Source organism: Nocardioides currus (assembly GCF_003057875.1).
In the GTDB taxonomy this organism is placed as follows: Bacteria; Actinomycetota; Actinomycetes; order Propionibacteriales; family Nocardioidaceae; genus Nocardioides; species Nocardioides currus.
Genome location: NZ_PYXZ01000003.1, coordinates 280,608 through 337,624 on the forward strand (window position 1 = coordinate 280,608; position 57,017 = coordinate 337,624).

Here is a 57,017-nt window from a genome sequence, read left to right on the forward strand (position 1 = left end):
GTCGCTGGACGCTCGGCACCGGCGGCGGCATCACGGTCCGGTCCGACCTCGACGACGAGTGGGCGGAGTCGCGCTGGAAGGCCGCCCGGCTGCTGTCGGTCTTCGATCCGGCAACGGGTTAGCGCCGACTCGGCGGGTGGTTGGCGCCGACTCGGCGGGTGGTTGGCGCCGACTCGGCGGGTGGTTGGCGCCGACTCGGCGGGTGGTTGGCGCCGACTCGGCGGGTGGTTGGCGCCGACTCGCGGTCAGGCGGGGGCGTGCAGCCCGGGGATGGACAGCGACATCCGGGTGCCGCCGCCGGGCGCGGCGCTGACGACCACGCGGCCACCGTGCAGGTCGACGACCTGCTTCACGATCGCGAGCCCCAGGCCCGAGCCGGGCATCGAGCGCGACTCGTCGGAGCGCCAGAAACGCTCGAAGACGTGCGGTTGGTCGGCCTCGCTGATGCCGGGCCCCTGGTCGTCGACGGTGAGGACGCCCGACGCGAGCCGGACCGTGATCGTGCCGCCGGTCGGGCTCCACTTCGCCGCGTTGTCGAGCAGGTTGGTGATCGCCCGCTCGAGACCGGTGGCGTCGCCCTGGGCGGGCCACGGCTCGAGGCGTACGTCGAGGTCGACCCCCGCAGCGCGGCGGCGCACCCGCGTCACGGCGCGCTCGGTGACCTCGGCGAGGTCGAGGGTAGAGATCGAGGCCTCGGGCTGCTCCTCGCGCGCCAGCATCACCAGGTCGCCGACCAGGGTCGTGAGCTCCTCGATCTGGCCGCGGACGTCGTCGAGCAGCTCGGTGCGGGCCTCGGCCGGCAGGCCGTCACCCGCGTCGGCCTGGGCGAGCAGGTCGAGGTTGGTGCGCAGCGACGTCAGCGGCGTGCGCAGCTCGTGGCTGGCGTCGGCCACCAGCCGGCGCTGCCGGTCGCGGGAGGCGGCGAGGGCGCCGAGCATGTCGTTGAACGCGGTCGCCAGGCGGGCGATCTCGTCGTCGCCGCCCACCGGCAGCGGGCGGAGGTCCTCGGTGCGGGCGTTCTGCTCGACGGACCTCGTCAGGCGGCGTACGGGCCGCAGGCCGTTGGTCGCGACCGCCCAGCCGGACAGGGCGGCGGCCAGGATGCCGAGGCCGCCGGAGACGAGCATGACGGTGCCGAGCTTGCGCAGCGTGCGCTCCTGCGACTCGAGCGGCTGGGCAAGCACCAGCGCGCGGCCGCTGCCGGCCGGGACCGTGGCCACGCGGTAGCGCGCGCCGTCCGCGTCGGCGAGGGTGCGGATCGAGGACGCGGACTCGCCGGTGACCACGGCCAGCTCGGGCTTGCCGAGCTGGAAGCTGGGGACGTTGTCGGCGGACACCCCGCCCTCGGCGGTGATGAAGATGACGCGCACGTCGGCGGCGCCCAGCATCCACGACGGCGCGCCCCGCACCGTGACCTCGGACAGGGTCGTCGACTCGACGGCCTTGGTGGCCCGGTTGAGCAGCGACTCGTCGAGCGACGACTGCAGCTGCATCCGCATCACCATGAAGGCACCGAGCGCCATCAGCGCGATCGAGGCGCCGACCGCCATCGTGGTCAGCAGCGCGACCCGGGAGGCGAGCGACCGCCGGTAGTGCCAGCGGCCCTCCGGGAAGCTCACGTCTCCTTCAGCACGTAGCCCACGCCGCGCACCGTGTGGATCAGCCGCGGCTCGCCCTCGGCCTCGGTCTTGCGGCGCAGGTAGCCGACGTAGACCTCGAGCGAGTTGGCGCTGGTCGGGAAGTCGTAGCCCCACACCTCCTCGAGGATGAAGGAGCGCTCGAGCACGCGGCGCGGCCGGCGCAGGAACATCTCGAGCAGCGTGAACTCGGTGCGCGTCAGCTCGATCGCGCGCTCCCCGCGGCGTACGTCGCGCGAGCCGATCTCCATCGTCAGGTCGGCGAACGACAGCGACTCGTCGTCCTCGGTCGGCACGACCCGCCGCAGCAGTGCCCGCAGCCGGGCGAGCAGCTCCTGGAGCGCGAACGGCTTGGTGAGGTAGTCGTCGGCGCCGGCGTCGAGCCCCTCGACGCGATCGCCCACGGCGTCGCGCGCGGTGAGGACGAGGACGGGGACGTCGTTGCCGGTCGCCCGCAGCGCCCGCGTCGTCTCGATGCCGTCGAGGCGGGGCATCATCACGTCCATCACGACCACGTCGGGGTGCGAGGTGCCGAGGGTCGCGAGCGCCTCCGCGCCGTCGGCCGCGAGCGACACGTCGTAGCCGTTGAACTCGAGCGAGCGGCGCAGGGATTCGCGCACGGCCTTGTCGTCGTCGACGACGAGCACGCGGGGACGGGTCGGGGGCACGGCCCAAGGATGCCAGCCGTGTCTGAGCGCCGCCTGAAGACTGCTCGACGCGACCGGACCTGTGTGCGGGGAGCGGCTCGCAGCGGGCTAGGATCTCGACCGGTCGAGCAAGCGGCCGCACGACTGGCTCGGTGACACTCCCCGAGCCTGACCTGATGGGTTTGCCGATGCCTGGTGACTCCCTCGGTGATGCGCTCGCGCACGCCGCCACGCTCCTGCTGGAGGCCTCCTCCGTCGACGACACGCTGGACGCCATCGTGCGCAGCGCCGCGGCGTCGGTCCCCGGCGCCGACCATGTCGGCGTGACCCTGGCCCACGCCGACGGCCGCATGGAGGCGTTGGCCGCGACGAGCGACCTGGCCCGTGAGCTCGCCGCCGTCCAGGAGAGCATCGGCGAGGGGCCGTGCACGTTCGACCCCGACACCGCCGGCATCGTGCACGTCCCCGATCTCTGGCACGACGAGCGCTGGCCGGCGTTCGCGGAGGTGGCGGCTCAGCGCGGCATCCGGTCCAAGATCGGCGTGCGGTTGTACGGCGACAGCGCCAGCCAGGCCGGCCTGTCGATCTACTCCGCGCGACCGAACGGGCTCGACGAGGAGAGCGTGCAGATCGCCGACGTGTTCGCCGCGCAGGCCGCGCTGGCGATGGGCAAGGCCCGGGTGATCGACGAGCTCCACGACGGCCTGCGCACCCGCCAGCGCATCGGGATCGCGCTCGGGATCCTGATGCACCGCTACTCCATGTCGGAGGAGCGGGCCTTCGCGTTCCTGACCCGCGCGTCGTCGCACGGCAACGTCAAGCTGCGCGACGTGGCGGCCGGCGTCGTCGCGGACTTCGTCGCGGGGCTGGAACAGCCCGGCGGGGGCTGACGCCGGCCGCACTAGGCTCTCGCACCATGACTCCCGGGTGGCGCCGCGCCGTGGTGGCGCTCGTGTCCCTCGCCGCGTCGACCGTGACGCTGCCGGACGCGGGCGTGGACTGGGCCTACCAGATCGGCGGCGCGTCGACCCCCGCCGCCAGCGTGGGCACGGTCGTGCGCGATCGCGGCGACGAGCCGGCCGGCGCGTACGACGTCTGCTACGTCAACGCCTTCCAGACCCAGCCCGCCGAGCGACGACTGTGGAGGCGCCACCCGCAGCTGGTGCTGCGTGACGGCGGCCGACCGGTCGTGGACGAGGCGTGGGGCGAGTGGCTGCTCGACACCCGCACCCCGGCCCGCCGCGCGGGCATCGCCGCGATCGTCGGACGCTGGATCGACCGCTGTGCCCGCGACGGCTTCGACGCGGTCGAGGCCGACAACCTCGACTCGTGGACCCGCTCCGAAGGACTGCTGACCCGGTCGGACAACCTCGCGCTGGCCCGGCTGCTCGCCCGTCGTGCTCACGCGGCCGGCCTCGCGCTCGCGCAGAAGAACGCCGCCGAGGTCGCGTCACGCGGCCCGTCGATCGGCTTCGACTTCGCCATCGCCGAGGAGTGCGGCCGCTTCGACGAGTGCGGACGCTACGCAGCGGCGTACGACAACCGGGTGCTCGTCGTGGAGTATCGCCGCGGTGACTTCGAGCGGACGTGCGCCGCGTGGGGCGACCGGCTGCCGGTGGTGCTGCGCGACCGGGCGGTCAGCCCGTCGGGGGTCGACGAGCGCTGCTGAGGGCGGACCTCAGGCGTAGCGGGCCGCGATGGCCGCCGCCCGGGCGGCGTAGCCACCGCCGAACATGCAGGCGTGCACGAGCAGCGGGAAGAGCTGGTGCACCCCGAGCCGCTCCTCCCAGCCGTCGGCGAGCGGCGCGGCCTCGTGGTAGGCCTGCACCACCCGCGGCAGGTGCGGCAGCCCGAAGAGGTGCAGCATCGCGAGGTCGGCCTCGCGATGACCGCCGTACGCCGCGGGGTCGATGACGTGGACGGCACCGTCGACCCCCCACAGGCAGTTGCCGTTCCACAGGTCACCGTGCAGCCGGGACGGCGCCTCGTCCGGGACGAGGTCGGGGAGCCGTCCGATGACGGCCTCGATCGTGGCGGCCTCGCCGTCGGTGACCGCGCCGCGGTCGCGGGCGAGCTTGAGGTAGGGCAGCACGCGGCGTACGGCGTAGAACTCCGGCCAGGTGTCGCACGGCTTGTTGGGCAGGGGGAGGCGGCCGATGAAGCCGTCGCGGGCGGCGCCGTACGTCGCTGCGCCGGCCTGGTGGGTGGTCGCGAGCGCCTGGCCGAAGCCCGCCGCCGCCTCGGGCTGGTGCTTGGCCGTGGGCTCGACCCAGACCAGGATCACGCAGTCGTCGCTGCCCGCGAGGACCTCGGGGATCGGCACGCCGCCGGGGACCTCGGCCAACCAGCGCAGGCCGGCCGCCTCCGCCTCGAAGAACCCGTCGGGTGCGTGGGCCACCGTCTTCATCAGCGCCATCTGGCCGTTGGACAGGCGAAGCCGGGTCGCCGTGGCGATGTCGCCGCCGGCGACGGGGGCCGTGGACACCACGGAGGTGCCGAGGAGCTCCTCGGCACGCCTGGCGACCAGCGGCTGGCGGGTCATGAGGGCGAGAGGGCCCGCTCGATGTGGGGGACCAGCGCGCGACACGTGCGCTCGATCATGTCCAGCACCTCCTCGAAACCGTCCCTGCCACCGTAGTAGGGGTCCGGTACTTCGACACCAGGATCGTCCGGATCGAACTCCCCGAACAGGCGGACCCGCTCGGGGTCGCCGAGCCGGGACAGGTCGCTGCGATGGCTCTCGTCCATCGCCAGCAGCACGTCGTCGCGCCCGAACCACCCGGCCTGCACCTGCTGGGCCGCGTGCCGGGTCGGGTCGTAGCCCCGCCCGTGCAGGGCCGCCGCGGAGCGGGGGTCCATCGCGTCGCCGACGTGCCAGTCACCGATGCCGCCGGAGACGACCTCGACCCGGTCGGACAGGCCTGCCTCGGCCAGCATCGACTCGAGCACGACGTCGGCGCTGGGCGAGCGGCAGATGTTGCCCGAGCAGATGAAGGCGACGCGGTAGTGCCCGGGTCGGTGGGGTGCGGGCAGCGAGGTCACTCGTCGCCCACGACGGCGTCGACCAGCCAGCCGACGACGGTGATGATGATCGCGCCGAGGAGGGCGGGCCAGAGGCCGACGACCTTGAAGCCGAGGTCGAGGCCCTCGGCGATCCGGTCGGTCAGCAGCAGCATCGCGGCGTTGATCACCAGCTGGAACAGACCCAGCGTGATCAGGGTGATCGGGAACGAGATGGCGCTGAGGATCGGCCGGATGAAGGTGTTGACCAAGGTCAGGATCAGCGCCACGCCGAGGAGCGGCAGCAGCTTCTCCTGGACCTCGACGGAACCGCTGTCCGGGCCGTTGAACCGAACGCCCTCGAGCAGCCAGGCGGCTGCGGCCAGCCCGGCAGCGTACGCCAGGAGCTTGTAGAGGAAACCCATGGGCGTCACCCTAGGCGGCGCCCGCCCGTTCATCCGTCGATCGGCGCCCAGTTGCCGTGGAATCCTGCCGGCACACGGCCCGGGAGGTGGACGGCGGCGACGTCCTCGAGGGAGGCGGCGTCGAGGACGCGGAGGTGGCTGAGCCCCGACTCGCGGTCGAACACGTAGCCCATCAGCACCCCGTCGTCCTCGGCCGTCGCGTCGGGGTGCGGGACGAAGCAGAACTCGCTCGCCTCCGTCCCGGGCCCGAGCCGGCGTGCCTCGGTGCGACCGGTGTCGAGGTCGTGGCGCAGCACGGTGTCGCCCGTGGTGCCGCCCTCGAAGCCGACCGCCCAGCCGTAGCGGTGCCGCCGGCCGGTCAGCCGCTCGTCGTGCCGCGGGAACTCCTGGGAGCGCTGGTCGACACCGGTCTCGCTGGCCCTGCCCGTCGCGAGGTCGAGGGTGTAGCGCGTCAGCACGGCCGGCCCCTCGTCGGGCCCGTCCATCACCGTGTCGAACATCCGCGGGTGCTTCACGACGTCGACCACCACGGTGTCGCCGTCGTCGTAGGCGTTGAGGGTGTGGAAGACGTAGCAGGGGTCGATCTCGAACCAGCGGATGGATCCGGCAGCGGCCTCGCGGCCCAGGACGCCGATGCGCGCGGGGTAGTCACGGTTCCAGCGGTAGGGCAGGACGTAGCCCGGGTCGGCGCTGCCGCGGGCGGCGAAGGCGATCATCGGCTCGGGCACGGGGTTGCGCCCGATGATCCGGTTGAGGAGACCACGCACGAGGGGGCGGGCGGGCCGGGGGACGTCGGCGGTGGCCATCGTGACGTCGAAGGTGACCGGCAGGTCGAGCACCACGGCGTGCTTCTCGCTCAGCGCGAAGTCGTGCATCATCGGGCTGCCGTGCACCTGCACCTGCACGCTGCGGCGGACCCGGCCGGCGGTGTCGATGACGGAGTAGTCCACCCGGTTGCCGCGCAGCCAGCTGTAGGACAGCGCGTGCAGCTCCCCGGTCGCCGGGTCCTCGTGCGGGTGGGCGGTGAAGCCCGCGCGTCCCGGCAGCGGCGAGCGGGTGCCGCAGAAGTCGAAGGGGCCGACGGTCTCGAGGTCGTGCGTCAGCTCGTACGGCGGGGAGCCGGCCTCCACCAGGGCGAGCGTGCGACCGGCGTGCTCGAGCACGTTGGTGTTGGCCGCGAAGTCGGACGCGGCCGGGCGGACCCAGCGGTTGCGGTACCACTCGGCCTTGCCGTCGCGCAGCCGGACGCCGTGCACCATGCCCTCGCCCATGAACCAGTGGTAGCGCTCGCCCGGGTCGTGGGCCGGGTTGGGCCCGATCCGGAGGTAGCGCCCGTCGAGGTGGTCGGGCAGCTGCCCGGTGACCGTGAGGTCGGTGGCGGTGAGCTCCTCGGCGACCGGGGCGAAGTTGTCGCGGAGGTAGCGGCTGGTGGCTCCGGTGGTGCTGCCAGCGGGGTTGCCGGTCGGGTGGCTGGTCAGGGTCATGACGTTCTCCTCGGAGGTGGAACGGCGCTCCATAACGTCGTTATCGCTCGACCATAACGCCGTTATGGCAGCATGTCGAGGGTGAGCTCAGAACTGGAACCGGACCGGTCCGACGTCCGCGGACGGCTGGTCGAGGAGGCGGCGCGGATCCTCGGTGAAGAAGGGCCTTCGGCGCTGTCGGCGCGCCGGATCGCGGCCGGGGCCGGCACTTCGACGATGGCCGTCTACACCCATTTCGGCGCCATGAGCGCGGTCGTGGACGAGGTCGCCACCGAGGGCTTCCGCCGGCTGATCGCGCACGTCGACGCCGTCGGCCGCAGCGACGACACGCTCGCGGACCTGCGCGCCAGCGCAGCGGCGTACCGCGAGAACGCGTTGGAGAACCGGCACCTGTTCGGCGTCATGTTCGGCGCGGTCGGGCGTGGCGACCTGCACGGGAGCGGACCCAACCCGGAGGTCGCGCTCGCGGCCTTCGACCAGATCGCCGGGCTCGTCGAGCGGGCGATGACCGCCGGCACCCTGCTGCCCGACGACCCGCGGCAGGTGGCGGCGCAGTTCTGGAGCGCCCTCCACGGCTACGTCATGCTCGAGCTCTCGGGGGTCGTGCGGATCGTCGACGACCCCGAGCACGCGGTGCTCTGGCCGATGCTCACGCACCTCCTGCGGGGCCTGGCCCCCTCGTCCGACTAGCCTCGGGGCGTGACGATCGGCGGAACAGGGGTGATGCTCCTGGGCTGCCTCGGCGCGCTGGTCGTCTTCGTCGGACTGGCACGCCTCCTGACCCGTCGGCTCGGCGCCGTGACCGCGGTGGCGATCGCCGGCTTCTGCTGGACCGTGGTCTGCATCGGGATCCTCACCCTCATCCCGGCGGAGTGGGGGATCGGGGTGGTGCCGATCGACGAGGCGCAGACCGCGTGCTCGCTGGACTACGGCGGACCGGCCCCCGACGGGTTCTGGATCCTCCCCGGGAGCCAGCGGCTGCTCAACATCGTGGTCTTCGTGCCGGCGGGCGCCCTGTGGGTGCTCGCCGTCGCGCGCTGGCGTGCGGGCTGGGTGCTCGCGCCGCTGGGCATCGCGGCGCTCGGCCTCTACTCCGTCGCCATCGAGACGCTCCAGCTCGCGGCCTCGCGGATCGGGCGGGCCTGCGACGTCACCGACATGGTCGACAACCTCGCCGGCGCGATCATCGGCGGCGTGATCGGGCTGCTGCTCGCGCTCGCCCTGCGGCCTTGGCGGCGACGTACGCTGGTCGCATGATCGGATTCCTCATCCTGCTGGTGCTCGTCGTCGGCGGCGTCGTCGCCTATCGCAACCGCGTGAGCCTGCTGGCCAGGATCCTGGGCCAGCCCGAGGCGCGCATCGAGCGTCGCCTCAACGGCCCCAAGCGCTGAGCCTGGCGTGGAGTTCGCGCAGCTCGCCGCCCACGTCGGCGAGGAGTTCACCTTGGCCGGGGTTCCGGTCACGCTGACGACCGCCACCCCGGCCGGTGCCGGCGGCTCGCTGGTCTTCGAGGGCCCGCTCGACCGGCCACTCGACCAGGCGACCCACGAGATCGCCCACCCCGTGCTCGGCGACGGGCTCCTCTTCGTCGTCCCCGTCGGCGCCGGCGCGAGCGCCCGCACCTACGAGGCGGTCTTCAACTAGGTGCCGAGGAACTCGTTGACGTAGGCCGCGACCTCGGTGGTCCGCAGCGAGGCCAGTGTGAGGGGCACCCCGCCGATGCGGGCCGTGCGGTCGATCTCGAGGTTGCGTCCCTGCCCCACCCGACGGATCGAGATCCGCGAGGTGGCGACGCCGTCGGTGCCGACGAGCAGGGTGCCGCGGGCGCCGTCTACCTTGCGACCGGTCATCGTCGAAGTCCAGGCCGAGCGCTTCGTCGTACGCCGCGAGGCGGCCGCCACGACGCGGGCAGCGTCGTGACCGACGACCGCGAACGCGTCGGGTCGGCGGTTGCCGTGGGCGGCGCGGTAGGCGTGCACGAAGTCCCGGACGGGGGCGGTCGTGGATCGTCCGACCCACGACGAGGCGGAGTAGACCCCGCGGGCCGCGGACCCGACGGAGGGAAGGACGGCGTCGTCGACCGCCAGGCCGTCGGCGACGACCTTGGCGCCCAGGCCACCACGCCGGACGGCGGCCAGGATCTCGGCGGCCCGGCGACCCGAAGCGTGCACGACGACCACGGCCGCACCGGAGGCGCGAGCCGCGGCGACGGCCTCGTCGGCGCCGGTGCCGACCGGGCGGTCGTGGGTGATCGCCCGTCCGACCAAGGCCCCGCCCGAGGACTGGAACGAGCGAGCCGTGGCGTAGACCGCGTCGTAGCCGGCATCGGGCGCGGCGACGATCTCGAACAGCGAGCTGCCCAGGTTCTTGCGCGCCCAGGAGCCCATCGCGTGCGCCGCCTGCCAGTGCTGGAGGCCGACGTGCAGGACGCCCGCCGTCCCCGTCGGCACGACGTGCGCGCCGACGCCTGCGACGACCAGGCTGACCCCGGCCGCGCGGCACAGCGGGGCGATCGACTCGGCGGTCAGCACCGAGACGCCAGCAACCACGACGTCGACCTTCGTCGCCAGCAGCTCGGCGGTGGCGGTGGTCGCACCGGCGTAGCCGCGGGACACGCCGCGCGTGACGAGCGACGTCGCGACCGGGTGCTTCGCGGTCCGGAAGCCGAGCGCGAGCCCGGCGACCAGGCTCGCTCCGGCCGGCGCGTAGCTGAGGTCCTCGGGCACGAGCACGCCGACGCGCAGCGGCCGGGCGGCCGAGGCGGCCGGGGCCGCCAGCACCGGGACCGTCAGGGCGGCCGTGGCTGCACCGGCCGCGCCGACGAAGCCGCGGCGACCCAGTGTCGGGTCGGCCGGCTCGGGGGAGGAGGTCGAGAGGTCGATCATGCGCCGGTTCCTTCGGTGGTGTGGTGCCCGGAGTGGTGGAGTGAGAGGTGGGTGTCGGTCCGGCCGACCACGCAGAACCCGAGGCGCTCGTAGAGCGCGCCGGCGGGGCTGTCCGTCGCGACCGTCAGCGACACCGGGCCGTGGGCCAGCAGTCGCTCGAGCAGGTGTGTCCCCCACCCGCGACCGCGGCGTCCCGGTGCGATCGCGATGTCGACGACGTGGGTCGCGAAGGGGACGTCCGCCGTCAGCAGGCGGCCCACCGGCTCGTCGCCGACGAGCACGATCTCGTCGCGGAGCGAGGCGTACGCCGCGGCGTACGACGCCTCACGCGCAGCGTGCTGCTGCTCCAGCAGCCCGGGCACGGCGCCCAGCGCGGCCGTGGCCGGTGGCAGCGACGAGACGAGGAGGGCGAGCAGGAATCCCACGTCCGCGCCGGTGGCGGGACGGGTGGTGACGGGCTCGACGGTAGTGATCATCCGCGTGGCGGGAACACGCCCTGGAGCGCGATGCAGTAGTTGAGGGTGAGGTAGGGCTGCATGTTGTTGTGCGGCTGCGAGCCGCCGGCGGGGGCCAGCACGGACGGGGACGCTGTTGTCGGGGAGGGGGCCGCGCCGCCGACGGCCGGGACGGCGTAGGCCATCCCGCCGAGCGAGGCGGCGAGCACCCGGCCGTCGGCCGGGCGAGCCTGCGTCGCCTGCTGCTGGTCGGCGCGCAGGGTGTGGCGGTGGTGGGGGATCTCGGACTCGAGCAGCGTCACGGACTCCACGCCTCCGGTCTCGCCGAGCGCTCGCAGCGACAGGCCGGGGCCCTGGCCCGGGTGCACTGCCGCACGGCCCTGGAGGTCGGGCAGCGCGAAGGTGGACGTGCCGTTGCCGCCGTACGTCGTGCCCAGCAGCGAGAAGAGGGCGGTGTTCTGCGAGATCGGCAGCAGCTGGCCGTTGCAGAACGCCCATCCCCGGGGGGCGAAGTTGAACGGGAACGCGCGGATCTCGGCGACGAACGGGTCTGCCATGTCGGTCTCTCGATCAGGTCGGGTTCGGGAAGATGCCGAAGAGGCTGATGATGTGGTGGAGCGCCAGGAAGGGCTGCATGTTCTCGTGCGGCTGGCTCCCGCCGGTCGGGGCGACGGCCTGGGCGGCCATGTCCACGTCGGCCGGACGCGTCGAGTAGAGGTCGACGTTGGGAGAGGACGCGGGCACGCCGTCGGTGGGACGGTTGGCGTGGCCGGGCGCCGACGACGTGACGAGCGTGTGGTTGTGGGCCGGGATCTGGTTGACGGTCAGCGTGACCTGCTCGACGCCACCGCTCTCGGCCAGGGTGTAGCCGTTGCCCTGGTGCACCTGGATCCGGCCACGCATGTCCGGGAGGGCGAAGGTGGACTGGCCGTCACCGCCGTAGGTGGTGCCGATGACCTGGAACAGGGTCTCGTTCTCGCTGATCGGCATCAGCTGGCCCTCGCAGAGCGCCCAGCCGGCCGGGGCGAAGTTGCCCGCGAAGACGCGGATCTCACCCACATAGGGTTGTGCCATCTCGGGTGCCTCTCAGGTCTGGCTCGGGAAGATGCCCTGCAAGGCGATGCAGAAGCTCATGGTCAGGAAGGGCTGCAGGTTGAGGTGGGCCTGCGAGCCGCCGGTGTTCGTGGCACCGCCGGCCAGGCCGACGAGGCTGCTCGTCGGCGCGGCGTAGGCGTTGGCGGCCGCCGCGAGGTAGTTGCCCGTCGGGTCGACCGTCGTGCCGGCCGAGCCGCTGACGCCCACCTGGTGGGTGTGCGTCGGGAGCTCGGCCAGGCTGACCGTGTGGGCGGCCTCGCCGGCGCGCTCGCCGAGCGTGTGGCCGCTGCCGACGTGGATCGGGACGCGTCCACGCAGGTCGGGCAGGGCGAAGTTCGTCCGCCCGTCGCCGCCGTAGGTCGTGCCGAGCAGCGAGAAGAGTCCCTGGTTCTGGTTGATCGGCAGGAGCTGACCGTTGCACAGCGCCCAGCCCCGGGGCGGGAACACGAACGAGAACTGGCGGATCTCGCTGAGGAAGGGTTCGGCCATCAGGTGTCTCCTGTCGGTGGGAGGAAGGCGGTCATGGAGCCACGCACGTGCTCGGGCCGGTTGCGTAGGCGCCCGTCGTCGTCGCCACGGCGCCGTTGTTGGCGTTGGTGAACCACGTGTTGGCGGCGCCTCCGAAGCTCGGCACCCGGGTGGGAATGGTCGGGTGGCCCTGGATCACGATGCTGGGCTGGCCGGTCGCCGCCTGGGTCGTGCCAGTCACGCTCAGGCAGGTGTTGTTGGCCGTGTCCTCGGGCGCGTTGTTGAAGCGCCCCACGAACGCCTGCTGTGCCGTGGCCCCGTTGGTCGACCCGACCACGTTGTTCTGGACCGTGACGTCGGACGCCATGGTGCCGCCGGTGGATCGTGCCGACACGGCCGGTCCCGCGCACTCGCGGACGTCGTTGAGCGCGACGTAGGCGCGCAGGGCGCCGCTGCCGTCCCGGTTGCGGAGGTCGAACCCGGAGGCGCTCGCGCTGCACGAGTCCGTGCCCGAGCCGCCGATCCGGTTGCGCAGGAGGGAGCCACGCACGACCCCAGCGGCAGCCGTGCCGTTGGCGGAGACCGTCACGGCCGAGGTGCGGGCGCCACGGATCGTGTTGCTGTCGGCCGAGAGGTAGGCGTTGCCGCCCCAGCCCGTGCCGGACCCGGCCACCACGATGCCGCCGCCCAGGGCGCCGGCTGCGACCGCGGTCGCGGACGTGGTGAACGAGCTGCGCGCGACGCTGGTGGTCAGCGTGCTGGTCGTGCCGGTCGCACTGCCCTGCACGTGGTCGCCGAGGTTGTCGCGGAACACCGAGTCGGACACGTTGAGGGTCGCCGCGTCCGCGCCGGCGACGTCCGTGCGCGCTCCGTCGCCGGAGGCGCCACCGCGCCGGCCGGCGTCGGAGACCAGCGACGTGAGGACGGTCAGCGAGCCTCGGCCCGACGCCACCAGGTTGGAGTCGTAGGAGTCGCCCACGAACGAGCCGGTGAGGCGGACCCCGGCGCCGGTGAGAGCGGCGTTGCCGGTGAAGTCGACACCGTTCTCGCCGACCGCGTCGCCGCTGCCCGTGACCTGGCTGTCGGTCAGGTTCACGATGCCGGCCGTGCCGACGGCCTCGACGCCGTGGCCGCGGCTGCCGTCGATCGACATGGACGTCAGGGTCGTGGCCCGCGTGTTGACCAGGCGGACGCCGGAGGCGCTCGAGTTGCGGATCACGCCTCCGGAGCAGGCGGCGAGGACCGGGGTGGCGGTGAGGGTGGCCGGGGTGCCCGGGCCGGTCGTGCCGGTGGTGCCGGCGGTCACGTCGCCACCGCAGGTCGTGCCGCCGCCGACGACGGTGAAGATGCCGTTGCTGACGCCGGTGTCCTGGAGGTTGATGCCGTTGACGGCGCCGTCGGAGGACACCGATGCGAAGGTGACGCCGCTCGCCCCGGTGCTCGTGCCGATGGCGGTGCCGACGATGCCGACGGCGGTCCCGGTCGTGGTCGACACGGTGCTGCCCGTGCCGGTGGCCGAGATCGTGCCGCCGCCCGAGGCTGAGAACCCGGCCTGTCCGGGGTTCGCGGTGCGCAGGGTGAGGCGTCCGGACAGGTTGAGGGTCGTGCCGCTCGTGCCCATCGTGATCCCGGCGCCGGCGAGGGTGGCGGGCACCGCCAGCACGCCCCCGGTGTGGCCGGTGACGCGGAGGGGCTGGCCGCCCGCGCTGCCGGCCGTGCCGTCGGCCGCGACGACCGACCCGGCGATGGTGGCGCTGCCGGTCCCGGTGCCGACGGCGATGCCGGTGCCGGTGGTGGTGGTGACGGCGTTGGCGGCGTTGCTGAGGATCAGGTTGCCGAACCCGGAGTAGGTGACGGCGTTCGCCGTACCCGTCGAGAGCGACAGCGGACCGCTGAACGTGACCGTGGCCCCGTTGGTGCCGACCTCGATGCCGCCCGAGTTGGCGTTCGCCGACGAGCTGACCGGGCCGCTGAACGTGATCGAACCGGAGTTGAAGGTCGTCACGCGTACGGCGCCGAGCGTGCCGCCGACGATCGTGGCCGCGTTCTGGTGGTCGACCAGGTTGCCGGCCGAGTAGTCGACCGCCCAGCGCGTGCCGCCCCGCAGGGTGACGTCGGAGGTCACCGTCGAGCTGGTCGTGCCGCTGGTGGCCAGGGCGGCACCGTTGCCGGTCGAGGTGATGTCGAGGCCGCTGATCGTGCTGCCGGTGGAGGCCTGCACCGCCGTCGACACACCGGTCGCGGTGAGGGTCGGTGCCGCACCCGCCGGGACCAGCCCGGGTAGTCCCGCCCGCTCGCCGATGAGCTTCTGCCCGGCCTCGAGCACCAGGACCGACGTGGCCGAGGAATAGGAGCCCGCGTGCACGAAGATCTCGTCGTCGGGGCCGTCCGGGTCGGTGTTGATCAGGTTGAGCGTCGAGAGCGAGGTGAACGGCGCGGTGGAGCGGCCGGTCCCGGGGGCCGTGCCCGAGTCGTCGACCCACCAGATGCGGCGGGTGCCGACGAGCATGGCGAGCGTGCCGGTCGAGATGGCCTCGCCGTCGGTGACGGAGTAGGTGAACGTGTCGGTCACGTCCTTGTCGCCGGCCTCGGGGAGGTAGCTGAACGATCCGGTCGCGGTGATCGTGAGCGACCCGCCCTGGCTGCCGGTGAGGGTGCCCGGGACGACGGAGAGCGCGTCGCCGTCCTGGTCGGTGTCGTTGGCCAGCGGCAGTGAGCCGGTGAGGGTGACGACCGGTCCGGTGGTCGTGACGGGACCGAGCTTGGCGAGCGTGTTGCCGATCGTGCCGTCGTAGCTGTCGGCGCCGACGGCCGGGGCGTCGTTGACGTCGTTGACCGTGATGGTGAAGGACGTCGCGTAGGACAGCCCCCCGTTGTCGGTGACGCGCACACGGACCGTGTAGCTCGACCTCGTCTCGACGTCGAAGGCACTGGCCGTCGTCAGCTGGCCGCCGACGATCGCGAACGACGCGTTGTCGGTGTCGCCGGCGCCGGCCGCGAGGGAGTAGGTGAACGTGGAGCCGGCATCGGGGTCCGAGGCGCTGAGGGTGCCGACGACCGTGCCGGCGGGCTTGTTCTCGTCGACGTCGGAGCGGCTCAGGGCCAAGGCCGTGGGTGCCTCGTTGACGTCGGTGACGGTGATGGTGAAGGCGCGGTCGAACGACAACCCGCCGGCGTCGGCGGTGCGGACCCGCACGGTGTAGGTCGTGCGCTGCTCGAAGTCGAGGTCGGCGACGGCCCGTAGCGAGCCACCGGTGATCGAGAACGCTGCGTTGTCCGCGCTGCCGGCGCCGCCCACGAGGGCGTAGGAGAAGGGCAGGGGGCCGTCGGGGTCGGTCGTCGTGAAGGTCCCGACGACCGCGTCGGGACCCGAGCTCTCCGGGATCGAGGAGCTGTCCAGGGTGAGGGCTGTCGGCGCCTCGTTGACGTTGGTGACGGTGATGGTGACGTCGCGCACGAACGACAGGCCGCCACCGTCGGTGACCCGCACCCGCACGGCGTACGACGCCTTCGTCTCGCGGTCGAAGACCGCAGCGGTGACGAGGTCGCCGCCGGCGATCGCGAACTGCGCGTTGTCGAGGGCGCCGGTGACGAGGGCGTACGTCGCGGTGTCGCCCGCGTCCGGGTCGGTGCTGCCGAGGATGCCGACAGAGGTGCCGGCGTCGGCGTTCTCGAGGACCGACTGGTTGCTGAGGGTCAGGGCGGTGGGCGCCTCGTTGACGTCGGTCACCGCAACGGTGAAGTCGCGGACGAACGTCAGGCCGCCCGCGTCGGTGACGCGGACCCGTGCGGTGAGGGAGGGGGTCGCCTCGAAGTCGATGCCCGCGGCCACGACGAGCCTGCCGCTGCTGATCGAGAACGTCGCGTTGTCGGCGGCGCCGGCCACGAGGGCGTACGCCGCGGTGTCGCCGGCGTCGGGATCGGTGCTCGCGAGGGTGCCGACCACGGTGCCGACCGACGAGTTCTCGGCAACGGACTGGTTGCTCAGCGTCAGGGCCGTGGGGGCCTCGTTGACGTCGGTGACGGTGATGACCAGGACCTTCTCGAACGCCTGGGCCGGGGTGCCGGCGTCGGTGACGCGGACGCGGACCGAGTGGCTCGACCGTGCCTCGAAGTCGAACGAGCGACCGGCGCGCAGGGTGTTGCCGGTGATCGTGAACTCGTCGTTGTCGCCGTCGCCGGTGCCCGCGACGAGCTCGTAGGTGTAGGGCGCGAGCCCGTCGGGGTCGGTGGCCGCGAGGGTGCCGACGGTCGCGTCGGTGCCGGCGTTCTCCGCGATCGTGCTGCTCGAGAGGGTGATGTCGCTCGGGGCGTCGTTGATCGCGTCGACGGTGATCGTGAAGCTCGCCTCGCGGGTCAGGCCGCCGGCGTCGGTCACGCGGACGCGGACGGCGTAGGAGCTCTTCGTCGCCTCGTCGAGGACCTCGGCGGTCTCGATCGTCGCGCCGTCGATGGCGAAGGCGTCGTTGTCGTCGGACCCCGGCCCGCCGACCAGGGTGTAGGTCGCGGTGTCGCCGGCGTCGGGGTCGGTGCTGTCGAGGTCGCCGACGGGGGTGCCGACCGGCTGGTGCTCGGGCACGACGGTGTCGTCGAGGGTGAGCGAGGTGGGAGCCTCGTTGACGTCCACGACCTCGATGGCGAAGGTCTCGACCAGCGACTCGGCCGGGGTCGCGCCGTCGCTGACGCGGACCCGGATCGCGTAGCTGTCCTGGTCCTCGAAGTCGAAGGCGTCGTCGGCCGTGAGGGTGTCGCCGGTGATCGCGAACGCGTCGTTGTCGCCCGAGCCCGGGCCGCCCACGAGGTCGTAGGTGAAGGGCGCCGGTCCGTCGCTGTCGACGGCGGCGAAGGTGCCGACGACGAGGGCGGTCGCGTTCTCCTCGATCGAGGTGCTCGACAGGCTGAGCGCGGTCGGGGCGTCGTTGATCGGGTCGACGGCGATCGTGAACGCCGCCTCGCGGGTCAGGCCGCCGTCGTCGGTGACGCGCACGCGGATGTCGTACTCGTTCTTCGTCGCCTCGTCGAGGACCTCCGCCGTCGCGACGGTGGTGCCGTCGATGGTGAAGGCGTCGTTGTCGTCGGATCCCGGGCCGCTGACGAGGGTGTACGTCGCGGTGTCGCCGGCGTCGGGGTCGGCGCTGTCGAGCTCGCCCACCGCCGTACCCACCGGCTGGTGCTCGTCGACGGCGTCGTCGGAGAGGGTCAGCGAGGTCGGGGCCTCGTTGACGTCGAGGACGTCGATGGTGAACGTGCGGGCGAAGGTCTCGCCGCCGGCGTCGGTGACGACGACCCGGGCGGTGGCGGAGGGAGTGGACTCGACGTCGAAGGAGTCGGCCGCGACCAGCTCGTCGCCGTCGACGGCGAAGCGGTCGTTGTCGGCGGCAGCAGGCACGAGGGCGTACGTCGCCGTGTCCCCCGCGTCCGGGTCCGTGCTCGACAGCGTGCCGACGGTGGTGCCGACGGGGCTGTTCTCGACGATGGTGTCGCCGTCGAGGGCGAGGCTGGTGGGCGCCTCGTTGACGTCGGTGACGGTCACCTGGACGTCGGCGTCGAGGTCCGCCGTACCCCCGGCGTGGATGCCGACCGTGCGGGTCGGGTCGGTCTCGAAGTCGAGACCGGTCGACCACAGCTCGTCGCCGTCGCGGATCTCGAGGTCGGTGCCACCGGAGGTGATGGTGAAGACGGGTGCGCTGTCGGCGTCGGGGTCGTCGACGGACAGGGTGCCGATGAGTGCCTCGGCGTTCTCCGTGACCGTGTCGCCGGACAGGTCGATGGTGGTCGGGTCCTCGTCGACGTCGGTGACGTCGATGGTGAAGGAGCGCGTCAGGTCGACGACGCCGTTGTCCTGCACGCGGATCGTCAGCTGACGGGTGGCGGCGGCCTCGTGGTCGAGGGCCCGCGTGGTCCACACCTGGTCGCCGGCGCGGATCTCGAAGTCGGCGCCGCCCGCGGTGATCGCGAACGCGGGCGCGGTCGAGGGGTCGGGGTCGGTGATCGACAGCGTGCCGACCTTGGCGACGGCGTTCTCCTCGACCGTCGTGGGAGCGAGGTCGAAGGTCGTGGGCTGGACGGTCGGGGTGACGGTGGGCGTCGCCGTGGGGGTGGGGGTCGGGGTCGGCGTGGGGGTGGGGGTGGCTGTCGGGGGGGCCGTGGGCGTCGCGGTGGGCGTGGGGACGGGCGCGGACGGCGTGACCTTGATCGACAGCGCGCGACCTCGGCGCTTGCCCAGGAGGTCGATGGCCTGGACCCGCACGGCGAGGCTCGGGTGGTCGGCGGCGGTGACGGAGGAGGTCACGAAGAGCTGGTCGCCGCGCAGCTGGACGAGGTCGTTGTCGTCGTCACCGGTGCCCTTCTGCAGGCGGAACCGGATCCGGTCGCCGGGGTCGGTGTCGCGAGCGGTCAGCAGGCCGGCGCTGACGCGCCCGGCGTTCTCGGGGATCGCACCGCCCGTGCGGCGCGGCTTGCCGGGGATGTGGTTGATCGCGCGGAAGAACGTGCCGTCGCAGTCCGCGCGCCGCTCGACGTGCACGAGGCGACCGGCCCGGCCGGTGGCGCAGAGCAGCCCGTCCTTGTTGCGGGGGAGGGTGAGCTCGCGCTCGCCGTCCTCGCAGCGTCCACCCGTCAGGGCGCCGTCGTGGTCACGGCACAGCGTGAGCGGCCGGTCGACGCGCAGCGCCGCCCGGCGCTCGTCGTCGCGGCACGACTCGGCGGCGCGCGCCGAGTCGCGCGAGACGCAGACCGACGTGAGGTCGGTCGGCCTCGACGCGGCATTTGCCGACGGGCTGTTCTTGACGACCTGGACGGTCGCGACGGGTGCAGCCGAAGCAGGCACGACGGCAAGAGCTGCCCCGACGGTCGTCAGGATCGCAGTGGCCGCCAGGGTGCGCACACAAGACATTCGTGGTCCTCCCCACAGGTGGGCACGAACCTACGAAGGATCCGGCGTCCTGTCCGGGGAATGGCGAACATCGCCGGGGCCGTCCCGTCGCCCGACGAGTGGGGTGTGACGGTGCCCACGTCCTAGGGTGTCGGCCATGGCTCAGACACCGCAGGCGCGCGCCAACGTGGCGGCGATCCCGACCTACGTCCCCGGCAAGCCGCCGACGCCGCGACCCGGCCTCACGACCTTCAAGCTCTCCTCCAACGAGAACCCCTACCCGCCGCTGCCCGGCGTGGTCGAGGCAGCGCTGGGGGCGGCCGAGGCGATGAACCGATATCCCGACATGGGCAACTCCGCGTTGTACGCCGCTCTGTCGGACTACCTCGACGTGCCGGTCTCCGACCTCGCCGCCGCGACCGGGTCGGTAGCGCTGATCTACCAGCTCTTCAACGCCTTCTGCGAGCCCGGCGACGAGGTCGTCTACGCGTGGCGCTCCTTCGAGGCCTACCCGATCGCCGCGACCGCCGCCGCCGCGGTGTCGGTGCAGGTCCCGGTGCGGCCCGACGGCCGTCACGACCTCGACGCGATGGCGGCCGCGATCACCGACCGCACCAGGGTCGTGATCGTGTGCACGCCCAACAACCCGACGGGGCCGGGCGTCACCCAGTCGGAGCTGGACGCCTTCCTGGCCCGCGTGCCGTCGCACGTGCTGGTGGTGGTGGACGAGGCCTACCTCGAGTTCGTCCGGATGGACGAAGCGATCGACGGGCTCGCGACCTACCGGGCGCACCCGAACGTCGTGCTCACCCGGACCTTCTCCAAGGCCTACGGGCTGGCCGGCTTCCGGGTCGGCTACGCCGTCGGATCGCCGGCGATCGCCGGCGCCCTCCGCGCCGTGTCGCTGCCCTTCGGCGTCTCGAGCGTCGCCCAGGCCGCAGCGATCGCCTCGCTCGCCTCCGCCGACGCGCTGTTCGAGCGGGTCGGGGCACTGGTGGACGAGCGCTCCCGGGTGGTCGAGGGCGTCCGCGCCGCCGGCTGGGACATCCCCGACGCCCAGGGCAACTTCGTGTGGTTCGCGCTCGGTGAGCGCACCGACGAGTTCGCCGCCGCGGCCGACGAGCTCGGCATCGTCGTACGCCCCTTCGCCGGCGAGGGGGCCCGCGTGTCCATCGGTGAGGACGAGGCGAACGACCGGCTGATCGAGCTCGCGCGCACCTTCCCGCGCTGAACTTCTCGAGGGAATTGCGAACTTCTGGGGGTTTGCATGCCCCGGGATGTCTCGGTTTCCCCGGCTAGCCGGGGAAACCGAGACAGGAACCTGATCAGCCCCGGTCGGTCACGACCGCGACGCCCTCGATCTTCACCGGCTTGTTCTTCGCGACGACGATCCGCAGCTTGCCGCTGGTGGGCTTGGCGAGCTTCACCGTCCGGAGCCGGTTGACCTTGTTCTTGCCCTTGAGGCTGAAGGTCTTGACCCGCTTCTTTCCGATGAACACCTTGACGCTGCCGGCCTTGCGGGCGGTGCTGACCACCAGTGTGACCTGCGTGGCCTTCTTGATCCGCTTGGTGAGCTGGTCGCCCCGGTCGCGCGAGGTGACGTAGTCACCGCCGAACGCCGCCGCCCTCGTGACCCGCTTCCAGTCGCCCTTCCGCTTCAGCACGTTGTCGTCGTACGGCACGGTGAAGGTTCGCGTCGCCGGGGTGGCGTCGGCGACGCCGGCCTGGTCGACCGCCGCGACGGCGAAGACGTGGGTGCCCGCGCCGTACGACTTCGTCAGGCCGCCCGCCGCGCACGGCACGGTCTTGCCGTCGACCGTGCAGACGAAGGTCGACCCGGGCGCCGTCGAGGAGTAGGCGAAGGCCTGCTCGGTCTTCAGCACGACCGAGTCCTCGGCCGGGCCGGCGGTGATCTTCGTGTCCGGCGCCGGGCTGGCCTGCAGCTTGAACGAGGCGTCGTTGACGTCGAAGAAGTAGTTGCCGACGGCCTCGATCTTGATCCGCACGTCGGCGGCGGTGACGTTGGGCATCAGCAGCGTCTCGGAGCCGTCGTTGGGCGTCGCGGCCGCGAGCACGGTGCCAAAGGTGGCACCGCCGTCCGTCGAGGCCGAGATCTTCACCGTCGGCGCGAGGGCCTGGGTGTTGTTGACCGCCCACGTGACCGGGACGGCGGTGCCGCCGGCCACGGTCGCGCCGGGCGTCGCCTGCGAGGTGACCAGGAACGGACCCGCGGTCGGGTCGAGGTTGAGGGTCACGTCGTCGTACGACAGCCCGCCACCCGTCGGGTAGAGGTCACGCGCGGTGAGCCGGAAGTGCATGGCCGGCGTCGTGCTGCCGGCCGTGCCGACGTAGCCCGCCCTGGGGAGGTACTCCGAGTAGCACTCCGTCAGCTTCGGGTCGAGCCGCACGAACGGCACCGGCACCGGCGGCGCCGTCGGGCAGACGCCGGTCGCCGCGTTGGTGTTGCCGCTCAGGATCTGCGCCATGTCGGGGAAGACCCGCGTCGGGCTGCCGTCGGCGATGTTCTGGTTGGGCGACGGGGTCAGCAGCGAGTCGGCGTCGGAGACCATCGCCTCCTTGCCGAACACCCGGAACAGCGGGCCGTTGACCTTGGTGTTGCTCACCAGCGCGGTGCCGCCGGTGCGCTCGGGACCACCGGTGTCGTTCTGCTCCCAGAGGAAGAGCAGCGGGTTGCCGTCGGCGTCGGTGCCCGACCCGGTGAGGGCGAACGGCGTCTGCATCGGCAGCGTCTTGTCGGCCGGTGCGGCCACCGTCGGGTTGTGGTTGGTGGTGGCCTCGGCAGCGATGCCGCCGTTGTCGGCCGGCCCGCCCTTGGCGGTCTCGCCGACGAGCGTGGTGACGTCGCCGTTGCCGGTGACGGTCAGGGCGTCGAAGTCGACGTCGCCGGCGTCGGCGCCGAACACGGTGGGCTCCTCGTTGAAGATCACCTGGAAACCGCGGCTGTCGATCTCGGTCGGGTCGGGGCGGTAGCCCGTCTCGTCGAAGTCCCACTGAACGACCGACACGTCGGCGCCGGTGGCGGTCTCGATCGCGGCCTCGACACCAGCAGCGGTGTAGTCGGTGCCGTTGGTCACCGTGACCGGGGTCGAGCCGTCGTAGCTGATGTTGATCGAGTCGGTGCCGTCGAAGTCACGCAGGGAGACCGTCTGCACCTCGATGTTGGCGTAGTTGGCGCCCTCCGTGTAGGTCGTCACCTCGTCGACCGTCCGCTGCGAGAAGTAGGGGTCGGAGTGCTCCTGCAGGTTGTCCTGGCGGCAGATCCCGGCGTAGGCCATCACCGACGACCCCGAGCCGGGCTCGACCGACGTGGTGCCCTCACGGTTGCCGAGCGAGCAGTTGAGCTGGGTGCCGTTGAAGGTGTGGTTGCCGGCGAACTGGTGGCCCATCTCGTGGGCGACGTAGTCGATGGCGAAGAAGTCGCCCTTCGGCTCGGGGAGACCGGTGCAGCCCGAGGCCTTGTAGTCGCCGCCGACGACGCCGAGGAACGCGACGCCGCCGCCGTTGACGCCGAGCGCGATGTGGCCGATGTCGTAGTTGGAGGCACCGACGAGCAGGCCGAGCACGTTGCGGTTCTCACCGAGCGCGGGGGAGTCGCAGAAGTCGAGCCCACCGGGGACGTCGTCGCTGTCGTCGTCGGGCGTGCCGCCGTCGTCGTACAGGCTGAAGCAGGGGGCGGAGCCGCACGGACCGTCGGGCCCGGTGGCCTCCTCGTCGGTGTCGAAGTTGAGGTCGTCGGTCGCGTTGACGAGGCGCATCGTGATCGCCAGGTCGTCGTTGTAGACCTGGTTGACGCGGTTCATCAACGTCACCTTCTCGGCCAGCACGTTGGCGGCGCCGAAGTAGGCGGCGTAGGTCGGGTCGGAGGTCAGTGCGAGGCGGTAGACCTTGCGGGAGACCGACGCGCCCGCGGTGGTGCGCTCGGCTGCGCGCGCCTCGGCGAGCTTGTCGCCGACGCCCGCGATCTCTCCCTCGCGGCGGCGCTGCTCGCTGGCGGGGAGGTCGGCGCCGTAGTAGCTCAGGTGCTGCGTGGTGCCGCGGGTGTTGTAGGCCGGGTCGACGTACCAGTCGCGCTGGGCGCCCGCGGTCCGCACCGACGCGTGGAAGCCCATCGGGGTGAGGTCGAGCGCGATCGAGGCGAGCGGGTCGTCGACGCCGCGCCCCGACCAGGTGCCGATCTCCGGGTGCGCGGCGGCGAGCTTGGACTCCATCGTCCGGGTGGGGGTGACGCGGAAGGTCTGGAGGGCGCCCGACGGGTCGGGCACCTCGATCTCCGCGGTGCCGGTGCCGGTGGGCAGGTCGGCGCGCAGCGACGCGAGGTCGACCCGCGTGGCGGCGTACTCCTTCGGCTCGACGCGGACCTTGCCCCCGGTGGGCGTGAAGCCCTTGAGGGAGGTGAAGGACCCGTCGTCGGGAGCGGCCGACGCGAGGCTGGTCATCGTCGCCGGCAGCACCCCCGCTCCCAGGACCAGCGTGACCGTGACAGCAAGACGACGAACACCGGCAGTGCGCAAGGCAGATTCCCCTCGAGTGGCGTGGAGATTGCACTCAAGCACCGTTTTCACCCCAGCGCCAGAGTCGGGATCCGAAGGGGTGGGACCCGGACAGCGGGCACGTGCGTGCGCCGAGCGGACGTCAGTGGTCGACGGGGACCGGGGCGGCCTGGGCCCGGTCCATCGACCGGAAGGACGGCACCCGGGTCGGGGCCATCGTCGTCGCGGCGTAGGCGATTCCGGCGACGAGCAGCGCGGGCGCCAGGCCGATCCCGGCGACGGCGAGGCCGCCGAGGATCCCGCCGAGCGGCATCAGCGACCAGCAGATCGCGGTGTTGAGCGACGAGACCCGGCCCAGCAGCGGCTCGGGGATCCGCTCGAGGATGACGGCGCCGAGGATCGGGTTGAGGAACCCGGACGCCAGCCCGGCAAGGGCCATCACGGCGAACACCGCCCAGAGCGGGGAGTCGAACGCCATCACCAGGAACCGGGGTGCGCCGGCGACCAGGAAGGCGAGGACGTAGGTGCGGTAGCGCGGCAGCGTCTCGCCCCACTTCGCGGCGATCAGCGCGCCGACCACCGAGGCGCCGCTCATGACGGCGAAGAGCGTCCCGAGCACGGCCACCCCCGCGCCGGAGTCCTTGGCCCACACCGGTGCGAGCACGGCCGACCACGCCTGGTCGATCAGGTTGGTGACGGCGACCATCGCGCAGATCGCGACCAGCACGGGCTCGGTCCGCAGGAACCGCCAGCCCTCCACCAGCTCCTGGGCGTACGTCGATGCGTCGGCCGCCTCCGCCCGCGGGACGGGCTTGCCCAGCCCGGTCGTGGCCAGCCCGAAGACGACGAACGAGACGAGGAAGGAGAACGCGTCGACGTACAACGCGTTGGCGGCGCCGATCCCCGCCACCAGCAGCCCGGCGAGGGCAGCACCGAGCATGGTGGACGTGCGCTCGATCGCGCCGGACAGTCCGGTGACCCGCTCGAGGGAGACGCCGGCGACGCGGGCGATCTCCGGCGTCATCGCGGCCTTGCCGGCGTCGCCCGGCCCGCGCAGGGCGCCGGCGAGCGCGACCAGGCCCAGCAGCAGCGGGAAGCCGAGGTGGCCGAGGTGGTGCAGCAGCGGGATGGCGCCGACCACGAACGCCGACGCGAGGTCGCAGGCCAGGGTGACGCGGCGGGGGCCGACGCGGTCGAGGAGCGGTCCGCCGAGCGCCTTGAAGACCACCAGCGGCGTGATCTCGAACGCCGCGACGAGGCCGGTCTGGGTCGCCGAGCCGGTGGTCGAGAGGACGAACCACGGCACCGCGATCATCGAGATGCGGGTGCCGACGAACGACACGCCTTCGGCGGTCAGGCCGCCGACCAGGGGGGCCCGTCGGGTCAGCGTGGTCGTGGGCGTGCTCATGTGTGGGCCCCCGGTCGCGGGAAGGCGTTGAGGTTGACCGCGAAGGGGGCCGCGGTCTCGTCGTCGCTGTGGGGCGTCTCCTCGATGATCGCCGTCAGCCGCTCCACGAGCGCCTGGGCGCCGGGCGGGGTCAACGAGCGCTCCCAGTCGCTGAGCGTGCCGACCTTCCTCCACGGCTCGGGCAGCGAGTGCATCTCGGCCACCGCGGCACGCAACCGGTCGCCGTACGCGAGGGCCACGGTCAGGAGGTAGGCCTCGATGTCCTCCTCGGACTCGCCCTGGCCCTCGAAGTCGGTGCGGGTGCTGTCGTGCGCCGCGCGCCACCAGCGGTCGCGTGCGTTGCCGCGCTCGGTGTCCTCGAGGATGAAGCCGTGCTGCGCGAGCTGGCGCAGGTGGTAGGACGTCGCGCCGGTGTTGAGGTCGAGCCGCTGCGCGAGCGTGGTCGCGGTCGCGGGCCCCTCGGTGCGGAGCAGGCCGAGCATCTTCAGCCGGACGGGGTGGCTCAGGGCGCGGAGACCGGCGATGTCGGGGGTGACGGAGGAGGCCATGGTCTGAGCGTAGAACTGCAAAGAGTCATTTGCAAACACTTCTTTGCGGTACGGCGATCTACCCGATCATGGGCGTGACCGGCCCCGGCGTCATGGCTAGCGTCGAGCCGTGGGCCAGCGTGCGGGCACGACCAGGGGCAGGGGCAGACGGGCGGCACTCGTCACCGCCACCGTCGGCGCGCTCGTCACGGCCCTGCTGCTCGTGCCCGGCGCGGCGCAGGCCGCGCCCCCGGCCAACGACGCCTTCGCCGCCGCGGCCGACCTCGGCTCGGCGGTCCCGGCGGTCGCCGTCGGGTCCAACGTCGAGGCCACGACCGAGGCCGGCGAACCGCTGGTGCGAGGAGCGAGCGAGGCGACGGGGACGATCTGGTGGAGGTGGACCGCACCCGCGACGGCCCGCTACCGCGTCGACCTGTGCGCCACCACGCCGGTCTTCACCGCGACCCTGGCCGTGTTCAGCGGCGCGAGCGTGTCCGGGCTGACCAACGTCACGGCGGTCGGGGACGGGCTCACCGGCGCGGCGCCGAACTCCTACCTCGGGGGCAAGTGCGCCGACCTCGACCTGCCGGCCGCGGCGTTCGACGCGGTCGCCGGCACGACGTACAGCATCGCCGTCGGCGGGGTGGGCGGCTCGACGAGCTCGAGCATCGCGCTGGCCCTGAGCCGTCCGGCGCCCAACGACGACCACGCCAACGCCGTCGACCTGGGCTCGGCCGTCCCGGCGACCGGCAGCGGCAGCAACGTCGGCGCCTCGGTCGAGGCCGGCGAGCCGCTCACCCGCAACATCTTCCAGGCCTCCGGCACGATCTGGTGGACCTGGACGCCACCGGTCACCGCCCGCTACCGCGTCGACATCTGCTCCTCGTCGCCGGTGCTCGTCGGGACGCTCGGGGTCTTCACCGGACCGAACGTCGCCGCGCTGGCCAATGCGTCGTCGGTCGGCACGGGTCGTACGGCGGCGACGCCCGACTATCCCGGCGGCCAGTGCCCGGACACCCGGGTGGTGGCGGTCGCGTTCGACGCGGTGGTCGGCACGACCTACGCCATCGCCGCCGGGGGTGCCGGGGGCACGACCAGCAGCAACATCGTGCTGCACCTGAGCCGGCCCGCGGTCAACGACAACTTCGCCAACGCCCTCGACCTGGGGTCTGCCGTCCCGGCCTCGGCGACCGGCAGCAACGTCGGCGCCTCCGACGAGGTCGGGGAGCCCCTCGCCCGTGGTGGCGTGACCGGCACCGGCACCGTGTGGTGGAGCTGGACGGCGCCGGCTGCCGGCCGCTACCGCGTGGACCTCTGCTCCACCCAGCCCGCGTTCAACGGCACCCTCGCGGTCTATACGGGTACGGCGGTGATCGCCCTGACCAACCGGACCACCCTCGGCACCGGGCGGACGCCGGCCGCCAAGCCCTACCCCGGTGGCCAGTGCGCCACCTCGAGCCTGCCGGCGGCCGCCTTCGACGCCACGGCCGGCACGACCTACCGCTTCGCCGCCGGCGGCTCGGCGGGCGCGAGCAGCCCGAAGCTCGTCCTGCGCGTCTCGCGGGCCGTCCAGTCCTGCGCCGACGCGTCCAGGGCGCTGCGCTCCGCCCGGTCGACGCTGGCCCGGGCGGTGAGGAAGACCGCCGTGGCCACCCGGCGCGCGCGGGCCGCGACCAGGCTGGCGAAGGCGCAGCCGAGCGCCAAGCACGCCGCCGCGGCGAAGAAGGCGAAGGCCCGGGCCACGAAGGCGAGGGCGAAGCAGCGCGCGGCCGCTCGGGACCTCAGGCAGGCGAAGGCCGCCCGGGCGAAGGCCTGCTGAGGCCCCGCGCCAGGGCCGGGACGACCACGGCTGCGGCCGCGAGGTGCAGCACGACCAGCGCGAGGGACGTCGCCGCGCTCGCGCCGACCAGGAAGGGCGGCACCAGCGAGACGAGCGTCAGCGCGAGCGCCGTACGCACGAAGACGTGGGCAGGTCGGGAGGCCCAGCGGAGCAGGGCCGCGGCGATCAGCACCCCGATCACCGAGAAGAAGCCGGTCACCACCGCGACGCCGGACACCGGGATCGTCTCCCCGCCCTCGGGGACCTCGAGCGTGACACCCACCGCTCGCGCCAGGGCGGCGAGCAGCGCGGTCACCACCATCGCGGCCCCGGTCGCGAGCAGGCCGAGGACGGCCAGGCGCCCGAGGCGGTGTCCCGCCCCGGGCACGGTCACGGCAGTCATCGCGACACCTCGTCGGTCGCCGCCGGCAGGCTCGCCGGGAGTCCCAGGTGGACGAACTGCTCGGGGCCGAAGATGGTGACCTCGGTGATCGACCCGCCGCTGACGCGCAACACGTCGATGGCCAGCGGGAGGTGGGCCGACGCCTCCTCGTGCCAGGTGTAGTAGCCGATCGCCGGCTGCCGGTTCACCGCGGTCGGGACGCCGCGGAGACCGGTCATCTCGGGGTAGCCGCCCTCGATCCAGTCGGCCAGGACGGCGTCACGGCCGACGATCAGGCCCGGCGTCGGCGGCATCGCGAACCGGACGTCGTCGCGCAGCATGGTGGCGATCGCGTCGATGTCGGTCGCCATGCTGGCCTCGGTGAAGCGACGCACCAGGTCGCGGTTGTCGGTGTCGTCCTCACCGCCCGTCCACTCGTGCCGTTCGGGCGGCAGGTGCTCCCGCATCCCCGCCCGGGCCCGCTGCAGCGCGCTGTTGACGGAGTTGACCGAGTCGCCGAGCAGGTCGGCGACGTCCTTCGCCGGCCAGCCGACGACGTCGCGCAGGATCAGCGCCGCCCGCGGCCTAGGCGCGAGGTGCTGCACCGCGACGACGTAGGCCAGCTCGACCGTCTCCCGCGCGAGTGCCGCGGTCTCGGGCTCGTCGGCCTCGTCCGCGGTCAGCTCGTCGAGCAGGCGGTCGGGATAGGGCTGGAGCCACAGCACCTCGCCGCCGGTGGCCGGCTCCGGTCGCCGCTTGGCGAGCAGGTCGAGGCAGGCGTTGGTGGCGATGCGGTAGAGCCACGCGCGGAAGCTCGCGCGCCCCTCGAACGTCTCGCGCCGTCGCCAGGCGCGCAGGAACGTCTCCTGCACGGCGTCCTCGGCGTCCTGGAACGACCCGAGCATCCGGTAGCAGTGCACGTGCAGCTCGCGCCGGTGCCGCTCGGCGTGCCCCGTGAAGGCCGCCTCGTCCGTCCCGTCCAGCTCCTGCACGTCGATCTCCTTCGGCTGCGTGCTCACGCTCATCCTCATCCTCACCTCTCGTGTCCGGTCGTGGATATGACGCCGGCGGCGGCGAGAACTCATCACCCCGTTCGCTTCGAAGGTTGAAAGTGCGATGATCGAGGCATGGCCGACGCTGCGACGTACACCGACAAGGGCAAGCCCTTCGAGCGCGACATGACCTACATCCCGGACCGGTTGCGCGCCGGCGACGAGCCGGCCGACCCGCTCGAGGGGGCGTACGGCGCCGACCCGGACGCGCCGTCGTGGCCGGTCGAGCCCGGCCGCTACCGGCTGGTGGCGGCCAAGGCCTGCCCGTGGGCCAACCGCGCGATCATCGTGCGCAACCTGCTCGGGCTCGAGGACGTGATCTCGCTCGGCATGCCCGGTCCGACGCACGACGCCCGCAGCTGGACCTTCGACCTCGACCCCGGTGGCGTCGACCCCGTGCTGGGGATCGAGCGGCTGCAGGAGGCCTACTTCAACCGCGTGCCCGACTACCCGCGCGGCATCACGGTGCCGGCCATCGTCGAGGTCGAGACGGTCAAGGTCGTGACCAACGACTTCCCCTGGATCACCCACGACTTCTTCTTCGAGTGGCGCGAGCACCACCGCGCCGACGCGCCCGACCTGTGGCCCGCGGACTCGCGCGAGGAGATGGAGGCCGTGATGAAGCGGGTCTTCACCGAGGTCAACAACGGCGTCTACCGCTGCGGCTTCGCCGGTTCGCAGGAGGCGTACGACGCGGCGTACGAGCGCCTCTTCGCCGCCCTCGACTGGCTCGAGAAGCGCCTCACCGACCGCCGCTACCTGATGGGCGAGGCGATCACCGAGGCCGACGTGCGACTGTTCACGACGCTCGCGCGCTTCGACGCCGTCTACCACGGCCACTTCAAGTGCAACCGCAACAAGCTGATCGAGATGCCGGCGCTGTGGGGCTATGCCCGCGACCTGTTCCAGACGCCCGGCTTCGGCGAGACCATCGACTTCGAGCAGATCAAGGCGCACTACTACCGCGTGCACACCGACGTGAACCCGACCGGGATCGTGCCGCAGGGGCCCGACGAGTCCGGCTGGACGACCCCGCACGGTCGGGGCTGAGCGCCCGGATCAGGGGGTCGGCGGGCTCGTCGTCGGCGTGCCCGTCGGCGTGCCGGTCGTCGTCGGGCTCGTCGTGGGTGTCGTCGGGGTCCCGGTCGGTGTCGTGGTGGGCGTGCCCGTCGGGGTCACGGTCGGTGACGTCGTCGGTGACGTCGTCGGTGAGGTCGTCGGTGTGACCGTGGGCGTCGGGGTGGGTGTCGGCGTCTCGGTCGGCGTCGGGGGTGGCGCGGGCGCCGGCTCGGGACCCTGCACGAACGCCGAGAGCACGGGGCCGTCCTTGGTCCACAGCAGGCGGGCGGCGTACAGCGCGCGCTTGCCGACGTCCTCGTAGTCCGAGGGCCCGTGGTAGCTCTGGTAGCACGGCAGGTTGGTGCCCTTGCAGACCCAGCCGTGGAAGAACAGCCGGTTGGCGTGGGTGTCGGTGGCCTCGACGTAGTCGGCGCCGCCGGGCCCGCACACACCGGAGTTCTGGCGGTTGACCAGCGCGTGGCCGCGGGTGCCCTGCCAGCCCTGGTGGCGGAACTTCGAGCGGCGCCAGATGGTGCGGTAGCGGCAGTCGCCGTAGTCGCCGCGCGAGGTGATCAGGTAGTACCACTGGCCGTGCTTGACCATCACCGGGTTCTCGAGCACGCCGACGTCGCGGATCAGCTCGCGGCTGCGCCCGAACGTGCCGGTGCCGGCCGCGTTGAGGCGGATCATCCGGATCGTCGAGGGCGTGCCCTGGGTGCGATACATCAGGAAGCGGCGGCCGTCGGGGGCGACGAACGACGAGGGGTCGATGACGCCCCGGTTGGGCAGTCCGGTGCGGCCGGCGACCGGGTCGAAGGCCGGCTGCGTCGTGGAGTAGTCGGGACACACCAGCGGGCGGTTGCTGACGGGGGTGAACTTGTCCGCCAGGGTCGGGGCGGTCGCGACGCCGATGCAGCGGTCCTGCTCGTGGGGCAGGCCGCGCGAGGGCATCGTGTAGTAGGCCAGCCAGCCGTTGGGGCCCTGCTCGATCTCCGGGCCCCAGACGCCGGCGAACTTCGCCCATGCCGGTCGCCCGTTGAGCAGGTCGCCGGTGGGGTCCCAGTTGCCCCAGTCGTAGTCGGAGACCGCGCCGCGGGCGCGGAACCCGGTCGCCGCGCCGAACCAGCGCGTGCCGTCGAAGACCACGGTCGGGTCGCCGAAGTCGCGGGTCCAGATCAGCGGACGCGGCGCCTGCGCGGCCTTGCGTGCGTCGCTCGCGCCGTCGTCGGCGCCGCTGGCCGGTGACGAGACCGGGGACAGGACGAGCAGGGCGGGCAGCGCCGCCAGCGCGACGAGCGCGCCGAGCCAGCGGGACGGGTGTCGTGGTGCACGCATGTGGCAGGTACCCCCTTCAAGGCACTCCTTTGATACCGCGAGGCCGGGAAATTGTTGCAACTCGGCCTGCCCCGGCGTCGGGATATCCATGGGAGGAACGGGGGGTGGATCGGCCCGGCACCCCCCGAGATCGCCCATGGATATCCCCGCGGGAGGGTCAGAGGAAGCCGCGGACCACCGGGACGCCGTCGACCCAGTCGAGGTCGGCGGCGTACATCGGCCGGATCGCCCGGGAGCGGTGACGCACCGTGTCCTTCCGGATCCCCGGGCCGCACGGCGTGGTCGAGCCGCGGCAGGTCCAGGCGTGGAAGTAGACCCGCAGCCGCTTGGAGTGCGGCATCGGGGTCACGTCGGCGCCGCCCGGACCGCACAGGCCCGACGACTGGTCGAGCAGCACCCCCGTCGTCGCCTCGGCCCAGCTCAGGATCGAGGTCGAGCGGCGCCAGACCGTCCGGTAGGAGCAGTGGGTGAAGTCGCCCTGCGACAGCAGCATCACCCAGCCGGTGGGGCGCTCGATGAGCACCGGGTTCTCCAGCACGCCGTCGTGCCGGAACAGCTCGACGCTCTGACCGGCGGCGTGCAGGCCGCTCCTCGACAGGGGCAGCAGCCGGATCGACGACGGGATCCGGTCGGTCTTGTAGAGCAGGTGTGGCCGGCCCCCGGCGACGACGAGCGACGGGTCGATCACGCCCGCCCGGGGCAGGCCGGGGAGGACCACCGGCACCGTGTCCTCGGCGGCCGGCGCAGCGACGTACGACGGACAGACCAGCGGCCTGCCGCCGATCGCCGTGAACCCCCCGGTCGCGGAGCGGGAGCGGGCGACGCCGATGCAGCGGCCGTACTCACCGATGCCGCGCACGGGCGCTGCGAAGTAGAGCACCCACCAGCGACCGACGCGGGCGATGTCGGAGGCCCAGATGTCGCCGTCGGCGTGCGACCACGAGGGCAGCCGGACGAGCGACGAGCCGGCCGGTCGCCAGGCTCCGCTCGGGCGCTCGGAGAACGATCGCGGCACCAGGCTGCCGGTGGAGAAGCCGACGAAGCCGTTGCCGCTCACGGTCACCGCCGGGTCGGCGAAGTCGCCGCTGAGGACGGGTCGCGGGACGCGCTCGGCCAGCGCTGGTACGGCGACGAGCGCGAGCGCCGCCGAGAGGGCGGTGACGAGGAGGCCGGTGAGGGCGGGACGCAGACGCACGGCGCACAACCTAGACGCACCTCGATTCGCCCCCGGGGTGCTGCGCCCGATAACTTTGACGACACCATGTGGTCGGGGTCACACACGCCTGCGGCAGCATGGAATCACACAGCCCTCGGTGCGCCCGGTGACCCCGCGCAGCCGCCGGCATGAACGAATGGAGTGCCATGAGCGACACCGCAGCAGCCAGCCCCGGACACTTCGGGCCCGATCTCGCGGAGGTCTTCGGGCCCTCGCAGCAGGACGGCGGCCCCGAGCTCGTCCAGCTCCTGACGCCCGAGGGTGAGCGCGTCCACCACGCCGAGTTCGACCACGACTTCTCCGCCGAGGAGCTGCGCGGCTTCTACCGCGACATGGTGCTCACCCGGCGCATCGACACCGAGGCGACCGCGCTCCAGCGCCACGGCGAGCTCGGCATCTGGGCCCAGCTGCTCGGCCAGGAGGCCGCGCAGATCGGCGCCGGCCGCGCGCTCCGCCCGCAGGACTACGTCTTCCCGACCTACCGCGAGCACGGCGTCGCCTACACCCGTGGCATCGACCCGCTCGACCTGCTCGGACTCTTCCGCGGCGTCGACCAGGGTGCCTGGGACCCCGCCGAGAAGAACTTCGGCCTCTACACGATCGTCATCGGCGCGCAGGTGCTGCACGGCGTCGGCTACGCCATGGGCATCCAGCGCGACGGAGCCGTCGGCACCGGCGACCCCGACCGCGACGCCGCCGTCATCGCCCACTTCGGCGACGGCGCGTCCTCGCAGGGCGACGTCAACGAGGGCTTCATCTTCGCCGCGTCCTACAACGCGCCGGTGGTCTTCTTCTGCCAGAACAACCAGTGGGCCATCTCGGAGCCGATCGAGCGCCAGACCCGCATCCCGCTCTACCAGCGCGCCCTCGGCTTCGGCTTCCCGGGCGTGCGCGTGGACGGCAACGACGTGCTGGCGACGTACGCCGTCACGAAGGCCGCGCTGCAGCGTGCGCGCGACGGCCAGGGCCCGACCTTCATCGAGGCCTACACCTACCGCATGGGTGCGCACACGACCACCGACGACCCGACGCGCTACCGCCTCTCCGACGACGTCGAGAGCTGGAAGCTCAAGGACCCGATCGAGCGGCTCAAGGTCTACCTGCGCCGCAACGGCCTCGTCGACCAGCAGTTCTTCGACGACCTCGACGACGAGGCGAAGGAGCTCGGCCACCACCTCCGCGAGGGCTGCAAGGCGCTGCCCGACCCGCAGCCGATGAGCGTCTTCGACCACGTCTACACCGAGATGACCGACGAGCTCGCCGCCCAGCGCGACGGCTACGAGGCCTACCTCGCCTCGTTCGAGGGGAGCGACCACTGATGAGCACCGCACAGAAGATCACGCTGGCCAAGGGCCTCAACATGGGCCTGCGCAAGGCCATGGAGGACGACCCGAAGGTCCTCATCATGGGTGAGGACGTCGGCAAGCTCGGCGGCGTCTTCCGCATCACCGACGGCCTGCAGAAGGACTTCGGCGAGGACCGCGTCATCGACTCGCCGCTCGCGGAGTCCGGCATCGTCGGCACCGCGGTCGGCATGGCCCTGCGTGGCTACCGCCCTGTCGTGGAGATCCAGTTCGACGGCTTCGTCTACCCCGCGTACGACCAGATCGTGTGCCAGGTCGCGAAGATGACCTTCCGCTCGCAGGGCAGGTCGAAGATGCCGATGGTCATCCGCATCCCGTTCGGCGGCGGCATCGGCGCGGTCGAGCACCACAGCGAGTCGCCGGAGGCGCAGTTCGCGCACACGCCGGGCCTCAAGGTCGTCGCGTGCTCCAACCCGGTCGACGGCTACTGGATGATCCAGCAGGCCATCGCCTGCGACGACCCGGTGATCTTCCTGGAGCCGAAGCGGCAGTACCACGCCGACAAGCTCGAGCTCGACGAGTCGGCCACTCCCGACCCGCTCTTCACCTCCCGCACCGTGCGCGCCGGCTCCGACGTCACCGTGCTGGCCTACGGCCCGACGGTGAAGACCGCGCTCAAGGCCGCCGAGGCCGCCGCAGGAGAGGGCAAGTCGCTCGAGGTCATCGACCTGCGCACGCTGTCTCCGCTGGACATGAAGCCGGTCTTCGAGTCGGTCCGCCGCACCGGCCGCGTCGTCGTCACCCACGAGGCGCACGTCAACCTCGGCATGGGCGCCGAGCTGTCGGCCCGGATCACCGAGGAGTGCTTCTACTCCCTCGAGGCCCCGGTCCTGCGCGTCGGCGGCTTCGACACCCCGTACCCGCCGTCGCGGATCGAGGAGGAGTGGTTGCCCGACCTCGACCGCGTCCTGGATGCCGTCGACCGTTCGCTGGAGTTCTGAGATGGCCGAGTTCAAGCTGCCCGACGTGGGCGAGGGCCTGACCGAGGCCGAGATCGTCTCGTGGAAGGTCAAGGTCGGCGACGTCGTCGAGATCAACGACATCATCGTCGAGATCGAGACCGCCAAGTCGATCGTCGAGCTGCCCTCGCCGTACGCCGGCACGATCAACGCACTGCTGGTCGCCGAGGGCGAGATGGTGCAGGTCGGTACGCCGATCATCTCGGTCGGCGCCGAGGGCGAGGCCGCCCCCGCGGCGGCCGCGCCAGCGGCTGCTGCCCCCGAGGTCGACCTGTCCGACATGGACCTGTCCAACCCCGCCGCCTCGGGCGGCGGCGAGGGGGAGTCGCTGGTCGGTCGCAACAAGGCCGAGCGCGGTCCGCAGCGCCGGGCCCGTCGCGGCTCCGCGTCGCCGGCCACCCAGGCCGGGGCGCAGGCGCAGATGCAGCTGCAGGGTGCGTTCGCGCCGGGCGGCGCCCAGACCGACGAGGTCGCGGCCGTCGACGAGCCCGCCGTGCCGGCCACCTCGGCCGCCCCGGCCCCGACCCCCGCGCCCGCCGAGGCGCTCGTCCCGGCCGCCGCGCAGTCGCCCAGCGCCGTACGCGCCCTGGCGAAGCCGCCGGTGCGCAAGCTGGCCAAGGACCTCGGGGTGGACCTGTCCACGCTGATCGGGTCCGGTGCGGGCGGTGTGATCACCCGTGCCGACGTCGAGGGCGCCGGCTCCGGCGCTGCGACGGCAGCCGCTGGTGGTGTCGAGGCACGCTCCGCTCGCACCCCCACCACCGGGGGCGCGGAGCGCGAGACCCGCGAGCCGGTCAAGGGCGTGCGCAAGATGATGGCCCAGGCCATGGTCGGCAGCGCGTTCACGGCCCCGCACGTCACGGAGTGGATCACCGTCGACGTCACGGCCACGATGGAGCTCGTCGCGCGGCTGAAGAAGCGGCGCGAGCTCAAGGACGCCAAGGTCAGCCCGCTGCTGGTGCTGAGCCGTGCGGTGATGCTGGCGATGAAGCGGACCCCCGAGATCAACTCGTTCTGGGACGACGCCGCGCAGGAGGTCGTCTACAAGAACTACGTCAACCTCGGCATCGCCGCCGCCACCCCGCGTGGCCTGGTCGTGCCCAACATCAAGGACGCCGACCGGCTCTCGATGGTCGAGCTCGCGGGCGCGCTCGGTGAGCTGACCGCCACCGCGCGCGACGGCAAGACGCAGCCGGCCGAGATGGCGGGCGGCACGTTCACGATCACCAACGTGGGCGTCTTCGGCGTCGACGCCGGCACCCCGATCATCAACCCGGGCGAGGCCGCGATCCTGTGCTTCGGCGCGATCCGCAAGCAGCCGTGGGTCGTGGGCGACGAGATCGTCGCGCGCGACATCACCACGCTGGCGCTGTCGTTCGACCACCGGCACATCGACGGCGAGAAGGGCTCGCGCTTCCTCGCCGACGTCGCCGGCATGCTCGAGGACCCGGGCACCGCCCTGCTGTTCTGAGTGTGAGGGACCACTCGAGGGGGTAGGGCCCGTTCGTGACCGAACGGATCGGGCCCTACCTCGTCGACCGGCGCCTCGGCGTCGGGGGCATGGGCGTGGTGTACGCCGCCCACGACGAGGCCCTCCAGCGGCCGGTCGCCCTCAAGGTGATCTCGCCGCAGCTCGCCGACGACGAGGAGTTCCGCACCCGGTTCGTCCGCGAGGCCCGCGCCATGGCCTCGCTCGACTCGCCCCACGTCGTGCGGGTCTACGCCCACGGCGAGACCGACGGCCAGCTGTGGATCGCGACGCAGCTCGTCCCCGACGGCGACCTCGGGACCATGCTCCGCCGCTCGGGCGCCCCGGCCCCCTCGCAGGCGGTGGACCTGATCGCGCAGGTCGCGAGCGGCCTCGCCGACGCCCACGCGGCCGGCCTCGTGCACCGCGACATCAAGCCGGCCAACGTCCTCCTGAAGCGCACGGCGTCGACCGCGTCCGGCTTCACCGCCTACCTCGCCGACTTCGGCATCGCCCGTCGCGCCGGCGGCGACCACACCGGCCTCACGCAGGGTGTCGTCGGCACCCCGTCCTACATGGCCCCCGAGCTCCACACCGGCGGCGAGGCGGGCATCGCGAGCGACATCTACTCCCTGGGCTGCCTGCTGTGGTCGACGCTCGTCGGGCACGCCCCGTTCTCGGGCACCTCCGACTACCAGGTCGTCAGCGCCCACCTCGAGCAGCCGGTGCCGCAGCTCGACGGGGACTCGCTCGAGGTCCGCGAGATCAACCGGGTCCTGCGCACCGCGATGGCCAAGGACCCGGGCGCCCGCCACCGCGACGCCGCGGCCCTGCGCGACGACCTGCGCACGGTGCAGCGGATGGTGGACGAGGCGCCGACCGCGGTGCGCGCGGCAGCCGCCCCGGCGCCCGCGCGGCGCTCCCGGCTCCCGATCCTCGCCGCCGCCGGGGTCGTCGTGCTGGCGCTGCTCGGGTGGGTGGTGTGGAGGGTCCTGTCGCCGGGGCCCGAGGCCGAGCGCGTCACCAGCCCGCCAGAGGTGTCGGAGAGCACGAGCACCTCGGAGCCGACCACCGACCCGACGTCCGACCCCACCTCGGACCCACCGTCGACGCCGCCGTCGACGCCCTCGTCGACGCCGTCGGGGGACGTCACGAAGGAGCAGCGCGCGACCGCGCTCGCCAGCTTCGAGGAGGCGCTGCTCACCCAGCCGGCGGTCACGCCGGAGTCGGCGGCGTGCGTCGCACGGTCCGTCGTCGACGAGGTCGGACTGCCCGCGATGATCGAGCAGGGCTTCTTCGACGCCGACTTCGCGTACGTCGACCAGGACCTCGCCGACAAGCCGGAGATGAAGGCTGCGCTGACGACGGCCGCGCTGTCCTGCGTCATCCCCTGAGGCGGACCGGGCGGGCGGTCACCCGCGGTAGCGTCCCGGCATGGACACACCGATCGCCGTACGGCGGGCGACGCCGGCCCATGCGCCGGTGCTCGCCGAGCTGGCGGTCGCCGCCTACTCGCCGTACCTCGACCGCCTGCCGCCGGGCGTGCGACCCGCTCCGCTGGACGCGGACTACGCCGCCGCGGTCGACCACGACGAGGTGTGGGTCGCCGAGTCCGACGACGCGGTGGTCGGGCTGCTGGTGCTGGTGGCGCACCCCGACCACCTGCTGCTCGAGAACGTCGCGGTGCGTCCCGACCGCCACGGGCAGGGCATCGGCGCCCGCCTGCTGGTCATCGCCGAGGAGCGGGCGGGCGAGCTGGGGCTGCCCTCGGTGCGGCTCTACACCCACGCGCTGATGGTCGAGAACCAGCGGATGTACGAGCGGCGCGGCTACGCCGTGACCGGCCGGCACGAGGAGGACGAGCTCGATCGGGTCTTCTACGAGAAGCGGCTCGGCTGAGGGGCCTCAGCGCGACGCGTGCCAGGCGGCGAGCAGCTCGGCCTCGCGCCCGGCGCTGATCCCGACGGCGGTCCCGCCGAGACTGTCGCGCGCGGTGTCGGCGACCGGTCGCAGCCGCAGCCCGGCGTCGATCGCGGGCTGGGGCGAGTGCGACATCATCCCGTCGTAGTCGGGCCGCGGCAGCCACAGCGGGATCGCGTCGGGGCCCGCCCACGGCTCCACGCCGCGCTCGGTGAGGAAGTCGGTGTCGACCCAGGTCCAGGTCGGCTCGGCGCCGACGCCGCCGGCCACCTCGCCCAGGAGGTCGGCGATCGGCATCGCGAGGCCGACCGCGTCGAAGACCCCGGTGGTGCCGGGCTCGCACGCGTCGACGATCCAGCCCGCCAGGTCGCGGACGTCGATCACCTGCACGACGTCGTCGGGCGAGCCGGGCGCCAGCACCTCCTCGCCGGTGCTCGCGCGCGCCAGCCGCTCGGGCCAGTAGCCGAAGCGACCCGACCCGTCGTCGGGTCCCACGATCAGGCCCGGCCGCACCACCATCGACGAGGCCGCGCCCTGCATCACGAGCGACTCGCAGGTGACCTTCATCGGACCGTAGGCGTCGGGCTCCTCGGCGAGGTCGACGTCGTCGACGATCGCCTCGACGAGGGGCTCCATCGCGGGCGAGGTGTTGTCGGCGTACACGTTGATCGTGGACACGAAGACCCAGTGCGCGTCGGGGACGGCGGCGACCGCGCGACCGACGTGGGAGGGGGTGCGCGAGACGTCGACGACCGCGTCCCACCGACCGGCCAGCAGCTCGGCCGGCGCGTCGAGCGCGCGGTCCCACACGAGGTGGGTGGCACCGGGCGGCACCGCCCCGGACTCCCCGCGGCAGGCGCAGGTGACGTCCCACCCGCGTGCCACCGCCTGCTCCGTCACCGAGCGCGAGAGGAACCGGGTGCCGCCGAGGACGAGGAGTCGCATGGCGACACTCCACCCGTGCGCGCGCCGCACGGCAAGGCCTGTCCGCCGAGGGCAGAACGGGCGGCGCCTACAGCAGCTCGGCGAGCAGGTCGGCGGCGCGCTCCGCCCCTCCGGTCTCGACGGGTCGGTAGCGCACCTCCTGACGCACGGTCGAGGCGATCAGCCCCGCCAGCAGGTCCGGGTCGCAGGCCTCCGGATAGGTGACGCAGCGGCCGGCGGCGTACCTCTCGAGGCGGTGGCGGACGTGGAAGTTCTGCTCGAAGTGGTCCTGGAGCGGCACGTAGAGAAACGGTCGCCGGCTCGCGGTCAGCTCCATGCAGGTCGTCAGCCCGCCCTGCACGACCGCCAGGTCGCACGCCGCGAGGGTGCGGTGCAGGTCGGGCACGAAGCCGCGCACGCGCACGCCGTCGGGTCGAGGCAGGGAGGCGGGGTCGATCCGGGGCCCGCACACGACCAGGAACTCGAGCCCGGGCACCAGCCGACGGGCCGGGGGTACGGCGTCGAGCACCCGCCGCAGGAGGGAGGAGCCCACCCCGGAGCCGCCGACGGTGACGACGCAGACGAGGTCGTCGGGCCGGTAGCCCAGGGAGGCCCGCAGTCGGGCGCGCTCCTCCTCGTCGGGCGGAACGAACCCCGACACGTAGCCCGCGAAGTCGAAGTTGTCGGCCGTCCACTCGCGGATGCCGGGCAGGTCGGGGCCGAAGGACTCGTCGATCACGTCGTCGGGGTCGCCGACGAAGATCGACCGGTCCCGCAACCGGCGGTGACGGGCGCGCTGCTCGATCATCTCGGCGTTGTAGTCGGCGGTCAGCGCCGCCTCCGCGGGCCCGCCCGACGGCATCGGCAGCCAGCCCACGAAGTCGGTCATCCAGGCGAAGGCGGACCGCTTCAGCTCGGGGTTCTCGTGCAGGAAGAAGTCGACGTCCCACGCCTCGTCGCCGATCACCAGGTCGTAGGGGGTCTCGGTGACCACCTCGTCGAAGACCATGAAGTTGTGGACGAGGATCTCGTCCATGCGCCGGATGGCCTGGAAGGCGTGGAGGTCGTGGTCGGCGCACTCGTCCTCGATGTGGGCCGACTCTCCTGCCAGCCAGCGCGACGCGGGGTGCACGGTCTCGCCGGCCGTCTCGAGCACCCGGGTGACCGGGTCCTGGGCGAGCCAGTCGACCTCGAGGTCGGGGTGGCGCTCGCGCAGGGCCCGGGCGATCGCCAGGTCGCGGCGGGCGTGTCCGAGCCCGATCGGTGAGGAGAGGTAGAGCGCGCGCTTCGGGCGGCGCCGCGCACGCACCCACGTCGACCCGCTCGCCGACCTGCCCGGCGTCGGGTGCAGCCGGTCGGCGAAGTCCTTGATCAGGTGGTTGGTGCGGACGGGCTCGCGCACCCCCGGCGCGTGGCCGACCCCGTCGAGCAGCACCAGCTCGCCCTGCGTGAGCTCGGCCAGCCGGTGCCCGATCCGGGCCGGCCGGACCCGGTCCTCGGTGCCGTGGATGACCACGACCGGGCAGGTGACCTGCCGGCACAGCGGCTCGAGGTCGGTCGCCTCGGCGCCGGACAGACCGAGCCGGCCGGCCACGGTGTCGACCAGCGTCTGCGGGGCGATGTCGGAGGCCCAGAGCGTGACGTCCTCGATCTGCTTGGTCGAGTGCGGCTCGTGGAACATCTGCGCGAAGAAGAAGCCGACGAAGTCGTCGAAGCCGCCCTCGAGCCAGTGGTGCTGGTTGTACTTCGCCCAGCCCCGCGTGGTGTCGAGGCGCGCGTCGAAGGCGTACTTCTCCCGCGCCGGGTCGGGCACCGAGAGCCCGCAGGAGGCGGCGATCGCGACGATGCCGGTGACGCGCTCGGGGTGCAGCGCCGCGACGTGCACCGACCACGCCACCCCGCACGAGAACCCCACGAGCAGGGCCCGCGGGGTCTCGGTGGCGTCGAGGACGGCGAGCGTGTCGGCGGCGTACTCCCGATCGGTGTACGCCGCCGCGCCGGCCGGGCGCCCGGAGTGACCGCACCCCCGGCCGTCGAAGGTGACGACGCGGTAGTGCCGGGCGAGGTAGGGCAGCTGGAGCTTCCAGACCCGCGAGTCGACCAGCGACCAGGTCGGCATCAGCACGATGGTGGGGCGATCCGGCTGCCCTGCCTCGTGGACGGCGTACGCGATCTCCACCCCGTCGCGCACGACCACGCCGGAGCGGTCGGGAGGGCACGGGCGGTGCCCGGAGACCCCCTGCGACTCCTTCATGCCGCTCTCCCTCCTGCTCCGGCCCGATCAGTCTCCATCCGTCGCGGGTCCCGCGACAGGCCTACGTCACGGCCTGACCTCGAAGACCTGGTTGAACGGCGTCTCCGCGACCCGGTCGAACCGGGTGAAGCCGCCGGCGGTCGTGACGTCGCGGATCCTCGCCGGGCCGGCCTGGGTGCCGAGGGCGAGACCGACGTCCTGCGACAGCGACGACGGGGTGCACAGCAGCGTCGAGAAGCCGTAGTAGGCGCGGCCCACCGGGTTGAGGTTGTCCTCGACGCGGTCGCCCGCCATCGGTTCGACGACCATCCAGGTGCCGTCGTCGGCCAACGCGCTGCGGACGTGGCGGGCCGCCCCGACGGGGTCGCCCATGTCGTGCAGGCAGTCGAACATCGTGACCAGCCCGAAGCCGGTCCCGCCGAACCCGGAGGCGGGTGCGACCTCGAAGCTCACCCGGTCCATCACGCCGGCGTCGAGGGCGCGCTTGCGGGCGATCGCGATCGACTCGGGGTGGTAGTCGGAGCCGACGAACGTCGAGTTCGGGAAGGCCTGCGCCATCAGGATCGTGGAGGCGCCGTGCCCGCAGCCGACGTCGGCCACGGTCGTGCCGACGGTGAGCTTGTCGACCATGCCGTCGAGGGCCGGCAGCCACTCGGCGACGAGGTGCGCGTGATAGCTCGGCCGGAAGAACCGCTCGCAGCCGACGTGGACGTCGGTGTCGTGCTCGTGCCAGCCGTAGCCGGCTCCGCTCCTCGCGGCGGCGAGGATCTTGGAGGTGTCGTGCACGGTGCCGAGGGCGATCTGGAAGAAGCCGGGCAGGAACGCCGGGCTGTCCTCGACGGTGAGTGCGACGACCTGCTCCGGGGGCAGCGTGTAGGTGCCGGTCGCGGGGTCGTAGGCGACGTACGCCCCGGCGGCCTGCGCGTTGAGCCACTCGCGGGCGTAGGGCTCGCTGGTGCCGGTGCGCTCGGCGAGCGCGCTGGGCGTGCTGGGTCCGTGGGCGGCGAGGTCGCGGTAGTAGCCGAGCTTGTCGCCCATCACCACCAGTGCGGCGTTGAGCGTCGCGCCCACCTCGTCGACGGCCCGGAACACGAAGGCCATCAGCTTGTCCGTATCCACCGGTGCTTCTGTGGTTGTCATCGGTTTCCTCCCTGGGTCTGGTCCGGCCCCGAACGTACGAACGCGCGGCCCGCCACCGCGTCCGGTGACCCCCCTGGTCGTGGCCGACCGGCCCGCCTCCGGGCCGCCCTAGACTTCGAGGGTGCTGATCGGACGGGAGCACGAGCAGCAGGTGATCGATCGGCTCGTCTCCGGGGCGAGGATCGGTGCCAGTGGCGCGCTCGCGATCACCGGGGAGCCGGGCGTCGGCAAGACCTCGCTGCTCCGCTGGGCCGAGGGACGCCTCGACGGCTTCCGCGTGGTGCGGGCGACCGGGACCGAGCCCGAGCGCGAGATCCCCTTCGCCGGCCTGCTCACCGTGCTCCGTCCCGCGCTGGGGCTGCTCGACACGATCGCGCCCCCGCAGGCGCGGGCGCTCGCGACGGCGCTGGCGATGGAGGAGGGCCCGGCCGCCGACCGGTTCGCCATCGGCGCGGCCACGCTGAGCCTGCTGTGCCGCCTCGCCGAGGAGGCTCCGGTCGCGGTGCTCTTCGACGACCTCCACCTCCTCGACCGCTCCTCGGCGGGCGCGCTCGTCTTCGCCGCCCGTCGGCTCAGCGCCGACCCGGTGGCGGTGCTGGCCACCGCCCGCACCGGCGAGGCCGACGACCTGGTGGACGGTCTCGGCGGACTGGTCCTCACCGGGCTCGACCGGACCTCCGCGCGCGCCCTCGTCGACCGTCTCGGCGCACCGGTCAGCGACGAGCAGCTGACCCACGTGCACGCGCTGACCGGCGGCAACCCGCTGGCACTGGCCGAGCTGGCCGAGCACCCGGCGACCCTGGTGCCGACGGGCGCCGACCTGCCGCCGCCGCTCTCCTCCGCGCTCGCGACGTCCTTCACCCGGCGTGTGCGCCGGCTCGAGCCGAGGGCCCGGTCGGCGCTGCTGGTCGCGGCGGTCTGCAACGGCGACCTGCGCCTGACCGCCGAGGTGTGTACGGCGCTGGGCCTGGACGCCGCCGACCTGGGAGCCGCGCAGGAGGCCGGCCTGGCGGACGTGGTCGCCGGTTCGGGCGAGCTGACCTTCCGGCACCCGCTCCTGCGCGCCGCCCTCCACCGCGACAGCCCGCCGGAGGAGCGGCGCGCCGCCCACGCCGCGGTCGCCCGGGCCCTGCCGGAGTCCGACACCGACCGCCGGGCGTGGCACCTCTCGGAGTCGCTGTGGGCGCCCGACGAGGCCGTGGCCTCGATGCTGCTCGGCGCCGCGTCCCGGGCCGCCGCGCGCTCGGCCCACGCCGTGGCGTCGAGCGCCGCCGAGCGGGCCGCCCGGTTGAGCCCCGACCGTGACGACCTGGCCCGCCGGCTGGTCGACGCGGCTGAGCACTCCTGGGCGGCGGGACTGGGCGCTCGCGCGCTCGCGCTGCTCGACGAGGTGCCGCCACTGTCGGCGGAGCTGGCCGCCGAGCTCGCGACGCGCACCCTCGAGCTCCGCGCCGCCATCGCCGTGCGCACCGGCTCGGTGCGAGAGGCCGCCGCCATGCTGGAGCGGGCCGCCGCCGCGGCCGGGTCGGCGGACGCCCGGGCCGTCCTGCTGGCGCAGGCGCTGCACGCCACGCTGTTCCTCGCCGACGGAGCCGCGGCCGGACGGCTGGCCGACGACCTGGCGCTCGCTGCCGGAGCCGCCACGTCGGACCGGGCGCGGGCGATGGCGACGGTGGCCGCCGGGATGGGCAAGGTGATGTCCGGTCGCGGCGGGATCCCCGAGCTGCGCGCCGCCGTACCCCTCCTCGCGGCGAGCGCCGAGCTCCGGTCGGACGCGACCGGCGTCGCATGGCTGCTGTTCGCGCCGCTCTTCCTCCGCGACGCGGAGACGGGCCGCGAGCTCCGGGCCCGGGTCGAGGAGGCGCGGGCGCGGGCCGGCATCGGGGCCCTGCCCGGACTGCTCTTCCTGGTAGCTCGCGACGGCGCGACGTCCGACGGGTGGGTGCGTGCTGCCGCCGACTACACCGAGGCGATCCGGCTGGCGCGCGACACCGGCCAGGCCACCGAGCTGGCGATGTCGCTGTCGGGCCTGGCCTGGCTGGAGTCGCGTCGCGGCGGGGAGGAGGAGTGCCGGGCCCTCGCCGCCGAGTGCCTCGCGCTGTGCGCCGACCGGGAGCTGCACTGGGGCCAGACGTGGGCGCTCTTCTCGCTCGGCGACCTCGAGCTGTCGCTGGGCCACGCGGCCGCCGCGCTGGAGCACCTGCGCGCCCTCGACCGGCTGCTGACGTCGCTGTCGGTCGCCGACGCCGACCTCGCTCCGCACGCCGAGCTCGTCGACGTGCTGCTGAGGCTCGGCGAGGTGGACGAGGCCACGCGCACCGCCGCGGCGTACGCCGAGGCCGCCGACGCCAAGGGCCAGCCCTGGGCGCGGGCACGGGCCCAGCGCTGCCTGGGCCTGGTCGCGCCCGACGACTTCGACGGCCCGTTCGCGGCGGCGCTGTCGCTGCACGCGCAGACCGTCGATCGGTTCGAGACCGCCCGCACGTCGTTGGCGTACGGCGAGCGCCTGCGCCGCGCCGGACGGCGGGTCGACGCCCGGGTGCACCTGCGGCGGGCGCTCGAGGACTTCACCCTGCTCGGCGCCCGGGTGTGGACCGAGCGGGCCGCGAGCGAGCTCGACCTGACCGGCGAGCGGGTGCCGCGCCGCGCCGTCGACGGCGTCGAGTCGCTGACGCCGCAGGAGCTCCAGGTGGCGCTGCTGCTCGCCGACGGCCGGACCACCCGGGAGGCGGCCGCGGCGCTCTTCGTGTCGCCGAAGACGGTGGAGTACCACCTCCGCAAGGTCTACACGAAGCTCGGGATCCGCTCGCGCGAGGAGCTGGCCGTCGCGGTCACGACCGGCTAGGCCGCGGGGACGCCGGGCGCGGGGGTGGTCTCGCCGGTGATCCAGGCGTCGAAGAACGCCGACAGCTCGCGGCCGGTCTCCTTCTCCCAGTGGGCGTAGATGTCCTCGCGGGTGGCGGAGGTGTTGTCGCGGGAGGCCAGCCACGAGCGGGCGATCCGGAAGAACTCGTCGTCGCCGAGCTCGAGGCGCAGCTCGTTCCACATCAGCCCGGGCGAGTAGTAGATGTTGGAGCCGCCGAACTGCGCCTTGTCGTAGGCGCCGGGAGGTCCGTACTGGTCGCGCAGGTCCTGGTCGATCGCGCGCCACTCCCTGATCGTCCGGGTGATCGGACCTTCGTCGTGGTCGTCCTCCCACAGGGCCTGCATCAGCATCGTCATGCCCTCGTTGAGCCAGACGTCGCGCCAGTCGGCGGGCGAGACCTGGTCGCCGTACCACTGGTGGACGAGCTCGTGGGCGATGACCGCGGGCGAGCGCACGTAGTCGTTGTTGCCGATCGTGACCATCGTCTGGGTCTCCATCGCCGACATCGAGTCGGTCGCGAGGATGCCCGCGGAGCTGAACGGGTAGGGCCCGAGCCGCGCCTCGATCCAGTCGATCGCGTCGTTGCCGACGGCCATGTCGCTCAGCACCATCGGCTGGCCGCGGGGATACCAGTAGTCGAGCACCACCCCGCTCTTCGAGGTGTTGGACGCGTGCTCGTAGTCGCCGATCGCCAGCGTCACGAGGTAGGACGACGCGGGCTCGTCGAGCTGGAACTCGGTCGTGCGCTGTCCGTCCTCGGAGGCGTCGGCGACGAGACGCCCGTTGGCGATGCCGGTCCACGGGTCCGGGGCGGTGACCGAGATGTCGTAGAGCGCCTTGTCGGCCGGCTGGTCGTTGACGGGATACCAGCTGTAGGCGCCGTACGGCTCCTGCATCGTCCACACCTCGCCGCGGTCGGTGACGGTGAAGCCGAGGGTCGAGAAGTCGCCGCGCGTCGTCGGCGCCGGGACGGGCCGGGGCTTGCCGGAGTAGGTGACGACGAGCTCGTGTCGGTCGTCGGTGACGATCGGCTCGCGGACCACGAGGTCCTTGCCGCGATGGGCGTACGCCGCCGCCGTGCCGTCGAGGGTCAGGTCGGAGACCTTCAGCGGACCCGCGAGGTCGAGCGTGAACGTCGACGCGTCGCGCGCCGCGCGGAACGTGATCGTCGCGGTGGCGGTGAGCCGGCGGGCGCTCGGGTCCCAGGCGAGGTCGAGGTCGTAGAGCAGCGCGTCGACGTCGGGCCCGCCCACGGCGGGATAGACGGAGTCCTCGACGGGCGTGCTCTCGGCCAGCGCGAGGTCGGGGTCGGTGCGGTCGGAGACCGTCGGCTCGCCGGTCCGGGCGGCCGCGGCGGTGGCCCCGGCGTCGACGGGCGCGGCCACGTCGGGGCGCTCCTGCGACTCCTGCGAGCACCCGGCGAGAAGGACCCCCGTGGCGACAAGGGCGCACACCCGCCGGGCGAGCACCATCACTCGCCCCGGAGCAGGGGGCGGGCGAGCTTGCGGCCGTGGTGGATCTGCGCCTTCACGGTGCCGAGCGGCACCCCGATGAGCTGGGCGATGTCCTCGTAGGCCATGCCGTAGACGTCGCGGAGCAGCAACGGCTCGACGTACTGCGGGTGGTCGTGCTCGATGGTCTCCATCGCCTCGAGCAGGTCGAGGCGGGTGCCGGCGATGACCGACGTGGTGCGCGGGTCGGGGCGGTCGTGGTGGCCGCCCTCGAAGTCGGTGGGCACGGCCTGGGTCTTCAGCTTGCGGTAGGTCGTGCGGGCGCTGTTGAGCGCGACGACGTGCATCCACGTGGTGAAGCGGCCCTTGCCGTTCCAGGAACCGATCTTGGTGGCGATGTTGAGCAGCGCGTCCTGGCAGGCGTCCTCGGAGTCGCCGGAGAAGGGCAGCACCCCCCGGCAGACGTTGAGCGCACGCGGCCGGACGGCCGCCAGCAGGTCCTCCAGGGCATCGCGATCGCCATCGCGGGCGCGCCGCGCCAGGTCATCGATGTCATCTGGAGTCACGCCTGCAACATAATGCAGTTGTGTCTGCACCCTCTCGGCTCGGTCGCTACCCTGTGCGCCGCCGCATCGGATCGGGTGCCTTCGCGACCGTCTGGCTCGCCTACGACGAGCAGCTCGACTCGCCCGTCGCGATCAAGGTGCTGGCCGACAACTGGACCGAGGACCTGCACGCGCGGCAGCGCTTCATCGAGGAGGGCCGCTTCCTCCGCAAGGTCGAGTCGCCCCACGTGGTCGCGGTCTGGGACGCCGGCGAGCTGCCCGACTCGCGCCCCTTCCTCGTCATGTCGTACGCCGACCAGGGCACCCTCGCCGACCGGCTCGAGCTCGACGCGCTGAGCGTCTCGCAGGCCCTGCACGTCGTCGGCCAGGTCGGTGCGGGGCTGCACGCCCTCCACCAGCGCGGCGTCCTGCACCGTGACGTGAAGCCCGCCAACGTGCTGTTCCGCACCGTCGAGCTCGACGGGGAGCCGCAGGTCAGCGCGATGCTCGGCGACCTCGGGCTGGGCAAGGCGATGGACATGTCCTCGCGGCTGACGATGATCGGCGGCACGCCGTCGTTCGTCTCGCCCGAGCAGGCGCAGGGCGAGCCGCTGGACGCCCGCGCCGACCAGTTCTCCCTCGCCGCGCTGGCCTACCTGCTGCTGGCCGGGCGGGCGCCGTACAACCACGCCTCGCTGAGGTCCGCCGCCGACCCCGAGCCGCCACCCCCGCTCGGCAACGGCCTGCCGGACGCGACCGAGGCCGTCATCGCGCGCGGGCTGGCGAAGGACCGCGACGAGAGGTACGCCGACGTGCCGGCCTTCGTCGCGGCGCTCACCGAGTCGCTGGCCGGCCGGGCCACCGACGAGCCGCCGACCTGGCTGCCGGTCGATCCCGAGCTGACCCAGCCCGCCCCGCAGGGCGAGTTGTTCACCGAGCTGTCCGACCAGCCGGTCGCGTCGCGGGCGTCGCGTCGGCGCCTGGTCGGCGTGGGGGCCGCCGCGGTGGTGGTCGGCCTGCTGGGCGGCTACGTCGGCCACGAGGTGCTCAACACCGAGCGCACCATCGAGGACACGTCCGGCACCATCTCGGTCACGGTGCCGGAGGGATGGACGCGCGCGGTCGACACCGAGCGGTGGGTGCCGCCCGGCGCCGAGGTCGACCAGGCCTCGCTGTCGGCCGGCAGCGGCGAGGGGTGGAACACCAACGACGACCCGGGCGAGGGTGTCTTCGTCGGGCTGCTGCAGGGCGAGAGCCTGCCCACCACCGTCCCCCAGCACCCCGAGTGCGACCCGCCGCGCCCGGTGGACCGCGACCGCCGCAACGGCGACGCCTACATGACGGTCGAGTTCACCGGCTGCGACGACGACGGGTTCACCTTCGAGCGGGTCGTGCAGGTGACCGCCGACCGCATCCTGTGGGTGCAGGTCCGCGCCCGCGACCGGGGCACCGCACTGCGCGTCCTCGACGAGGTCAAGGTGGCCGGGGTCGGCGCCTCCGCCTGAGCCTCCGCCCTGGGTGCAGCTACATCCAGTTGCCCGCGCCCCGGTTGACCCGCCGCTGGCCGTCGCGCTGCTCGTGCGCGTCCAGGCTGCGCTGCCCGTCGGCGTCCTGCGGATCCCCGCGGGTCCCGCGGACGTCGCTGACCACCAGGAGGAGATAGGCGCCGACGAGGGCGGCCCCGAACAGCACGGCCACGACGGCCCAGAAGATCTGCGGCATGGTGGTTCCCCCTCGATCGTCCGAATCTCCTCCGAGAGTAGTCCGGTCGGCGGGCGAGCACACGTGTCCGGGTTGTGGCCCTCGACAGACCCGTTCCGGGGCCACGACTCCTACACGTGTACGGCGCTGGGCGACCGTCCTCTGCCTAGAGCCGCGCCAGCAGCGCGCGCAGCGCGTCGCCGTGCTGCTCGAGGTCGAAGGTCCACGACGACTGGAACGAGCGGTAGTCGAAGCCGCCCTCCGGCTGGGGGTGGTCGGGCTCGCTCCAGAAGGTGTGCAGGTCGCTCCCGCGCGCGGCGGTGATCAGCTCCTCGTTGCGGGCGTCGTAGCCCGCGTGGTTGAGCACGACGACGGGTGGTGCCTGCGCCGCGAAGACGAGGTTGAAGAGCCCGGTGCCGCCGAACCCGGCCACCGCGGCGGCGTCGCTGAAGAGGCGCGCCTGCTCGGGCAGGGTGTGGCGCGCGGGCTCGGCGACCACGAAGCCGGCGTCGGTGAAGACCCGCTCGACGTCGCGCCAGTTGTGGCACAACCGGTGCCCGGAGCGGCGGGTGACGAACATCCGCTGCCGCTCACCGGCGGCAGGCGCGTCGGCGAGCAGCCCGGCGAGCAGCCGGTCCCAGACCTCGACGATGCGCGGGTCGATCGAGAACGGCTCCTTGTTGTGCAGCTGCGGTGTCGCGGTGACCAGCGTGTCGACCCGCACGGACTCCTCGAGCCAGACGACGTCGTCCGGCCCCACGCCGTACGCCGCGAGGACGGCCACGTCCGGACGGACGATGTCGCGCCCGCGGTCGCGCCGGTGCCGGCGGATCGCGAGGCGGACGCTCGGGTCTGCCTCCTTCGCCCGCTCCCAGCCCCAGAGCTTGGCCACGCCCTCGGTGAGCAGGTGGCCGTAGTGGCCGGAGTTCTTGTACTCGAAGAGGTAGTAGCTGCCCGGCAGCCGCGCGAGGTCCGGCGACGGAGTGTCCTTGAGCCGGGCGAAGCGCGGGGTGATGTCGCGGAGCTTGGAGTTCTCCAGCGGGCGGTGCTCGAACCACTTGAAGCTCTCGGGCAGGACTGTCTCGCCGGCGGTGACCACCATCCCCTCGTGCAGGGTGAGGTCACCGGTGTAGCGGCGGACCTCGGTCGCGGGGACGGTCATGCTCGTCAGCGGCGCGGTCGGGTTGGGCCCGTGGTTGGTGACGGAGCGCCCGGGCGTGAAGTCGGCCGCGTCGCGGTGCTCGAGCACCTCGACGCGGGTCCCGGTGCGCAGTGGCAGGAGGCCGGTCTGGTCCTCCTCGAGCTTGAGCAGGCTGGGTCCGGTCTTCTCGACGACGACCAGCGATCCCTCGAGCTCCACGGAGCCGGTCGCGCGCGCGAGCTCACGGCGCAGCCGGCGACGTACGCGCAGCAGGTCGGGCTGCTCGCCCCCGGCCAGCAGCAGGAGTGCTGCGTGCACGGACCTCGCGTCGTCGTCCGAGCCGGCCTGCACGACGTAGCGACCGCCCTCGCGGACGTGCCAGAAGGCGCGGACGAACCGCTTCAGCACAGCCGCCGGTTCCTCGCCCGTCGGGTCGACCACCGTGCCGGGGCCGGGGGCCGCATCGAGGTCGCGCACCGCGCCCGGCCGGTCCAGCAGGACGTACGGCGCGGGGCAGGACGCGAGGACGTCGGTGAGCGCCCGCTCCCGGCGGCGCCGCCGCCACGCCGAGACGAGACCGGTGGCAGCCATCAGGGGGCGTGGATGCCGCGGGCGTCGGCGCGCCCGAAGATCACGTCGTCGATCAGGTCGCGCATGCCGGGGACGTCGACCTCGCGGCCGGTCACCGCGATCTCGGCCTCGGCCTGGCCGGAGCGGGTGACGTCGAGCCAGGTGATGATGCTGAAGCGCCGGTAGCCGTCGTGGACGTAGCTGAACTCGAGCGTGTCGTAGGTGCGGCGGATGACCTTGACCTGCTCCTCGTCGCGGCGGAGGTCGACGATGCGCGAGGCGAGGATGTCGGGGATCTGCTCGTGCTGGCTGACGACCTGCTCGACACGCAGGATGTAGGTGTTGCTGGGGTTCTGCGCCTTCTTGTACTTCACCTCGTTGGACGAGGTCTCCAGCCGGCTCCAGCCGCGCGGGGCGAGGAAGACGAACTTGTAGTTGTCGGTGCCGACCGCGACCTCGCGCAGCGGCAGGTTGCGGCCCAGCGCCGGCTGCGGCGGGTCGTCGCGCAGCTGGGTGGGCGGGTCGACCGGGAACCGGGGGTTGACGGCCACCACGGGCTCGGGCGCTCCGGTGGTGACCGGGGACGACTGCAGGGCGGCCGCGAGCGCGAAGCCGACGACGACGCTCGCCGCCAGCAACGCCGCGACCGCGCCGAGCCCCCGCCAACCCATGGGGTCAATCTATCGGTGCGGGTCGCCGACTACCGTGCACGCATGCGTTCTCGGCTGGCCGTCCTCTCCCTCGCGACCGCACTGATGGGCCTCCCGGCGCTCGCCGGCTGCTCGCTGCTGGACGGCGGGGAGGGCCCGGAGTCGACGCTCGACGACCTGGCCTCGGGCCTCGCCTCGGGCGACCTGGCGGCGGTCGCGTTCGACGCCGATGACGCGTCGGAGCAGTACGCCGCCGTGGTCGAGGGCCTCGGCGAGACCAGCCCGACGGTGTCGGCCGGGGACGCCGAGGTCACCGACGACACCGCGACCGCTCCCCTCACCTGGACCTGGGACCTCGACGGGAACGAGTGGAGCTACGACACGGAGGTGGACCTCACCCGCGTCGACGACAGCTGGCAGGCCGCGTGGACGCCCGCCATCGTCGAGCCGTCGCTCGTCGAGGGCGAGCACCTCACCCTGACCCGCACGCCCGCCGAGCGGGGGCAGATCACCGGCGCGGGTGACCGGGCGATCGTCGCGCCGCGCGACGTGGTGCGGCTCGGGCTCGACAAGACGAAGCTGACCGCCGAGGAGGTGGCCGCCGGCGCCGTCACGACCTCCGCGACGGCGATCGCGAAGGCGCTGGACATCGACGCAGCGGCGTACGCCAAGGAGGCCGAGGCGGCCGGCGAGAAGGCCTTCGTCGAGGCCATCGTGCTGCGCGCCGACGACGCGACCTCGCAGGTCCCCGCCTCCTACGCCGACATCCCCGGCGCGGTCTCGCTCGCCGGCCAGCAGGACCTCGCGCCGTCGCGCGGCTTCGCGGCGGCCATCCTCGGCAGCGTCGGCGACGCCACCGCGGAGATCGTCGAGGAGTCGGACGGCGCGATCGAGGCGGGCGACGTCGTCGGCCTGTCGGGGCTGCAGGCGAGGTACGACGACCAGCTGTCCGGCACACCGGGCCTGAGCGTCCTCGCGGCCGGCGCCGACAACGACCGCACGGTCCACGACGTGCCCGCCGTCCCGGGCGAGGCGTTGCGGACCACGCTCGACATCGACCTGCAGACCAAGGCGGAGCAGGCGCTCGCCGAGGTCGGACCGCCCAGCGCGATCGTCGCCATCAAGCCGTCGACCGGCGCGATCCTGGCTGCGGCGAGCGGGCCGGGGAGCACGGGACTGAACACCGCGACCTTCGGGCAGTACGCCCCGGGCTCGACGTTCAAGGTCGTGACCTCGCTGGCCCTGCTCCGCTCCGGCATGCAGCCCGACGACCCGGTGCAGTGCGACGCGACGACGGTGGTGGACGGCAAGTCCTTCAAGAACTACGACGACTATCCCGCCTCGGGCATCGGCACCATCACGCTGCGCCAGGCGGTCGCCAACTCGTGCAACACCGCCTTCATCTCCTCGCGCGACCGGATCGACGACGGCGCCCTCGCCGATGCGGCGGCCGCCCTCGGGCTCGGCGTCGACCACGACCTCGGTTTCCCGGCCTACTTCGGCCAGGTGCCGCCGCCCGAGACGCAGACGGAGGCGGCGGCGGACCTGATCGGTCAGGGCAAGGTGCTCGCCTCCCCGATGGCCATGGCGACCGTCGCCGCGTCGGTGTCGGCCGGCCGCGCCGTGCTCCCCGTGCTGCTGCCCGACGTCGAGACCACCCAGACGCCGCCGACCGCACCGCTCACCGCCGGGGAGGCGACCGCGCTGAAGGGCCTGATGCGGGCGGTCGTGACCGACGGCTCCGGGCGGTTCCTGGCCGGCCTGCCGGGCGAGGTCGGGGCCAAGACCGGCACGGCGGAGTACGGCTCGCCCGACGCCTCCGGTGTCCTGCCCACCCACACCTGGATGATCGCCACCCAGGGCGACCTCGCCGTCGCGGTCTTCGTCGAGACCGGCCAGTCGGGCTCGGTCACCGCGGGGCCGATCCTCTCGCGCTTCCTGTCGTAGCCGGCCCCCTCCTCCCCGGTAACGCCACGACACGTGCGCTCCCGCCACCACCGGTGATGGCGGGAGTGCACGTTGCCTGGCGTTACCCGGCGGCGGAGACGGACACGACCGCCCACGCCAGCGCGGCGGTGTCGCGGGTCGCGCGGCAGGTGAGCCGGTGGGCGTCCGTACGCCGCTCGCTGGAGACGACGACGCGCACCCGGTCCGGCAGCGGGGCGGCGCCCGACACCTCGACCGTCCAGGTGCCGGCCGCGAAGTCGCCGGCCTGGTCGACGAGGCGGGTGGAGAGGTCGCCGACCCCGGCAGGGCCCCACTGCTCGAGCACCGACCCGAGGGCGACCTGCTCGGCCGGGTGGCGGCCGGCCACGCCGCGCAGCCAGGCGGGGTCGGACCGGCCGGCCAGGTGCTCCTCGACGACCGGCACCGCCAGCTCGGGCGGCATCCCGGCGTAGCAGGCGAGGTCGGGCAGCAGCATCACGTTGGGGGCGAACCGGTCGCCGCCGAGGTGGCTGCACTCGAGGGTGGTGTCGGGCCAGCGCTCGGCGAGCGCGGCGGCGACGGGGCGCCCCTTCACCGCGCAGCACACGTCGTGCAGGCCGTGGGTGCAGACCAGGATGACGGGGTCTGGATGCGGCGTCCCCGGGTCCGGCTCCAGCGTCACGAGCAGGTCGTCGGCCCGCTCCCACGTGCCGCTGCGCAGCTCGCCGTCGTGGCTGCGGAACCAGCGGCGCGGCCCGGCGAGCGCCGTACGCGACCCGGCGCGGCCGTGGGCCCGCACGAACAGGGTCCGCAGCTCCGGGTGCCCCAGCTCGCGCAGCAGCGAGGTGGGCAGGTCCGCCCCGAAGGGCGCGGTGACCGGCCACGGGCCCGGGTGCTCGACGAGCAGCCAGTCGCGCTGGGGTGGGGCCGTGCCGAGGCGAGGGTCGTCCCGCTCGGCGGCCCCGTCGGAGCAGCGGAACGTCATCCCGCGACGACCAGTCCCGCCTCGACCAGGGTCCGGGTCGCGTCGAGGCCCAGGTCGCCCGCGGTGAGCACGTCACCCGCCAGCAACCGCTTGAGGACGTCGCCCGAGATCGTCCCGACCGGGGTGCGGCCGGCGCGGGAGTGCAGCACGTCGCCGTCGAGCGAGGCGTCGAGGTGGTCGCGCAGCCGGACGGTCGTGGCGTCGTCGAGCGAGGCGGCGAGGGCGTGCTGCGCGAGCGGGCCGAGCGGCGCTGCTCGTTGCGCTCCGCGTCGCCGGGCCCGCAGCCGGTCGGCGACGTCGGACGGGTCGACGGCATCGAGGGCGTCCCGCAGGCGCGCCACCATCGCGGACGCGTCGAGCTCGTCGCCCGCCAGCGTGGTGCCGAGCGCCAGCGACGCCCGCGCCTCCTCGTCGTCGGCGAGCCGCTCGAGGGCCAGGGCGGCGAGCTCCTCGGCGACGGCGTAGCGCGTCCAGGCGTGGATGCCGATGGTCAGGTGCACGGTCACGCCGCCGAGGGCGGTGGCCGAGTGGAGGTAGCCGCGGGGCAGGTAGAGCACGTCGCCCGGCTCGAGGACGGTCTCGATGACCGGGGCCTCGTCGGCCATGCGGCGTACGGCGTCGCGCCGGTCGGTCCACGGCTGGTCGCGCAGCGGCAGCGGGTGGACGGGCGCGTGGATCGACCACAACTTCTGCCCGGCGACCTGGAGCACGAAGACGTCGTGCACGTCGTAGTGGTCGTCGAAGCCCTGGTTCTGCGGGGGCGTGACGTAGGCGTTGGCCTGCACGGGGTGGCCGAGGTCGGCGGCGAGCTGCTGGCAGAAGTCGATGATCGGCGGCCACACGCGGTGCAGCGCCTGGAGCACGAGGGTGGATCCGCCGGCGAACAGGGCGCTCAGCTTGTCGTCGCTCACCTGGTCGGCGATGCCGGCGCCGGTCCCGCCGGGGGCGGTGAAGGCACCGTTGCCGAGGGTCGATCCACCCTTGGCGACGCGGAGGAACGGGGTGCGCAGCCCGCGCTCGGAGAGGAGCTCGTCGACGGCCCGCTCGTCGAGCAGGTCGGCGAAGCCCGCCCCGTCGGCGGCCTTGCGCAGCAGGGGCTCGCGGCCCCAGGTGCGGGCGGCGAAGTCGTCGACGTCGCCGACGACGCGCGCGAGGGCAGGCCCGGGGTCGCCCCCGGGCCTGCCCTCATGGAGCGGGTGTGGCATCAGGAGCCGCTGGCACCACTGTCGGCGCCGCCGTCGGCTCCGCCGTCCTGCACTCCGGGCGTGCCCTCGGCTCCGCCGTCTGCGGGGCCTTCCGCACCGCCGTCGGCGCCACCGTCCTGCACGCCGGGCGTGCCCTCGGCACCGCCGTCTGCGGGACCCTCGGCACCGCCGTCGGCGCCACCGTCCTGCACGCCGGGCGTGCCCTCGGCACCGCCGTCTGCGGGACCTTCGGTCTCGGACTGACTCATCTCGTCCTCCGTTGCTCTCAGGACCCCGGGAGGTCCGGTGGAGCGGCGCCGGTCGGCGTCGTCAGTCCCCTGTATAGCCCGGCCGCGGTGATGCGCACACCCCCTTCGGGGTGCCGGTCGGCCGCCCTTACCGTGGGCCCATGCGCATCGAAGGAGTCCGGCTCGTGGGCCTCACCGATCCCGCGCCGTCGGGCCCGGTGGACGTCAGCGTCACCGACGGCATGGTGACGGCGGTCGAGCCCTCCGCTGCCCCCGAGCCGGCCGGCTGGTTGATGCCCGGTCTCTGGGACCAGCACGTCCACCTCGGCCAGTGGTCGCTGTCCTCGGCCCGCCTCGATCTCGCCCCTGCGAGGTCGAGCGCCCACGCCGTCGAGCTCGTCCGCGAGCGCCTCCAGGAGTGGCCCGACCTGCCCGTCATCGGCTGGGGCCACCGCTCGACCGCGTGGGACGACGCGCCCGTCGTCTCCGACCTCGACGCGATCGCGACCGACCAACCGATCGTGCTGATCTGCGGCGACGGCCACCACGGCTGGCTCAACACCCGTGCGCTCCAGATGCTCGCCCTCCCGACCCGCGAGGGCGTGGTGTCCGAGGCCGAGTGGTTCCAGGCCTACGGCCGCCTCACCACGGTCCTCGGCACCGACGGCACCGGTCCCGACGCCTACCGCCGCACGATGGAGGCCGCCGCGGCGCAGGGGGTCGTCGGGCTCGTCGACTTCGAGTTCAGCGGCGGCGTGCCCGAGTGGCTCGAGCGCTGGGGCGAGGGGGCCGACCTGCTGCGGGTCCACATGGCGTCGTACGCCGATGGGCTGGATGACGTCCTCGCCCGCGGCCTGCGCAGCGGCGACCCGCTCGGGAGCGACCCGAGACTCACCATGGGCCCTCTCAAGATCATCAGCGACGGGTCGCTCAACACCCGCACGGCCTGGTGCTGCGAGCCGTACGCCGAGAAGGCCGTCCACGGCTACCCCTTCGGCCAGCCCAACCAAACGCCTGAGGAGCTGCGCGCCCTGTTGGCCCGCGCCGCCGAGCACGGGCTCGACGTCGCCGTCCACGCCATCGGCGACCGGGCCGTGACCGAGGCGCTGGCCGCCTTCGCCGACACCGGCGCCCGCGGCGGGATCGAGCACGTGCAGCTGACGACGCGCGACGACGTACGACGCATGGCCGGCCTCGGCGTCCGCGCGAGCGTGCAGCCGGCGCACCTCCTCGACGACCGAGAGGTCACCGAGCGGCTCTGGCCCGGGCGGGCCGAGCGCTGCTTCCCGCTGCGCTGGATGCTCGACGACGGGGTCGACGTGGTGCTCGGCTCGGACGCACCCGTCTCGCCGCTCGACCCGTGGCTGGCGGTGGCGGCCGCCGTGCACCGGGCCCTCGACGGCGACGACCCGTGGCACCCGCAGCAGGCGATCACCGCCCGC

Annotated in this window: 49 protein-coding genes (2 of these 49 cut by a window edge); 19 read left to right on the forward strand and 30 right to left on the reverse strand. The window is 73.1% G+C overall.

Translation table 11 applies throughout. The features are described from left to right. On the forward strand, positions 1-122 hold the 3' end of the coding sequence (locus C7S10_RS10135; RefSeq protein ID WP_108344305.1) for an anthranilate synthase component I family protein. 1,165 nt of this gene lie to the left of the window's left edge; the window shows 122 of its 1,287 coding nt (coding positions 1,166-1,287); its start codon lies off the left edge, out of view; it ends in the stop codon at positions 120-122. Between the two features lie 123 nt (positions 123-245). Here the strand turns inward: C7S10_RS10135 and C7S10_RS10140 are convergent, their stop codons facing one another. After that, positions 246-1,619 carry a sensor histidine kinase gene (locus C7S10_RS10140; protein ID WP_243395301.1) on the reverse strand — a complete coding sequence of 458 codons (1,374 nt, stop codon included), beginning with the start codon at positions 1,617-1,619 and terminating at the stop codon, positions 246-248. Beyond that, the gene (locus tag C7S10_RS10145; RefSeq protein ID WP_108344306.1) at positions 1,616-2,305 is read right to left on the reverse strand and encodes a response regulator transcription factor; all 690 of its coding nucleotides are present in this window, start codon (positions 2,303-2,305) and stop codon (positions 1,616-1,618) included. The genes C7S10_RS10140 and C7S10_RS10145 overlap by 4 nt, the downstream gene beginning before the upstream one ends. Before the next feature lie 167 nt (positions 2,306-2,472). On the opposite strand from C7S10_RS10145, the gene C7S10_RS10150 reads away from it, so the two are divergent. Continuing rightward, positions 2,473-3,174, forward strand: coding sequence for a GAF and ANTAR domain-containing protein (locus tag C7S10_RS10150; RefSeq protein ID WP_165807106.1), 702 nt, complete (start codon positions 2,473-2,475; stop codon positions 3,172-3,174). A gap of 26 nt (positions 3,175-3,200) precedes the next feature. Next, positions 3,201-3,953: an endo alpha-1,4 polygalactosaminidase gene (locus C7S10_RS10155; protein WP_108344308.1), complete on the forward strand. Its 753-nt coding sequence runs from the start codon at positions 3,201-3,203 to the stop codon at positions 3,951-3,953. 9 nt (positions 3,954-3,962) lie between these two features. Here the strand turns inward: C7S10_RS10155 and C7S10_RS10160 are convergent, their stop codons facing one another. The 4 genes from C7S10_RS10160 to C7S10_RS10175 are packed head-to-tail and all read right to left on the reverse strand — an operon-like array spanning position 3,963 to position 7,193. Further along, complete coding sequence (locus C7S10_RS10160) at positions 3,963-4,826, reverse strand: fructosamine kinase family protein (RefSeq protein WP_108344309.1); 864 nt, start codon at positions 4,824-4,826, stop codon at positions 3,963-3,965. After that, complete coding sequence (locus C7S10_RS10165; protein ID WP_108344310.1) at positions 4,823-5,326, reverse strand: low molecular weight protein-tyrosine-phosphatase; 504 nt, start codon at positions 5,324-5,326, stop codon at positions 4,823-4,825. Before C7S10_RS10165 ends, C7S10_RS10160 begins: the two co-directional genes overlap by 4 nt. Then, positions 5,323-5,709 (reverse strand): phage holin family protein, encoded by a 387-nt coding sequence (locus C7S10_RS10170; RefSeq protein ID WP_108344311.1) that lies wholly within the window; start codon positions 5,707-5,709, stop codon positions 5,323-5,325. The genes C7S10_RS10165 and C7S10_RS10170 overlap by 4 nt, the downstream gene beginning before the upstream one ends. Before the next feature lie 29 nt (positions 5,710-5,738). Then, entirely contained in the window at positions 5,739-7,193 is a 1,455-nt protein-coding gene (locus C7S10_RS10175; protein ID WP_108344388.1) for a carotenoid oxygenase family protein, read from the reverse strand. Between the two features lie 81 nt (positions 7,194-7,274). Here C7S10_RS10175 and C7S10_RS10180 point away from each other — a divergent pair, with 81 nt between their 5' ends. From C7S10_RS10180 to C7S10_RS10190, 4 genes are read left to right on the forward strand one after another with little or no spacing between them, the layout of a single operon-like run. Beyond that, a complete protein-coding gene (locus C7S10_RS10180) occupies positions 7,275-7,883 on the forward strand; it encodes a TetR/AcrR family transcriptional regulator (protein WP_165807107.1) in 609 nt (202 codons plus the stop codon). A gap of 9 nt (positions 7,884-7,892) precedes the next feature. Beyond that, complete coding sequence (locus C7S10_RS10185; RefSeq protein ID WP_207769323.1) at positions 7,893-8,450, forward strand: VanZ family protein; 558 nt, start codon at positions 7,893-7,895, stop codon at positions 8,448-8,450. Continuing rightward, the gene (locus C7S10_RS22190; protein WP_165807092.1) at positions 8,447-8,584 is read left to right on the forward strand and encodes a hypothetical protein; all 138 of its coding nucleotides are present in this window, start codon (positions 8,447-8,449) and stop codon (positions 8,582-8,584) included. Before C7S10_RS10185 ends, C7S10_RS22190 begins: the two co-directional genes overlap by 4 nt. Positions 8,585-8,591: 7 nt before the next feature. Beyond that, a complete protein-coding gene (locus C7S10_RS10190; protein WP_108344313.1) occupies positions 8,592-8,837 on the forward strand; it encodes a DUF6916 family protein in 246 nt (81 codons plus the stop codon). On the opposite strand, the gene C7S10_RS10195 is transcribed toward C7S10_RS10190, so the two are convergent. The 6 genes from C7S10_RS10195 to C7S10_RS10220 are packed head-to-tail and all read right to left on the reverse strand — an operon-like array spanning position 8,834 to position 18,991. Then, complete coding sequence (locus C7S10_RS10195) at positions 8,834-10,078, reverse strand: ABC transporter substrate-binding protein (protein WP_108344314.1); 1,245 nt, start codon at positions 10,076-10,078, stop codon at positions 8,834-8,836. The genes C7S10_RS10190 and C7S10_RS10195 overlap by 4 nt on opposite strands. Beyond that, positions 10,075-10,554: a GNAT family N-acetyltransferase gene (locus C7S10_RS10200; protein ID WP_108344315.1), complete on the reverse strand. Its 480-nt coding sequence runs from the start codon at positions 10,552-10,554 to the stop codon at positions 10,075-10,077. The genes C7S10_RS10195 and C7S10_RS10200 overlap by 4 nt, the downstream gene beginning before the upstream one ends. Next, positions 10,551-11,090 carry a phage tail protein gene (locus C7S10_RS10205; RefSeq protein ID WP_108344316.1) on the reverse strand — a complete coding sequence of 180 codons (540 nt, stop codon included), beginning with the start codon at positions 11,088-11,090 and terminating at the stop codon, positions 10,551-10,553. The genes C7S10_RS10200 and C7S10_RS10205 overlap by 4 nt, the downstream gene beginning before the upstream one ends. A gap of 13 nt (positions 11,091-11,103) precedes the next feature. Further along, entirely contained in the window at positions 11,104-11,607 is a 504-nt protein-coding gene (locus C7S10_RS10210) for a phage tail protein (RefSeq protein ID WP_108344317.1), read from the reverse strand. Positions 11,608-11,619: 12 nt separating this feature from the next. Further along, on the reverse strand, positions 11,620-12,117 hold the full coding sequence (locus C7S10_RS10215) for a phage tail protein (protein WP_108344318.1): 498 nt from the start codon (positions 12,115-12,117) through the stop codon (positions 11,620-11,622). A 31-nt stretch (positions 12,118-12,148) separates the two neighbouring features. Further along, complete coding sequence (locus tag C7S10_RS10220) at positions 12,149-18,991, reverse strand: cadherin domain-containing protein (RefSeq protein WP_133176482.1); 6,843 nt, start codon at positions 18,989-18,991, stop codon at positions 12,149-12,151. Positions 18,992-19,127: 136 nt separating this feature from the next. On the opposite strand from C7S10_RS10220, the gene hisC reads away from it, so the two are divergent. Beyond that, positions 19,128-20,201 (forward strand): histidinol-phosphate transaminase, encoded by a 1,074-nt coding sequence (hisC, locus tag C7S10_RS10225; RefSeq protein WP_108344320.1) that lies wholly within the window; start codon positions 19,128-19,130, stop codon positions 20,199-20,201. A 94-nt stretch (positions 20,202-20,295) separates the two neighbouring features. On the opposite strand, the gene C7S10_RS10230 is transcribed toward hisC, so the two are convergent. The 3 genes from C7S10_RS10230 to C7S10_RS10240 all read right to left on the reverse strand — a co-directional run bounded on the left by C7S10_RS10230 (position 20,296) and on the right by C7S10_RS10240 (position 25,437). Beyond that, positions 20,296-23,502 (reverse strand): reprolysin-like metallopeptidase, encoded by a 3,207-nt coding sequence (locus C7S10_RS10230; RefSeq protein ID WP_243395302.1) that lies wholly within the window; start codon positions 23,500-23,502, stop codon positions 20,296-20,298. Positions 23,503-23,623: 121 nt separating this feature from the next. Further along, positions 23,624-24,889 (reverse strand): MFS transporter, encoded by a 1,266-nt coding sequence (locus C7S10_RS10235; protein WP_108344321.1) that lies wholly within the window; start codon positions 24,887-24,889, stop codon positions 23,624-23,626. Next, positions 24,886-25,437, reverse strand: coding sequence for an ArsR/SmtB family transcription factor (locus C7S10_RS10240; RefSeq protein ID WP_108344322.1), 552 nt, complete (start codon positions 25,435-25,437; stop codon positions 24,886-24,888). The genes C7S10_RS10235 and C7S10_RS10240 overlap by 4 nt, the downstream gene beginning before the upstream one ends. 109 nt (positions 25,438-25,546) lie before the next feature. Between C7S10_RS10240 and C7S10_RS10245 the strand changes: the two genes are divergently transcribed. Then, positions 25,547-27,235: a hypothetical protein gene (locus tag C7S10_RS10245; RefSeq protein ID WP_108344323.1), complete on the forward strand. Its 1,689-nt coding sequence runs from the start codon at positions 25,547-25,549 to the stop codon at positions 27,233-27,235. On the opposite strand, the gene C7S10_RS10250 is transcribed toward C7S10_RS10245, so the two are convergent. Continuing rightward, entirely contained in the window at positions 27,198-27,638 is a 441-nt protein-coding gene (locus tag C7S10_RS10250) for a DUF6069 family protein (protein WP_108344324.1), read from the reverse strand. The two genes, C7S10_RS10245 and C7S10_RS10250, sit on opposite strands and share 38 nt — an antisense overlap. Then, a complete protein-coding gene (locus tag C7S10_RS10255) occupies positions 27,635-28,636 on the reverse strand; it encodes an RNA polymerase subunit sigma-70 (protein WP_243395303.1) in 1,002 nt (333 codons plus the stop codon). The genes C7S10_RS10250 and C7S10_RS10255 overlap by 4 nt, the downstream gene beginning before the upstream one ends. A gap of 108 nt (positions 28,637-28,744) precedes the next feature. Between C7S10_RS10255 and C7S10_RS10260 the strand changes: the two genes are divergently transcribed. Further along, positions 28,745-29,719: a glutathione S-transferase C-terminal domain-containing protein gene (locus C7S10_RS10260; protein WP_108344326.1), complete on the forward strand. Its 975-nt coding sequence runs from the start codon at positions 28,745-28,747 to the stop codon at positions 29,717-29,719. A gap of 9 nt (positions 29,720-29,728) precedes the next feature. Here C7S10_RS10260 and C7S10_RS10265 read toward each other — a convergent pair whose 3' ends face one another. Next, positions 29,729-31,063: a family 43 glycosylhydrolase gene (locus C7S10_RS10265; protein ID WP_165807108.1), complete on the reverse strand. Its 1,335-nt coding sequence runs from the start codon at positions 31,061-31,063 to the stop codon at positions 29,729-29,731. Positions 31,064-31,220: 157 nt separating this feature from the next. Continuing rightward, positions 31,221-32,258, reverse strand: a complete 1,038-nt coding sequence (locus C7S10_RS10270; RefSeq protein ID WP_165807109.1) for a family 43 glycosylhydrolase — start codon at positions 32,256-32,258, stop codon at positions 31,221-31,223. Positions 32,259-32,425: 167 nt separating this feature from the next. Here C7S10_RS10270 and pdhA point away from each other — a divergent pair, with 167 nt between their 5' ends. The 5 genes from pdhA to C7S10_RS10295 are packed head-to-tail and all read left to right on the forward strand — an operon-like array spanning position 32,426 to position 37,969. Then, complete coding sequence (pdhA, locus tag C7S10_RS10275; protein ID WP_108344329.1) at positions 32,426-33,598, forward strand: pyruvate dehydrogenase (acetyl-transferring) E1 component subunit alpha; 1,173 nt, start codon at positions 32,426-32,428, stop codon at positions 33,596-33,598. Then, entirely contained in the window at positions 33,598-34,584 is a 987-nt protein-coding gene (locus tag C7S10_RS10280; RefSeq protein WP_108344330.1) for an alpha-ketoacid dehydrogenase subunit beta, read from the forward strand. Before pdhA ends, C7S10_RS10280 begins: the two co-directional genes overlap by 1 nt. A 1-nt stretch (position 34,585) precedes the next feature. Beyond that, a complete protein-coding gene (locus tag C7S10_RS10285) occupies positions 34,586-36,073 on the forward strand; it encodes a dihydrolipoamide acetyltransferase family protein (RefSeq protein WP_108344331.1) in 1,488 nt (495 codons plus the stop codon). 35 nt (positions 36,074-36,108) lie between these two features. Further along, positions 36,109-37,464 (forward strand): serine/threonine-protein kinase, encoded by a 1,356-nt coding sequence (locus C7S10_RS10290; RefSeq protein ID WP_108344332.1) that lies wholly within the window; start codon positions 36,109-36,111, stop codon positions 37,462-37,464. Between the two features lie 40 nt (positions 37,465-37,504). Next, positions 37,505-37,969 (forward strand): GNAT family N-acetyltransferase, encoded by a 465-nt coding sequence (locus C7S10_RS10295; protein ID WP_108344333.1) that lies wholly within the window; start codon positions 37,505-37,507, stop codon positions 37,967-37,969. Between the two features lie 6 nt (positions 37,970-37,975). Here C7S10_RS10295 and C7S10_RS10300 read toward each other — a convergent pair whose 3' ends face one another. From C7S10_RS10300 to C7S10_RS10310, 3 genes are all read right to left on the reverse strand, one after another. Beyond that, positions 37,976-38,935, reverse strand: a complete 960-nt coding sequence (locus C7S10_RS10300; protein ID WP_108344334.1) for a Rossmann-fold NAD(P)-binding domain-containing protein — start codon at positions 38,933-38,935, stop codon at positions 37,976-37,978. Positions 38,936-39,002: 67 nt separating this feature from the next. Continuing rightward, positions 39,003-41,168 (reverse strand): alpha/beta fold hydrolase, encoded by a 2,166-nt coding sequence (locus C7S10_RS10305; RefSeq protein WP_108344335.1) that lies wholly within the window; start codon positions 41,166-41,168, stop codon positions 39,003-39,005. A 66-nt stretch (positions 41,169-41,234) separates the two neighbouring features. Beyond that, positions 41,235-42,287: a class I SAM-dependent methyltransferase gene (locus C7S10_RS10310; protein WP_243395304.1), complete on the reverse strand. Its 1,053-nt coding sequence runs from the start codon at positions 42,285-42,287 to the stop codon at positions 41,235-41,237. Between the two features lie 142 nt (positions 42,288-42,429). On the opposite strand from C7S10_RS10310, the gene C7S10_RS10315 reads away from it, so the two are divergent. After that, entirely contained in the window at positions 42,430-45,153 is a 2,724-nt protein-coding gene (locus tag C7S10_RS10315; protein ID WP_108344337.1) for a helix-turn-helix transcriptional regulator, read from the forward strand. Here C7S10_RS10315 and C7S10_RS10320 read toward each other — a convergent pair. Both C7S10_RS10320 and C7S10_RS10325 read right to left on the reverse strand, forming a co-directional pair. Continuing rightward, positions 45,150-46,559: a M1 family metallopeptidase gene (locus C7S10_RS10320; RefSeq protein ID WP_165807110.1), complete on the reverse strand. Its 1,410-nt coding sequence runs from the start codon at positions 46,557-46,559 to the stop codon at positions 45,150-45,152. The two genes, C7S10_RS10315 and C7S10_RS10320, sit on opposite strands and share 4 nt — an antisense overlap. Positions 46,560-46,645: 86 nt before the next feature. After that, on the reverse strand, positions 46,646-47,191 hold the full coding sequence (locus C7S10_RS10325) for an RNA polymerase sigma factor (protein WP_108344339.1): 546 nt from the start codon (positions 47,189-47,191) through the stop codon (positions 46,646-46,648). Between the two features lie 20 nt (positions 47,192-47,211). Between C7S10_RS10325 and C7S10_RS22530 the strand changes: the two genes are divergently transcribed. Then, positions 47,212-48,675 carry a serine/threonine-protein kinase gene (locus C7S10_RS22530; RefSeq protein ID WP_108344340.1) on the forward strand — a complete coding sequence of 488 codons (1,464 nt, stop codon included), beginning with the start codon at positions 47,212-47,214 and terminating at the stop codon, positions 48,673-48,675. A gap of 19 nt (positions 48,676-48,694) precedes the next feature. Here C7S10_RS22530 and C7S10_RS10335 read toward each other — a convergent pair whose 3' ends face one another. From C7S10_RS10335 to C7S10_RS10345, 3 genes are all read right to left on the reverse strand, one after another. After that, positions 48,695-48,892, reverse strand: a complete 198-nt coding sequence (locus C7S10_RS10335; protein WP_108344341.1) for a hypothetical protein — start codon at positions 48,890-48,892, stop codon at positions 48,695-48,697. A gap of 145 nt (positions 48,893-49,037) precedes the next feature. Next, the gene (locus C7S10_RS10340; RefSeq protein ID WP_108344342.1) at positions 49,038-50,603 is read right to left on the reverse strand and encodes a glycosyltransferase family 61 protein; all 1,566 of its coding nucleotides are present in this window, start codon (positions 50,601-50,603) and stop codon (positions 49,038-49,040) included. Next, positions 50,603-51,253, reverse strand: a complete 651-nt coding sequence (locus tag C7S10_RS10345; protein WP_108344343.1) for a hypothetical protein — start codon at positions 51,251-51,253, stop codon at positions 50,603-50,605. Before C7S10_RS10345 ends, C7S10_RS10340 begins: the two co-directional genes overlap by 1 nt. Before the next feature lie 42 nt (positions 51,254-51,295). On the opposite strand from C7S10_RS10345, the gene C7S10_RS10350 reads away from it, so the two are divergent. After that, entirely contained in the window at positions 51,296-53,179 is a 1,884-nt protein-coding gene (locus tag C7S10_RS10350; RefSeq protein ID WP_108344390.1) for a penicillin-binding transpeptidase domain-containing protein, read from the forward strand. Between the two features lie 82 nt (positions 53,180-53,261). On the opposite strand, the gene C7S10_RS10355 is transcribed toward C7S10_RS10350, so the two are convergent. The 3 genes from C7S10_RS10355 to C7S10_RS10365 are packed head-to-tail and all read right to left on the reverse strand — an operon-like array spanning position 53,262 to position 55,596. After that, positions 53,262-54,143, reverse strand: coding sequence for a sucrase ferredoxin (locus C7S10_RS10355; RefSeq protein WP_108344344.1), 882 nt, complete (start codon positions 54,141-54,143; stop codon positions 53,262-53,264). Continuing rightward, a complete protein-coding gene (locus C7S10_RS10360) occupies positions 54,140-55,348 on the reverse strand; it encodes a cupin domain-containing protein (RefSeq protein WP_108344345.1) in 1,209 nt (402 codons plus the stop codon). The genes C7S10_RS10355 and C7S10_RS10360 overlap by 4 nt, the downstream gene beginning before the upstream one ends. Continuing rightward, positions 55,348-55,596, reverse strand: coding sequence for a BatC protein (locus tag C7S10_RS10365; RefSeq protein WP_108344346.1), 249 nt, complete (start codon positions 55,594-55,596; stop codon positions 55,348-55,350). The genes C7S10_RS10360 and C7S10_RS10365 overlap by 1 nt, the downstream gene beginning before the upstream one ends. 140 nt (positions 55,597-55,736) lie before the next feature. Here C7S10_RS10365 and C7S10_RS10370 point away from each other — a divergent pair, with 140 nt between their 5' ends. Next, positions 55,737-57,017, forward strand: partial view of an amidohydrolase gene (locus C7S10_RS10370; RefSeq protein WP_108344347.1) — the 5' portion only. 189 nt of this gene lie beyond the right edge of the window; 1,281 of the gene's 1,470 nt are visible here — the first part of the coding sequence; its start codon is at positions 55,737-55,739; the stop codon falls past the right edge of the window.

Coding starts and splice junctions, on each gene's coding strand:
- C7S10_RS10150 (WP_165807106.1), top strand. CDS start 2,473: ATGCCTGGTGACTCCCTCGGTGATGCGCTCGCGCACGCCGCCACGCTC.
- C7S10_RS10155 (WP_108344308.1), top strand. CDS start 3,201: ATGACTCCCGGGTGGCGCCGCGCCGTGGTGGCGCTCGTGTCCCTCGCC.
- C7S10_RS10160 (WP_108344309.1), bottom strand. CDS start 4,826: ATGACCCGCCAGCCGCTGGTCGCCAGGCGTGCCGAGGAGCTCCTCGGC.
- C7S10_RS10170 (WP_108344311.1), bottom strand. CDS start 5,709: ATGGGTTTCCTCTACAAGCTCCTGGCGTACGCTGCCGGGCTGGCCGCA.
- C7S10_RS10175 (WP_108344388.1), bottom strand. CDS start 7,193: ATGACCCTGACCAGCCACCCGACCGGCAACCCCGCTGGCAGCACCACC.
- C7S10_RS22190 (WP_165807092.1), top strand. CDS start 8,447: ATGATCGGATTCCTCATCCTGCTGGTGCTCGTCGTCGGCGGCGTCGTC.
- C7S10_RS10195 (WP_108344314.1), bottom strand. CDS start 10,078: ATGATCGACCTCTCGACCTCCTCCCCCGAGCCGGCCGACCCGACACTG.
- C7S10_RS10200 (WP_108344315.1), bottom strand. CDS start 10,554: ATGATCACTACCGTCGAGCCCGTCACCACCCGTCCCGCCACCGGCGCG.
- C7S10_RS10205 (WP_108344316.1), bottom strand. CDS start 11,090: ATGGCAGACCCGTTCGTCGCCGAGATCCGCGCGTTCCCGTTCAACTTC.
- C7S10_RS10210 (WP_108344317.1), bottom strand. CDS start 11,607: ATGGCACAACCCTATGTGGGTGAGATCCGCGTCTTCGCGGGCAACTTC.
- C7S10_RS10215 (WP_108344318.1), bottom strand. CDS start 12,117: ATGGCCGAACCCTTCCTCAGCGAGATCCGCCAGTTCTCGTTCGTGTTC.
- C7S10_RS10220 (WP_133176482.1), bottom strand. CDS start 18,991: ATGTCTTGTGTGCGCACCCTGGCGGCCACTGCGATCCTGACGACCGTC.
- hisC (WP_108344320.1), top strand. CDS start 19,128: ATGGCTCAGACACCGCAGGCGCGCGCCAACGTGGCGGCGATCCCGACC.
- C7S10_RS10235 (WP_108344321.1), bottom strand. CDS start 24,889: ATGAGCACGCCCACGACCACGCTGACCCGACGGGCCCCCCTGGTCGGC.
- C7S10_RS10240 (WP_108344322.1), bottom strand. CDS start 25,437: ATGGCCTCCTCCGTCACCCCCGACATCGCCGGTCTCCGCGCCCTGAGC.
- C7S10_RS10250 (WP_108344324.1), bottom strand. CDS start 27,638: ATGACTGCCGTGACCGTGCCCGGGGCGGGACACCGCCTCGGGCGCCTG.
- C7S10_RS10260 (WP_108344326.1), top strand. CDS start 28,745: ATGGCCGACGCTGCGACGTACACCGACAAGGGCAAGCCCTTCGAGCGC.
- C7S10_RS10265 (WP_165807108.1), bottom strand. CDS start 31,063: ATGCGTGCACCACGACACCCGTCCCGCTGGCTCGGCGCGCTCGTCGCG.
- pdhA (WP_108344329.1), top strand. CDS start 32,426: ATGAGCGACACCGCAGCAGCCAGCCCCGGACACTTCGGGCCCGATCTC.
- C7S10_RS10280 (WP_108344330.1), top strand. CDS start 33,598: ATGAGCACCGCACAGAAGATCACGCTGGCCAAGGGCCTCAACATGGGC.
- C7S10_RS10285 (WP_108344331.1), top strand. CDS start 34,586: ATGGCCGAGTTCAAGCTGCCCGACGTGGGCGAGGGCCTGACCGAGGCC.
- C7S10_RS10295 (WP_108344333.1), top strand. CDS start 37,505: ATGGACACACCGATCGCCGTACGGCGGGCGACGCCGGCCCATGCGCCG.
- C7S10_RS10300 (WP_108344334.1), bottom strand. CDS start 38,935: ATGCGACTCCTCGTCCTCGGCGGCACCCGGTTCCTCTCGCGCTCGGTG.
- C7S10_RS10305 (WP_108344335.1), bottom strand. CDS start 41,168: ATGAAGGAGTCGCAGGGGGTCTCCGGGCACCGCCCGTGCCCTCCCGAC.
- C7S10_RS10335 (WP_108344341.1), bottom strand. CDS start 48,892: ATGCCGCAGATCTTCTGGGCCGTCGTGGCCGTGCTGTTCGGGGCCGCC.
- C7S10_RS10340 (WP_108344342.1), bottom strand. CDS start 50,603: ATGGCTGCCACCGGTCTCGTCTCGGCGTGGCGGCGGCGCCGCCGGGAG.
- C7S10_RS10345 (WP_108344343.1), bottom strand. CDS start 51,253: ATGGGTTGGCGGGGGCTCGGCGCGGTCGCGGCGTTGCTGGCGGCGAGC.
- C7S10_RS10350 (WP_108344390.1), top strand. CDS start 51,296: ATGCGTTCTCGGCTGGCCGTCCTCTCCCTCGCGACCGCACTGATGGGC.
- C7S10_RS10355 (WP_108344344.1), bottom strand. CDS start 54,143: ATGACGTTCCGCTGCTCCGACGGGGCCGCCGAGCGGGACGACCCTCGC.
- C7S10_RS10360 (WP_108344345.1), bottom strand. CDS start 55,348: ATGCCACACCCGCTCCATGAGGGCAGGCCCGGGGGCGACCCCGGGCCT.
- C7S10_RS10365 (WP_108344346.1), bottom strand. CDS start 55,596: ATGAGTCAGTCCGAGACCGAAGGTCCCGCAGACGGCGGTGCCGAGGGC.